Origin of the sequence: Gilliamella sp. B3172 (genome assembly GCF_026536465.1) — a bacterium.
GTDB lineage: Bacteria > Pseudomonadota > Gammaproteobacteria > Enterobacterales > Orbaceae > Gilliamella.
This window is the reverse complement of the sequence record NZ_JAFNOA010000005.1, coordinates 1-57671: the sequence shown is the minus strand read 5'-3', so window position 1 is coordinate 57671 and position 57671 is coordinate 1. Positions and strand designations below refer to the sequence as shown.

The following is a 57671-nucleotide window of genomic DNA, read 5'->3' as shown; positions in this document are numbered from 1 at the left end:
TAATGCATTAATTAAAAAGGCATTTTAAAGCCCGGCGGTAATTGCATTCCACCAGTAACTTGCGCCATTCTCTCTTTTTGCGCTTCTTCTAAGCGACGGGTCGCATCATTAAAGGCCGCCGCAATCAAATCTTCTAACATCTCTTTATCATCTTCGGTAAGAAGTGAAGGATCGATTTCAACACGTTTACAGTTATGTGCACCATTAACAGTCACTTTAACAATGCCAGCACCGGACTCACCCGTCACTTCAAGTTTGGCAATCTCTTCCTGAGCTTGTTGCATTTTAGCTTGCATTTGTTGGGCTTGTTTCATTAAATTGCCCAAGCCACCTTTTCCACCTGAAAACATAATTATTCCTCGTTAATAACAGTTAGCCTTAGATTATACAGGACGAATACTCGCTTCATCAATCTTTGCTTCAAAACATTGACAAATCATCGCAACTTTTGGATCTTCGATGATAGTTTGCTTCGCTTGCGCTAATTTTTGTTGATACAACGCTTCACGCATTTCTAAAGGCGTTTTTATCGCTTGATTATCATCAATAATCACTTTGACTTTCAAATTTTGTTGACGTTTATCACTTAAAGCTTTTTCTAATTTCGCTGTATTTACTGATGTGTTAATGAGATGTTTAACCGAAGAGCGCATATGTAACACAACATTATCATCATCAAGTTGTTCAATATAAGAGTTGATAGCAATTTGTTTAATTAATGGCGCGATATCTAACTGCTCAATTTCGGCACACCATGCATCTTTTTGTGCCATTTCATCAATTAATTTTTTTATCATTTCGGGGGTTTTATCACCATTTAGCGATTCCCGAAATGATTTGGTATCAATAGCTAACTCATCTTTGGTTTCAACAAGCCCACAAGATTGCCATTGATAGTTTTCAGCGGTGATTTCTGGCTCATCATCATTTTCGATACTATCGCTTTGCCTATCAACATTGGCATTGGTTGATTGCTCGGATTGTGTTGCGGATGATGATACCTTTTTAATCAACCTGTTTTTTGGTTGATTAGTATCAACCAATTCAGACTTTTTTGGTGTTTGTTCCTCTTTTATTAATTTACTGCGCATCTCTAAAATATTTTTGGTAAGAGACGGTGCATCATCGGGAATCGATAGATCTGCTGTCATAACATTTTGCATAGGCTCTACATTATTATTTGCTACACCAGACTGAGCCTGAGATAACGCCTCGTTTGTTGTTGCCGGTTTTGCAGAAGCGGGCGTTGGTGCTATAGGCGCAGCTAATTTGGCTTTAACCTCGCTATCGATTTTAGGTTGAACGTGCACAGGCTGATCCTGCTTTGCTGGCGCAACTTGCGGCTGATTAAAGTTAGCGTTATTGGTTGCCGCTGGTGTAGCACCAACCGCTTTTGGCATAAAAGCTAACGCGCGCAAAAAGCTCATCTCAGCACCAATTTTTTTATCGGGCGCATAAGCAAGCTCTTTTCGACCCATTAATAAAATTTGATAAAACAGCTGTACATCATTAGGTGCCATATACTGAGCTAAAAATCGTATTCGCTCCTCATTATCGGTATATTCGCCTAATGCTGTTGGCACTATTTGCAGGAGCGCAACTTGATGTAATAAGGCGATACTTTCTGCTAACAAATTATCCCAATCTGCACCTTGCATAGCCGCAGATTCAATTTGTTGCATCATCGCATTGCCGTCACCATGATAAAGCGCTTCAATTAGCGAAAATGGGATAGATTTATCCAATGTGCCTAACATTGCCGCAACCGAATCAGCATCAACCTGACCATTACCTAAAGCGATTGCTTGGTCGGTTAAACTTAACGCATCACGCATACTGCCATTAGCCGCCTTAGCCAATAGCTGTAACGCTTTCGGTTCACTATCAATTTTTTCTAATTGCAAGATATGCGCTAATTGCTGGGCAATAAGAGAAGTATCCAGCATATTTAAATGTAAATGCAAACACCGAGACAGTATGGTGATCGGCAGTTTTTGCGGATCGGTTGTTGCCAATAGGAATTTAACGTGTTCAGGCGGCTCTTCAAGTGTTTTTAACAGTGCGTTAAAACTACTTCGAGAAAGCATATGTACTTCATCGATAAGATAAACTTTGAAACGGCCTTTGGTTGGCAGATATTGAATGTTATCTAAGATTTCACGAGTATCTTCAACCTTTGTTCTTGATGCGGCATCAATTTCAAGTAAATCAACAAATCGACCCTGTTCAATATCACGACAGTTATCACAAACACCACAAGGGGTTGCAGTGATACCTTTTTCACAATTTAATCCTTTAGCTAATAATCGTGCAATTGACGTTTTACCCACGCCTCGTGTGCCGGAAAATAGATAAGCATGATGAACTCGTCCTAACGAAAGGGCATTTGATAAAATTTTAAGAACATGTTGCTGTCCTACCACTTCAGTAAATGATTTTGGTCGCCATTTGCGCGCCAGAACTTGATAACTCATGATCACCATTATATATTGCCAATAAATTTGCGCTAATAATAACATAAAGAGTTAAATTAGTCTTTAATTTGCCGATTAAGTGGGCTGTAGATCTGATAATTTTTATACTGAAACGTAGGGTATTTCTGAAACTTCTTGACAAGGATTTTACCCTTTGATACTTAAATCAAATAGGGTTTTATAGCTTAATAAATTTTTAAATTTTGTTAACACTACCGCTAAACAGATTTATTTTTTTATCCAGATAAACTCATATGGCTCAAAAGTTAAATGACGATATTTCAATCATGCTTTGACTAGTCACGACTGTCATTATTGCGCCAAATAACCGATTAAAACCTTTCTGATGTAAAAACCATAACGATAAAATTGCTACGCAATAACTGGCGTTTTCTATTTTCAGCCTAAAAGAATTAACCTTTATATAGACAATCCAACCACCAATAAATGGTTGGATTGTTTATGATTAGTTTTGATTGAGGTATGCCCATGCATATTGTGCATAAAACTCTGCACCAATTGCCAAACCGTCCTCATCAACATTAAAACAACCATGATGATGTGGCCACTGGGTATCTTTATCCGGATTACCTGAGCCAACTAAGGCAAATGCTCCCGGAATATTTTCAGTGTAGTAACTGAAATCTTCACCGCCGGTTGTAGGCGGCTCAAAATAAAGCGCCTCTTCACCAAATGACTCTACGATAACTTTTTGCGCTAGCAAAGCGCTCTCTTTATCGTTAATAACCGGCAAAGTGCCATAAATATATTCCACTTCGGCCGTTGCTCGATACATGGCAGCAACTTGATTAGCATAACGTCGAATAGCTGCTTCGATTTTGTCACGAACGGCAACATTAAAGCAACGAACTGTCCCTTCTAACACCGCATTTTCAGCAATAACGTTAAAACGAGTACCCACCTCCATTCGGCCAATTGTTACCACCGCAGGTTCAAGTGGTGAAATTTCACGTGATACAATCGATTGTACATTCATCACAAAAGCGGATGCCACCATAACAGCATCAACCGTATCATGCGGCATTGAACCATGACCACCTTTACCCTTGAATCGCACCGTTAATAAATCTGCTGAAGCAAAACTTGAACCAACCACGCAAGACACTTTACCAACTGGTGTTTGTGACCAAATGTGCATACCAAAAGCACTATCCACACTCTCAAGGACACCTTGTTTTATCATCTCTTTTGCGCCTTGTGCAACCTCTTCAGCGGGCTGGAAAACCAATCTGACATGACCTTTTAACTGATCACGTATGGCATAAAGGGCTTTTGCCGCAGTGAGCAACATGGCGGCATGGGTATCGTGTCCACATGCATGCATTTTGCCGGCAATGGTTGATTGATAATCGATATTTTGACTTAATTCTTGCACCGGTAGCGCATCAATATCCGCGCGAAGCAAGATCCTTTTCCCTGGTTTTCCACCTTGAATTTCTGCAATAATACCGGTTGGCTCTGTACGACGATAAGGGATGCCTATTTTATCCAGCTCTTCAGCAATTTTATCAGTAGTTCTAAACTCTTCCCATGGCAATTCGGGATGACGATGCAAATCACGACGAAAGGCGATCATCTCAGCAATGTTTTGCTTAACTAATGTTTTTATATTTTGATTTATCATAGTACGACCTTTAATATTCCAATTTTTATCCGATCACCACAATTTAAGAGCGGATAATTTAAATGATACAGACAGCGTTTAAATCCATTAGCATCTGCATTTATAAGCGTATCGAAGACGTCATCTTCTACTATAAATCTAAAAAGATGACATCAAATAACGATGCAACTTTAAGCTTTCACAATCATATTGACCATAATGCCTGCTAAAACCACTGATACAATTGTCACCGAGATAAACCCGCCGATTAACATTGGTGGTAACATATGGCTGGTTAAAATCTCTTTTTCTTTTTGGTTTTTACACAGATTATTAATGACTTCGTTAGTAATAATATAGTCAGCAGGAAAACCATATAATGCAGTAAGCGCTATAGAAAATGCCATTGCTCGACTTACATTTAAAATCTTACCTACTACAACTGAGAAAATGAACATGCCTACCACCGCAGCAAGAATGAAAACCACTAACGGCGTAATAAGGCGAACAAGCATTTCGGGCGTTGCGCGGCTCAATGTATCAAAAATAAATAACATCAACCCCATTACTGCCAATCCAAAACCACCAGCTTTTTTTAATGGATGACGTTCTAAAAAACCAATTGAAGAGGCAATGACGCCAAATAATAAACACAACACAAACGGGCTTACACTGACCCATGGTTTTAAAATTTCAGCAACAAAATAAGCTAAGAACCCGACAATAGCTATCCGTAAAAAGATAAAATAAGATGAGTTATAACTGGCAGGAATTTTGCCAAATAATTTTGGCATCGGGTTTTCATCTAATGAATTGGCTTCTTCTTTTTCGACAGGGGATTTGGGATCGTTATTTGAATTCCATTTTCCAGCGTGATAGAGTTCCAGTACTCTGCGTCCCTCTTTTTTAAGCATGATAGATGTCAACGGATAACCGACAAAGCCCTGCATGACGTAAATAATAATGGCAAAAACGGCAAGATCTGCCAATCCGGCATCTGTTGCACCTTGCGCCATTATAATGGCTGAAACAATCCCACCAACTAACGGCGGAATAGCCACAACGACCGTATTAAAATCAAAGAACAGATAACCAACTATAATGGCAACAATAATGATTCCGGCAATACCGGCTAACGAGATTAATATGGTTTTCCATTGTAACAATAACTCTTTGACTGATAATAGCGTTCCCATATTAACGATGAGCAGGTACATAAACATGACAGCAACAACTGGCGGTATACCCGCCCGGGCTACAATATCTTTTGGAAAGAATGTCCAGTAACCTATTAAAAATAAGACTGCACAAATGAAGACAGAAGGAATCCAAGCTTTAGTGCGTGTTGAAACCACATCGCCCAGATATAAAATGATAAGTAACAAGACCAGTGCCAGCATCTGTGGCATGTCAATCATCGGTGACATAAAAACTCCATTTTACTTTAAAGATTATTTCACTATCAAATAAAGCTAATCAATTAGACCAAAAAATGTATTATATTTTAAATTTTTTACATTGTTAGCTATTTTTTATTATAAATTCCTTAATTTCATCTAAAAAAAGATTGCCATATTTTTCCAGTTTGATATTACCCACACCGGTGACATTGATCAGTTGCTTTTTACTTTCAGGTTTGGTTTGAACCATTTCCAGCAAGGTAGCATCACTAAACACAATATAGGGTGGAATATCTTCAGCATCGGCAATGCTTTTACGCAATCGTTTGAGATTATTAAATAATATCCTCTCTTCATAAGACAAAATTGTCGATAAATTAATTGATCTTGCATAGCGATTCAAACGGCTCTTTTTAACAATTTCTAATCGAGGTTTTGCTAACGACAAGGCGACTTCACCTCGCAGGATTGGGCGTGCTTTTTCGGTAAGTTGAAGAGTGATATAGGTTGAGACATTTTGTTGCAAATACCCCAAATGAATCAGTTGCCGAATAACACTTAACCAATACTCTGCCGGATGAGTTTTACCAATACCATAAACCGACAATTTTTCATGACCATTTTCTAAGATTGCTGAGCGTTTTGAACCACGCAAAATATCTACAATATATTGAGCGCCAAATCGTTGCTCTACACGGTAAACACACGATAATACTTTTTGTGCATCAACCAGCCCATTATAAATTTCAGGCGGATAAAGGCACATATCACAGTTATTACAAGGCTCACTGCGATTTTCGCCAAAATAGTTAAGCAACACAATTCGCCGACAAGTCAAACTTTGAGCAAAAGATTCCATAGCACTAATTTTATGCAGTTCAACGTCTTTATGTTGCCCATCCATTTTCTCGTTTGTTTGACGATAATACCAATTGAGATCATTATTATTAAAAATTAAAAGCGCTTCAGCCGGTACCCCATCACGCCCTGCTCGGCCGGTTTCTTGATAGTAATTTTCAATAGTTCGAGGGCAATCAGCATGCACCACAAATCGGACATTGGGTTTATTAATTCCCATACCAAAAGCTACGGTAGCCACAATAATTTGTACATCATCTTTTATAAATTTTTCTTGAGCATTTTGCCGTTCATGATTGGTTAATCCGGCGTGATAAGCGATAGCCGAAAATCCTTTGGCGATAAGTCTTGTTGTCATATCTTCAACTCGAGATCGACTCGAGCAGTAAATAATGCCACTATTACCGTTTTGCGTTTCAATAAACGAGACAAGTTGTTTGGTCAAATTAAATTTCTCAACCACAGTATAACGAATATTAGGTCTATCAAAACTACGCACCACAACCAAAGGATCAACTAAATTAAGTTGATGAATAATATCTGTTTGGGTCATTTTGTCGGCAGTCGCGGTTAATGCAATAATCGGCACTTGCGGAAAACGATTGGATAAATGGTGTAACTGCCGATAATCTGGCCTGAAATCATGCCCCCACTGTGAAATACAATGCGCTTCATCAATTGCGATTAATGATGGCGGGTGGGTATCAATCAAAGAAGAAAAGGAGGATAACGCTAAACGTTCCGGCGAAATATAAAGCAGTTTGATACTGTTATTAAGATATTTTTCAATAACCTGTTTTTGCTCGACATTAGATTGACTGGCATTGAGAAATGCGGCCGAAATGCCATTAGCTAATAATTGATCGACTTGATCTTTCATTAAAGAGATCAGCGGTGAAATGACTAATGCAGTACCAGGCAACAAAACAGCAGGAATTTGATAACATAACGATTTACCCCCGCCGGTAGGAATAATAGTCAATATATCTCGACCGTCAATAATCGACTCGATGATCTCTTTTTGTTGATTTCTAAATGATTTATAACCGAATGTATTGTGTAAAACATCTTCAATCTGATCTTTTATTGACATACTAACCTAAATAACGCATAAATTGATGCAGCGAGTATAGCCAATTTAAGCATAACAAACTACCGCCAACTTATATTTATTCCTTTATTCATTCCAAAATTGAAAAATAATACTGAAAAATTTTCTGCAACCACCAAAAATAATCGACAATATTAAGATTTAATCTTAAAGTTAACCGTAAAATGCTTATTTTAAATACAATTTTATTCAACAGACTAAAAATTCAACTATTTTTCAATTTTTTTACTTGCTACAAATCCAATTGCCAGCTAATATTTGCGTGTTTCAAATATACGCCCGTAGCTCAGTTGGTTAGAGCATCACCTTGACATGGTGGGGGTCAGTGGTTCGAGTCCACCCGGGCGTACCATTCTAAAGCCTTATACGAAAAGGCCTCGAAAGAATTAATCTTTTCCTCAATTTTATTAAAGGGGTAAAACTGAGGTAAAACCCACACCATTTTTAGCAAATTTTTGCGACCCACTAATTCATAATTTCACATCATTGCTTCACACTTTAGAAGATTAATTTATTATGAATAAAATACAAAACGACTTTAGGCGCCTTGATTCTTAGTAAAACAATAAAAAGCCCAACTTTAGTTCAGGCTCATTTTTATTTTAATTAAATATGCTTCTCAATTTATTTCATTGTTTTTGGCAATTACTATTATCCACATGAATGATTAGAGGCTCTCCATTATCAATAGAATATACATAAGATGCCCCATTTGAGAATATAAATTTTATACGTTGCAGTACTTTATTGTCAGACTTATCAATATTACAGTATTTATCTACCGCAAATACGGTTAAAAAAGCTTTTAATGTTTCATCATTAGAGTCTTTTATTGAAGTATTTTTTATGGTTAATTTAAAGAACAATTCATTATTATTTTTATAAACATCTTGCAATACTGTGTATTCATCTAAATCTTTAGGAGTCTGTTTTTTAAAGCCTTCTATAATTTTATCCTGCAATGTATGCAAATTATCTTGAAATTTTTTTCTATCAACTTTATGACTAAAAGGGTTTACTGTGTTAAATTCACAAAAAGGCAGAGTATCCTTACCGGTAGTGTTTAAGAAATTGATTTCTAATTTATTGCAATCGATATCTCTCAATAAAGTATTTACGGGGAATAAAGTTAAATGCATAAAGCTTCATGCTGTCGATATAGAATTGATTGAGTAAGCAAGTCCCAGACTTTTATATCGCAAAGTCTAAAGTTGTCATTAATGCAGTTAAGTCCAATTAAAACAACAGGCCAAATTAACTAAAGCGAAATAATAGCATAGCAAATTTACCACATAACTCCCTTACACCATCTCTCTGTTTTTGTAGGAGTAATTAACTCAAAGTTATTTCTGCGCATACATTGTTCAAAATGATACTTATTAAAAAATTCGAAGAAAAGAGTATCGGGACCTATTCCTTGATAATGATAAAATGTGTTATTTTGGGGTATAAAACGAGCACATGCTTTATGAAGTATATCTGCATTAAGCGGTTTATTTTCGATATTTTCGCCTAAGAGCCGGAGAAAAATTTGGTCCGTTGTTCCTATCAAATTTTTAGGTCTTGATCTAAAACGGTTTTCAAGATAATTGTGCTGAATCGCAATTGCATTAGGTAAATTTTCCTGAGATATATGCCCACTTGAACACAACTCGGTAAAGATATTAACCATAATTAGTCTTGTATTTTCTGTTTCTTGATTACATTTTTCAAGATCACTTTTTGAAGCTTTTGCTCTATTCTTTACAACTGATCGCCAATATTTTTTATCATAATCTGGAAATTCACTGTCAGTATAGCCAAACAAACATAAATCGCCTCTACTTGAACAGGAGTTCACGCTAATAACCATCAGCGTTAAAATAAAAATTCTTATTAATTTAGCCATTAATTATTTCCTAAATAATTCATGTAAAATAGATTTTATATTAATATTCTCATTTAGGACAATACTTTATCAGCAAAGGTTTAAGTTTTTAGATAAATATTATCTATATATCAACAATATTTTAAAGGTTTATACTAAAAATCACATTGAATGAGTAGAAGTTCCGCACGCTCAAATCGTAATTTAGGTGGGGTAAAACTCTACCTAAGTTATTGATATCTTTAATATCTTTTTTAACTCAAATCACTGTTTTTATGCACATGTAAATAAATTATAATTAATTGATTTATTTAAATATAATCTAAATTAGGACTTAATCTTGACATGGTGGGGGTCAGTGGTTCGAGTCCACCCGGGCGTACCATTCTAAAGCCTTATCCGAAAAGGCTTAGCAAGAATTCATCATCACCTCGTTTTTTTCTAGGGTAAAACTCATACTATTTTATAGTAAACTTTTGCGTCCTTCATTTCCATAAATTGAGTACTTACTCGATTATGCTTTAAATAGTTTGTTGTAAAACTTTTAAGAAACATTAGTTTTATTTAACTAAAGCGCTCAGTTATAACAATAAATTAGCTCATAAGATTACCCACATAAATTTACCACATAATGCCCTTGCAGTATGTTGTCTTTTTAGTGGGTACAATTAGCTCAAAGTTATTTTTAAGCATACATTGTTCAAAATTATACTCATTAAAACTTTTATAAAATAGAGAATCGGGACCTACAACTTTATAATCATAGTAAATACCATCTTTTGGTATATAACGAGCGCACGCCAGTTTTAGTTTATAAGCTTCAGAAGCTTTTTTACTGTCGTTGTTTATGAAAAATCTGGTGAAAATCTGATCTATAGTTCCTTTCATCTCTTCAGAGTCTTTACCAAAATGATAACCCTCAAGATAATTGTGCTGAATCGAGATTGCATATGCTAAATTCTCTTGAGATATATGCCCAGTTGAACATATATCGAGGAAGATCTTTTCAAGATTAACCTTTATATTTTCTGCTTCTTGATTACATTTTTCTAAATCATGCTTTGAAGCTTTAGATTTATTCCATAAAGTCGATCGCCAATATTTCCTTTTATAATTAGAATCTTCACTAACCCATGTACCAAACACGCATAACTCACCGTCACTCGAACAAGACGCTACATTGAAAGCAATCATAGTGACAACAAAAATTTTGACTAATCTAACCATCAATTATTTCCTATATAATGGTGGAAAACCACTTTATATAAAATAACACATTTATTATCATTTGAAACGACATTTTAAAATTTATGTTAAGGTATAGCTTTAATTAACATGCAGGAACAAACACAAATTTTAACATTTTCAATTTAACTTGATGCTGTTAAATTTTATTTTTAATTCTGAAAAAATCTCTTAATTAACGTTCTTTCCATAAAACTGATGAGCTAGTTAATATGCCGAATTGTACTAATGCAAAATCCTTAACTAATTATAAATATCAACACAGGTTAAGCGTTGGTAATTATCGAGTTTTTTTTGATGGCTATATTCATATTGTTTGTATTGAATAGATGAAAAAACGTGATTATCAAACTTACTAATATACAGTTTATAAATAACGAACAATGACAACCACAATTTAGTCATGCTTTTTTGTCTTTTTTTAGTCCATTTTTATCTACCTGTTTTTTACTCATTAGAGTAGTTCAAAAATAGACAAATACACAAATTTATTTACAGGGTCTTATTTTGTTCTAGTGCAGATTCTTTTTATTTGGCTTTTTGATTTTTTCGCCTCTCCTTTTTCATTTGAGCAAGTTAAAAACATCTCAATGTCAAAAGTAAATTTGTTGATGGAATTTTTTATCAAACTTCGATTTATTTTATATTCACAATCATTTTGTTTACCTTCTATAGTTGGCTGTGTATAAGTTTTATTTGAGTCAGCTTCAACAACTTCATCGCTAGGCAATTTTAACATTAAAAGCCATCAACGATTTTATAGGGGTGTTTAAATTGTTCACCACTTTCTAAATAATAGTCTTCATATTCTTTAAATTTTGAATTGTACTTGCTTTCATATTTTTCTTCATTACAATCCCAGTTACCGACTAAATACTCATTAGTAACTTTATTATCACCACAACCAGTTAAAATAACCTCAATCAATCCAAGCAATACAAATTTTTTCATACCATCTCCTTTATTTTTCGTGAATGGTATGAAAATTATCATTTAAGATTGAACATTCATTTTGCGTGACATAGCTTGCCAAACTGCTCCTGTGTGTTCTTCAATACCATTAGCGAACTTTCGGCAAAAATTGGGGGAAAATTGAAAAGATAAAATAAAGCACTGGCAAATAATAAATGTTTTACTAGTGTTTTATTTTAATGCAATGCTCTTCAAGTTTATTTTTAAAATTATCTTTTTCTTGTACTGACTCTGTATCATTACCGTTTATTACTGATAAAACACCAGTTATTCTGTACTCATTTTCTGAAATAAAATCTATTTTTCTTTCGATAATGGAAACATTTTTATCCGTTATGTTAATTCCTTTAATATTATAAATTGATTGGTATACAGAATAAGATTCCCAATCGTTTTTGAAAAGTTCAATCGGTAGAGTCCTTATGATTACTCCATCGTAAATTTTGTAAGTTACAAGAGTTTTCTCGCTTTTTACTTCACCATACTCTTGAAAAGCTCCATTTTTCCACTTAGCAAGTTGCTGAGTTATATTACACTCCCAATCGCCAACTAACATTTCTTCATTTATTTTCTTCTCACCACAACCAAATAAAGCTAGGCTAACAAGGCTAATTAATGCAATTCTTTTCATACCACATCCTTATGTTTTTGTTAATCTTATGTTATTTAATGGATTTAGGCAATAAAAAACCCACCGAGGCGGGCTGTATAATATATTTTAATTTAAGCATTTTTTCTAACCTTTCGTTAGTTTTTATAGCCTACGAAAGAAAAGGTTAAATCTCTTGTCGATTTAGTTCCTACTCTTACAATGAGCTTTTTATCATTCTGAATTACTTCATTCATAAATTCTTCTTTTCTGACACTGACATCACCTCTATGCAGACCCCATTGCATTTTAATTATTTTTTCTTTATTTACTCTAAAAATGATTTTCATTGCATCATTTGGTTGTCTTGCCAGTTTTTTGACTGTGGTATAAGACCTACCCTTTCACAACTAACCATAAGCTCAGCACTTTTAACCTCTTTATATTTCGTTATATCAATAGTGAATATAAAAACTTTTTTATCTGTAATAGGAGTAATAGTGATGTTAACGCTCCAATCTTGGTCATTAGTTTCATTGCATAAAGACTCGATGAGATAAAAACAATAAAATGGTGATACATATCCTTTTCATACATTTTTCTATAAATAATTTGGCTTAGTAATACGAAATTTATGAAATTTGCACAATAAAAAACCACCCTAAGGTGGTTTTTTAGCCTATGCGATGATAATAGATGAATTAAATTTTATCTTGAATAGGTAGTCATAACATCACGTCCATTAGTATTTTTGAATGTGTATTGAATATCCACCCACTGATTACCTGATTTGCTTTTAACAAATTGTTTTATTGTTAAAGAGCATCTTGGCGCATCTTTATAGTTATTATTAAGGTTATCAAGAAAAACCAAATATTCACCGCCTTCAACTGGTGTAAATACTATATTATCATAGCTACATGAACTGGATCTGTTTTCTTCTCCTGATGTATCAGAGAGGTTTGAATACCAATAATGCCAAATACTAGCATTAAATTTAAAAGTCTTATTTGCTGGAATATAAACATTATATGCAATTTCACTATTATTTGGAGTTGGTATGCCAAAGTTACGATCCTTGGTTTTTTCATCAAATTTTATTTTAGTTTCTGTATTATTGAGATAATTACCTTCTGTTTTACTCATTGAAAAAACACCAAAAATCATTGCAGTACTACTATTAAAATTTTTGGAATAAGTAAAGGTTACTTTGGCGACTTTATCACTAGGAAGAGGCTCAGAATAACTTTCATCTTTATACGTGGTGCAAGATGATATTAAAAAAGCAATACAAATTAACATTAATGGTAAAAATTTTTTCATCTCTATTCCTCAATAGTAAATTTTCTATATTTGCTCAATTATTGTACCATTGATGATTTGCAATAACTATAAAAAAATGAAACTACGCAGATAAACATGATGTAATCAATTGTCCATTATTCACCAAATCAGCGATAGATAAACAACAATTAAGCATTGATTTCCCCCAAAAAATACAATACTATTAAAGAGCGTTTAACTTATTGATTTTTATTATGAGAAAGACTTTATTTACCTTAATTGCTTTACCTTTTTTAGCCCTCGCTAATGATCAACTTGAGAAAGAAATCGACAGCTGTAAATCGCTGACTGACTCAACTCAAAGACTTGCATGCTACGATAAGATATTCGAGAAAAAAACTGAAAGCTCGATAGATAAAAATGCCATGGGCAAATGGTTTGTCCAACAAGGCGTATCACCCGTTGATGATAGTAAATCTGTGACCATAAGACTGAATGCTGATCGTCCAATAAACGCGCGATATAATTTAATAACACCTCATTTATATATCAGATGTAAAGAGAATGTAACTGAATTATATATCGATTTTGATACATTTTTACGTTCTAATGATTTAACGCCCATAACACGTATTGACTCTGAAAAAGCGGTATCGAATAGAAGATGGGATATTTCAAATGATCATAAAGCAATATTCTATTCAAGCACCCGATCAAAAAAGACAACGGATTTTATTAAGGAATTAATCGGAAAAAATAAATTATTTATTCAAGTCACACCATACGGTGAGTCAGCAGTAAATACAACATTTACATTAACCGGGCTTGATGAAGCAATAAAACCGCTAAGGGAAACCTGTGGTTGGTAATGGTATGGAAAACTAAATTCTTTAAAATATATTAGATTACCTTAAACACAAATCTCAACATTAAATGTTAAGCAAAGATGAAATTGATCCGTTTCGCTTCAAATACAAAGATCAATTTCATCATTATGATCATAAATCTTAACTTATAAAAGATCCTTCCTAACCAACAATTGAAAGTAATATTTATTATTAAAAACAGATTCAGATCAAACGGCGATCATAACCTTTTAGACACTGATGACGTTGTTAATTCATAGTGCATATAAAACAATTATTTGAAATTTAGCTTTCGACTTTTGGTATGTTATACAATTTATCATTATGCTTTGTTAATTTAATTGCTTCTATGAATAAGTCCAATCACGGTATTTTTGATAGGTTATCTCAAAATACCCTCAAATATACCGTAAACAGTTTAGAAAAGTTATCAATCTGAAATAATTGATGGCGTTTTTTTAGATATGTTATCAATGAAAAAAAATAAGTTCCGATAAGGTTGTAAAGGCGGGTTATCGATTTTACCTGATTGAGCGAATACGACCCCAGCAGGAATCGAACCTGCAACTAGCCCTTAGGAGGGGCTTGTTATATCCATTTAACTATGAGGTCACCGGGTCGGTTATTCTAATCAATTTAAACAAATAATACCAATTAAATAACAAAAATTTTCCATTTTATACAAACATGATACAATTAGCTTATCAATAATATTAACAATAATAGAAGAATATATTATGAAAAAAAGAATAATTGGAATGATGATTACTGCATTAGCGCTAACCAGTTGCGCTACATATCAGCCTGAAACCAATACATATAGCGACCCGTTGTCTGGGGTTAATAAAGCGATGTTCAACGTCAATTATTATGCGCTTGATCCCTATATTTTGCGTCCAGCAGCAGTAGTATGGAAAGATTATGTCCCGTCTCCTGTACGTAAAGGCGTCGTTAACTTTTCATCTAACTTATCTGAACCGGCATCTATGGTAAATAACCTGCTTCAAGGCGAAGTTCATCAAGCCAGTACCCATTTAGCCCGATTCTTTATCAATACTGTTTTTGGTGTTGCAGGGGTATTTGATGTTGCCAGCATGGCTGATCCGCAATTAAAGAAAGGAAACAGACGCAGTTTTGGTGATGTGTTAGGTCATTATGATGTTCCTTACGGACCTTACGTCGTTTTACCATTTTATGGATCAGCGACACTTAGACAAGAAGGTGGTGACCTTGTCGATACCCTTTACCCACCACTGGTTTGGTTAGATTGGCAATGGGCACTAGCGCGTGGCGTAGTTGACGGTATTGAAGCTCGCGCCGTTGCGATTGAATATGAAGATATGCTTAAAAATAGTGATGATCCTTATAACTTCATGCGAAATGCGTATTTCCAACGTAATGATTTTAATGCTTCCGGTGGTAAAGTCGATCAACAAAAACAACAGCAACGAGAAGAAAGCATTAACAGCTTTATTAATGATATCGATTCACAATAATAATGATGAATCACATTAACAACCGCCGACAAGCTCGGCGGTTTCTGTTTATATCACTTTTAATGATCATTAAATCGCTTTCAACAGTACTGACTATTAATAGGGCACAATATTGGTAAAAGCTCAATTTTATACTTAGTCCGCTCAAAATTTATATTTCAATAGACCCTTATAAACCCTGCATTTCCGGCAGATAATGCAAAAGCGTCTAGGCATTTGTTGCCGTTGTAATTTTGGATTCACTCTTTCTTTTATCGTTAAGGCTTGGCTATAACGATGCCACATAGTCTAAAAAAACTTCATCTTTCAACAGTACTGACTATTAGTTGGGGCACAATTTACGATAATAGCTCAATTTCTACTTAGTCCGCTCAAAATTTATATTTCAATAGACCCTTATAAACCCTGCATTTCCGGCAGATAATGCAAAAGCGTCTAGGCATTTGTTGCCGTTGTAATTTTGGATTCACTCTTTCTTTTATCGTTAAGGCTTGGCAATAACGATGCCACATAGTCTAAAAAAACTTCATCTTTCAACAGTACTGACTATTAGTTGGGGCACAATTTACGATAAAAGCTCAATTTCTACTTAGTCCGCTCAAAATTTATATTTCAATAGACTCTTATAAACCCTGCATTTCCGGCAGATAATGCCAAAAGCGTCTAGGCATTTGTTGCCGTTGTAATTTTGGATTCACCCTTTCTTTAATCGTCAAAGCTTGACAATAACGATGCCACATAGTCTGAAACAAAATTTCATCTTCCGTTAAGTATTTTTGATTAATTTTGCTGTTAACCAACAAATCATCTTGATCAGTTAAGGATATCTGTTCGATCTTTTCTAAATCATAAAAATATCCGTATTGTCGTTTTTCATCATAAATAGCCCATTTTTGATCGGCATAGCGATCTTTAAAAAACTTCAAAACCAAAGGCAAAGCATTATAAATAGGCGCCACAACAGAAAAATAGATTTTCTCTTTAGCATGATTCTGATCTGTCGGGCTTTCAATAGTATTAAAACGGACAAATTGAATTAAGTGATGCCGCTCTTTGCTAACTTTTTTGGCAATTTCATGTACTGCAAGTACATCCGGATCGGCAAAATCGGTTTCGATTGATTGCTGAGACTTAAACACTTTGCAAATATAGCGAAAGATAATTAAATCACTTTCCGGAATTTCGGATAACCACACGTACATTAAATGATTGAGTGAGATTTTCGCTAATTTTTTATTTAGCGCGCTCATCACTCGTTCATATTTACTATTACGAAATTCGACATCATGGATGTTAGAAACCAATAAAGGCGCCACCTCACCCTGCCCTAATAAGCATTCCGGCATTTGTTTGAGTTTAAAAGCATCAAACACAGCGCAAAGTAATCCTTCAAAACTTTTGTCATAACTAAAGGCAAGCATCAACTACCACCCCATAACCAATTGTTGCGGCACATTTAGATTTTTCGCTTCCAGCAGTGGCGGTTCTTGCAAGGAAAGGCGGATGTATTCGGCTGAAGATTCAAGCAATTTAAATGTTTTCATTTCATGACAAACAATAAAAAATTGTGCTCGTTTCAATACCACGCCAATACGTTTAAGCGCCTCTAAATTCAGTTTACGATGACGCCGAGCCAATACAATCATTTTTGCGGACTTAACCCCAATGCCCGGCACCCGTAAAATTTTTTGATAGCTATCACGATTTACATCAACCGGAAAACATTGCGGATTACGTATTGCCCATGCAAGTTTAGGATCAACCGTTAAATCTAAATCAGGATATTGCTCATTAACAATTTCATTCACATCAAAACCATAAAATCGTAGCAACCAATCGGCTTGATACAATCGATTTTCACGAACTCTTGGCACTTCTTGCACAACCGGCAATCTGCTGTCATAGCTGTTTACCGGAATAAAACCCGAATAGTAAACCCGCTTCATGCTTGGTCGCTTATATAATTTGGCGGTTAATTGCAAAATCTGATTATCGGTTTCATCGGTCGCACCAATAATCACTTGCGTACTTTGCCCTGCCGGAACAAATTTTGGAGTCGATTTAATTTTTTTGCGATCTTCGATATTCTCTAATAAGTTTTGCTGGATATGGCGCATCGGTTGATAGATGCTTTGATGATCTTTATCCGGCGCTAATAATTTTAGATTCTTTTCGGTGGCAATTTCTAAATTGACACTCATCCGATCGACCAATAGTCCCGCTTCGGTGATCAATTCATTACTTGCGCCGGGTATAGCTTTCATATGAATATAACCATTAAAATGATACTCATTGCGCAAAATTTTGACCACACGAATCATCTTTTCCATAGTGTGATCCGGGCTTCTGACAATTCCGGAACTAATAAATAGTCCTTCAATATAGTTACGGCGATAAAATTCAATCGTTAAATCAGCCAACTCTTTTGGCGTAAATCCGGCACGAGGGATATCATTACTTTGTCGATTGATACAGTAAGCACAATCAAACATACAGTAGTTAGTGAGCATGATTTTTAGCAAAGAAACACAACGACCGTCGGCAGTAAAACTGTGACAAATGCCACAGCTACTAGCATTACCAATGCCTTTATGCTTATTACTTCGAGAAGTGCCGCTCGAAGCGCAAGAAATATCATATTTTGCCGATTCGGCTAATATTTCAAGCTTAGCTATCATTTTCTCATTCATTTATTCACTCACCCATAAACTGTATATTTGTACAGTATAACGTAATGAGTATTCGCATCGCAAGTAAATATTGTGTATTAAAAGCGTTGTTTAAATCATAAAAATGAAGCGACGATAGAATTTTGTTTTATTAAATTTTTTAATATTAATTCGATTAATCAACTAGTTGATATGAAATTGATTATAAAAAAAGAGTTAAGGTATTGTTCAGCTTACAACTGTACGCTATAATCAGCGGAAGTTTTCATATAAAGCCAGATAATTTAGGAGTAAAGCATTAAATGAAACGTGTTGTTATTACAGGGTTAGGGATTCTATCAAGCATAGGGAACAATACTAAAGAAGTTCTCGAATCATTAAAAGTAGGTCGAAGCGGCATTACTTTTTCACAAGAAATGAAAGATAGTGGAATGCGTAGCCATGTATGCGGAAATGTAAAACTGGATACGACAGGACTAATTGATCGAAAAATTGTCCGATTTATGAATGATGCTTCTATCTATGGTTATCTGGCATTACAACAAGCAATTGAAGATGCTAAATTGACCCCGGAACAAGTTTCTAATCCTCGCACAGGATTGATTGCCGGTTACGGTGGATCGACAAAAACACAATATAATGTTGTGGCTGGTATGAAAGAAAAAGGATTGCGTGGCGTTGGACCTTATGCCGTGACTAAATCGATGTCATCTGCTATTTCGGCTTGTTTAGCAACACCATTTAAAATCAAAGGTGTGAGTTATTCAATGACCTCAGCTTGTGCAACTTCTGTTCACTGTATTGGTCATGCTGCCGAACTAATCCAACTGGGCAAACAAGATATTGTTTTTGCCGGTGGCGGTGAAGAACTGTGCTGGGAAATGTCATGTGAGTTTGATGCAATGGGTGCTTTATCGACTAAATATAACGATACACCGGAAAAAGCTTCACGTGCTTACGATGCCAACCGTGATGGCTTTGTTATTGCCGGTGGTGCCGGTATGGTGGTCGTTGAAGAGCTTGAACATGCATTAGCCCGTGGCGCTCACATTTATGGTGAGCTGGTTGGTTATGGTGCAACTTCTGACGGTTATGATATGGTAGCGCCGTCTGGTGAAGGTGCAATGCGTTGTATGCAAATGGCGATTGCGGATTTAGATGCACCGGTTGATTATATCAATACTCATGGTACATCAACTCCAGTTGGTGATGTTAAAGAGCTTTGGGCTATCAAGGAAGTATTTGGTGATAATATCCCGGCAATTTCATCAACCAAATCGATGACTGGTCACTCTTTAAGTGCAACAGGTGCACAAGAGCTTATCTATTCATTACTCATGTTAGAGCACGGCTTTATCACGCCAAGTATCAATATCGACGAACTTGATGAAGCGGCTATCGGCATGAACATTATCACCGAGCCGACTGAACGTGAATTAACCACAGTAATGTCTAATAGCTTCGGTTTTGGTGGAACTAACGCATCAATTGTCATGAAAAAATATCAAGGCTAATGCTTTAATCAATTAGCAAAATAAAAAAACCGTTCACTTCATAAGAACGGTTTTTTTGTTGGTTTATTATCTTCAAATGCTAATCAATGATTAATTTTAATTAAGCTAAGTATTAAATCTTCAGTCTAATTGTTGCCTGCATATATTGCGCCGCTGGCTAAATTGTTAATCTTTGGCTACTTCTCTCTAAAAATCCTTCAATTACAACCTAAGTAAAATTACCTTAAAGTGTTATTTTTTCGATAAAAAAGGTCAAAACCGCTGATCCTATAAGTGATAGCACCATAAATAAAAAGGCATGATGATATCCACCACTGGCATTATCAATTAAAAAGCCGATGATAAACGGTGAAACCACGCCGGCAACTTGTCCACCAAAGTTAACAACACTCGACGCTTTGCCCATAATGGCGGTTGGGATAAGATGCATCAACATTCCCCAAAAAATCGCAAAGGCGATAAACATAAATAAAGCTGAAATACATTGGAAGACAATAGCAGCATTAAGATTTTCAACCTGATACATTAAAAACAAAAAAGCGCCAGATAACAGTGCTGTAATGCCATAAAGATATTTAAGTTGTTGTTGAAACTTATCGGCAAAATACCCGCCAACTAAGGTGCCTAAAGCCCCAAATAAGAACGGAATGGCAGCCCAAATCCCTGTTTTAGACAGTGATAAGCCCCTTGCCTCAAGTAGATAACTGGGTAACCAGGTCGTAAAACCCCAAAAGGTGATATCAAATAAAAACCAAATCAGCGATAACTTCCAAAGGATTGGCATTTTTAATACCGCAAGCAATGAAAACGATCGAGTTTGTATCTCAATATTTTTCTTATCGTTTTGTTGATCAGCTTCTAACAGATGTAACTCATCGGCACTGATTAAGCGATTATCTGCCGGATGATTACGAATATAGCGATAAATAAGCAAGCCTAAGATAAGACCCGGTACACTTAAAATGACAAAAACCTCTCGCCAGCCTAGCCACTCAATGATAGTCACGGCCACAACAACAGAAATTGCCGGACCTAAGGTATTAACAGAAGATTGAATGGCGGTTGCTCGTCCTCGTTCATGAGGGGGAAAATAAGTGGCAATGACTTTCCACGATGAAGCCGGAAAACAACCCTCACCTGCACCAAATAGGAATCGTACCAACAACATCAAAGGCAACCAATAGATCAGCCCGGTAAAGAAGGTAAAAATTGACCACCATATAATGGCAAATGCCATAACTTTACGGGGCCCAAATTTATCGGATAAATAGCCACCGGGAATTTGAAACAGCGCATAACCAATAAAAAAAGCACTGATTATCGAGCCTTGCACGGTTTTATCTAAACCAAGCTCACTGCCGATAAAAGGCAACGAAACATTCATGACCATTCGATCAAGAAACGATAATAACCAACCCGACCACAATAATAATAAAATGGTATAACGCCCTTTCCATTTTTTTTGATTATACCCAGATGTAGGCATTTTATTAGCTGAGATATTCATTGAATCTCCTTATGCATTTTAAAGTAACATCCCAAATAACCTGCTGCAAAAAGAGTTACCTTTTGTTGCAATAAGGTAATATGGTTAATAACCTGATTTTTATGCTACCAATGTTAGCCCATCCAGCCGCACTTGAAGTAACTCATCTAGCAATAACTTCACTGGGTATAAAGCTAGCTCACTTGTTGTGAGCTTTTATTATTATGTTAATGACCAACTATTTTTGATAAACATCCCAAGCCGCTTGTAAGCCGGCACCTTGCGTAGTTTTAAATCCAACACGATTAAGCACTGCTTCAAATGCGGTTAATGTTTGCAGTACGCACGGTTTTCTTGCGTTATAACCCATAGTACCAATACGCCAAACATTGCCTTTAAGAGGCCCAAAGGAAGCACCAATTTCAATGCCAAAATCGTTTAGCATCAAATTGCGCACTTGCAGATCATCAATATTATCGGGACGTTTTACCCCAACCACATTATTCATTTTATGTTTAAGATCACCAAATAACTCCAGTCCCATAGCTTGCAGGCCGGCAACCATTGCTGCGCCATTAATTCGGTGACGCTCGATAACATTATCTAACCCTTCCTGAAGCACGATACGGGCGCACTCTCTTGCCGCATAGAGCATTGAGGTTGCTTCGGTGTGATGATTAATACGCTCAGCGCCCCAATAGCGAATGATCATATCGATATCAAAGTAGTTAGAGTAAATCATCTCATCACTTCCGCTACTATCACCTTCAGCACGAATACCAAGTTCAACACATTTACGAGACTGAATAATATCAACCATTTGTGGGCTAAGTGTTAAAGGCGCAACGCCCGGCGGGCCACTTAAACATTTTTGTAAACTGACTGAAACCCCGTCAAGTTGCCATTTATCAACTTCAAGCTCATTACCGACAATCGAGGCAGTTGCATCGACATAAGAAAGTACGCCATGGCGACGGCAAATTTCACCAATTTTATCTAATGGTTGGATTAAAGTTGTCGAAGTATCGCCTTGCACACAAAGTAATAATCGAGGCTTAACTTTTTTGATTGCATCTTCAATAACATTTGGATCGAAAACTTCTCCCCATGGCACTTCAATAGTATGAACTTCCGCCCTTGCCCGATGTGCAATTTCACACAGTAATAAACCAAAACGACCAAATACAGGCACAAGTACTTTGTCACCCGGGCGAATGGTTGAAACTAATACGGCCTCAATACCGGCTCGAGCAGTACCGTCAATAACGAACGTTTGTTCATTTTTGGTTTTAAAAATATCACGATAAAGTGCCATAGTTTGATTCATATAATCTGTCATCACGGGATCAAACTGTCCAATTAATGGCGCAGCCATAGCCCTTGTTACACGCGGATCTGCATTAATTGGGCCAGGCCCCATTAGTAATCGAGACGGCGGATTAATTTGATCATATTTGTCTAGGTCTAACATGTATTTTTCCCTTATTGATTTCGATTTAATCTTGTTAACATTCACATTACATTGTGATGCGGTGACTATCTTTTCTTATCGATATTTTTCAAAAAATTATTCGTAATGGGGTGATGAAACTTAAACAGATTCACAATTTCACTCATCACTTTACCCATATGCGTTTTTTTCCATGCTAATGAAAGCGGCGAAGGCTTGCGCTCATTAATCACTTGGCACTGAACCAACTCACCCGAATCTAAATAAGGTTGACAGATCGACTTAGGTAAAAAGCCAATACCTAAGCCTTTTAAATGGCAAGCTAATTTGGTGGTGATATTTGGTACAATGATTTCAGACTGACTTGGCAACAACCATGCAACACGTTTATTCATATGAATAGAGGTATCTTCAATATTAACAGCAGAATATTTACGGAGTATTTCGTTGGATAACGGACCTTCTAATTGAGTAATAGGATGATTTTTTGCCGCAATAAATACCCAACTAATTTCGCCCAATGGAAAAATATTAACCATGTTATCCAATGATTCAGTGCCTGTTGCACCAATAGCAAGATGACATTCTCCGTGTAGCAACGAATCCCAAACCCCCATATAAACCTGGCGGGTAAAATTAAAATTAGTAAACGGGAATTTTTCTTTCAAATGGGTTAACAAATCGGTCACAGCATCAACATCGTAAAGCAAATTATTGATGGTAACATTCACCTTACGTTCAACCCCGTCCCGAATCTGTTGTAACTCATCAGGCATGGTGGTCAACCATAACAACCACTGGCTACAATGCTCATATAAATGCTGACCGGCAAGCGTTAAACTGACTGTGCGAGTTGTCCTTTCAAAGAGCTGGGTATTAAGATCTGCTTCTAATGATTTAATGCGATAACTAATAGCGGCAGGGGTTTTATATAAAAGTTTAGCGGCTTTTGAAAAGCTATTGCACTCAACCACTTTAGTAAATGTTCGCATTGTTTCAGTATCTAACATGATTTAATCCCTAATAATAAAACGATCGATACCTAGCCAAATGCCAAATAAAAGATCGGCACCGGATGTATGACCATAATTTAACAATTTATGGATCGATACATGGTGGTATTTACCTTGTGCTAATGCTCTAACCACTTGCATAACCAGTAAAGAAAATTGGCGTTTTAACGCATACTGTAAAAAAGTGGCACTAATGGTGGTGGTCAGTTTATCTAACGGCATAGACTGCATAGCGTCTTGCAATCGTTGTAACGGCGCATAAAAACGCTCATCACACGCCAGTACCGCTAAGATCCCAACGATAATATCGTCATAACTCGGGGTTAATCCCACACCTAAACCGATATAAGGGGTGAGATCGGCGCGATTACCTGCCAGTAAATTCGATAATTGGAGACATAAATTTTCTAATTCTGCTTGATACGGCGTTAGAATCAGATTGCCTAACTGACCGTGTACCCCAGTAGAATTATTGATCTGTTGCAGTAATTGAGCAACACCCTTTTTATCAAAGGATAGAGCAGGATCGGGCTTTAATTCTAAATCGCAAATATGGCTCGTCTGATCAATGCTGATATGACCAATCTTTAATTCGCCGTTAATGGTTTGATTGATAGTTAAATGACTATCCGTTGTTAGTGCGGCTTGAACAGTGTCAAAATCTGCGGTTTTCAGCACACTACCCATTGGTGCAAATCCACTTCCATAGCGATGAAGAGTAATTAATTGTTGCTGCTGATTAATCAAATTAATGGTATGTCGATGTTGACTAAAAACAGTCAATTTTCCTTCACGCAAAGGCAGTTGTGAACTGCTTACTAATGGCTTTATAGGAGAGCAACAATTTGGCATCAATAACATGCAGCGCTGCCGATATTCATCGGCAGATAATTTAACGTTGAGTTGCGATTGGGTCATCGCTTTTAATAATTTTGCGTTTACTGCATGTGTTTGATTCATAAATTACACTTTTAATTTTTCTGCTAACGCCTCGAGTGCTTTTTCAAAACACGCTAATGGAGCACGTACGGTGCCTGCACCAATTTGACCCACGCCTGCTTGTTTATGGGCAATTCCTGTATTAATAAGAGGCGTGATGCCTGTTTCCACAATACGGCGGATATCCAATCCCATACAACAACCTTGAAAGTTCCATGAAGGGATTTGAAATAGCATATTGTGCGCTAAAAATATCTCACTCATCTCTTCTGATATTTCTAATGCAACATCTGCGCCACCTGCGCCAACAAATCGAGTTACCCCCGGCGCCGCAACCATAGCTGCCCCACCAATTCCAAAAGTTTCGGTAATGGCGCTATCGCCGATATCGGGGTTGGCATCTTTTTGAGAATAACCGGTGAAAAATAACCCTTGCGGCGTGTTTACTGGTGCAGTAAACCACTGATCACCTAACCCACTGACTTTGATACCAAAATCCTTACCATTACGGGTCATAGCAGTCACAATTGTGCCGGCTTGAATTTGTGCCGCACTGTCCATAACTGACTTACAAAATGCCATTGCTATGTTCAAAAAGAACTGATCGGTGACACTCAAAAATTCAAAAATTTTCGCCATTTCCGCTTTATCACGGTTAAGTAAAGCTAATTTAGGCGATAAAGTGCGCAGTAAAAGTGCGGAAGCGGCAATATTGCGTTGGTGGAACTCATCACCCATTGAAATAGCTTGTGCCATTAGTGCCGTAAGATCAATACCGTTATCAAAAAGCTTTAATGCCTCATTTAATGCGGGTGCTAATGACACTTTCATCCAATGATGACGATTGAGCACTTCTTCACCATAAGCCCCAAAACGCATCACTTTGCCAATACCTTCATTTAAATTACAGTAAGCTCGATTACCATGTGTGATATTTTCAACCACCACCATTGGCATATTTGCCGAAGTAATTCCCCCCATTGGGCCTACTGCATTTACTGAATGACAAGGAATAAATTCAACTTTGCCATTTTCGAGCAATTGCAAGGCTTGTTGTTCGTCTTGTGCCCAGCCTTCAAATAAACAAGCGCCTATGCACGCCCCTTGCATTGGTCCGGTCATATCGTGCCAAACAATCGGTGGGCCTGCATGTAATAATTTATATCCTTGTGCTAACGTTGGCACGGCTTCTTTTGCCGCAATAACCCCTATCCAGTGTGGTCTGGCGGCTTTAATTCGCTCAATAATTGCTTGGTTTGCTTCATTGATTGATGTATTCATATTATCAAAACCTCTTAATTTAATTTTTTCAAAATAGCCGCTAACTTCTTGTTTCCACCCGCTATTGGCGCCCATTGATACTGCACCACTGGAATATTTGATGCTTGAAGATCTTCAGCAAAACTACGTAGCCCGGCATTGATCACGCTAATATGGTTTAATAAAGGATAGGATCTAACCGGTGTTGACGCTTGACCCGCGGTGATAAGTCTTTTGGCAAGTAATACAGCTTCCGGTAAATTGTCCATGACAATGATATTTGCCGATTTGAGTGCTTCAATTTGTTGATGACGCGACTGCGGATCTTGCTCCGATCCGGTAACAGTCACAATAGCAATTAACGGATTATCAGCAGATCGCGCAGCACAAGCACGGCTAAAGCCACTAATTACTGATTCGGCTGGATCGGCGTTAGCGCCATAACCAATAACCAGATCCATTAACACAACGCCAACCGCAGGCTGTTGACCAAGTTGCGCAATTTCTTCTTCACGAATTGAAGGATCAATCATTGGATGTGGTCTGCCAACTGTATAAAAATCATCGCCTAGATCGATAATTTTATGTCCGTTTTGATCTAACATTATGCCTTTATCATGGCTGTGGCTAACAGCAAGATCGAGCGCTTTAGCTAACAACATTGCCACTTCGGCCGCTAAAGTTCCACCGGTATAAAGACCACTAATAGTTTTACCTGCAACCGTTGGTAACTGACAGGCTGTCGCTTCAACTTTCGCCAATAAACAAGCCAATCTGGCCGCTTCATCTAAGGTATTGGCAAAATAGATATTATCTTCTTGTGGCTGATCAATTTTTGAGGCTAAAAACAGAGCAACAATTGGCTTATTGATCTGTTTCATTGCGGCAATAACTTTTTTACGCACATTTTCTGCAGGCGGTTTAGAAATAAAAGTAATCACTTGAGTCGATTCATCAGCCGCTAACATTTTTAGTGCCGTAAGCGCACTAATACCGCCTACTTCTTCAGACAGATCACGACCACCTAAACCGATCGCTTGAGTAATGCCCTGATTTAATAAGGCAATTTGCGAGATCACCTCTTGAATACCGGTACCGGATGCGCCAATTACGCCGATATTTCCTTTCGGGATCACATTAGCAAAGGCTAAAGGGGCGCCGGCAATAATTGCAGTACCACAATCAGGGCCCATAACGATCAGATCTTTTTTATCAGCTTTAGTTTTTAAACGAACTTCATCATCGACCGAAACATTATCGGAAAATATCATGATATTTTTATTATCATCTAACGCTTGATCGGCCAGCTCAGCTGCATACTCGCCGGCAATGGAAATTAAGATAAGATTAGCATCGGGTAGCTTTTCGGTGGCACTGGCATAGCGTCGGGCTTTAAGTAGTTTTGTTCCGCCTTGTTGTTGCTGAGCAATGTTTTTCAATGCATCTTCTAACTGATCACTAATCAGCGCTATAACGTTTGTCGAATCATCATGGGTTTTGATAGCAACACAGATATCATTTGGGGTGGCATCGTTGAAAGTATCACTCCAAAAACCGGTGGCATTTAGCAACGATTTATTGGCAGGAGTGCCCATCATGACAGAAACTTCATCAACTTCTTCAAGATTACTGAGTTTTTTCGAGATTAACATCAAACTGACCGAGTCTTGAAAGCTTCCTTTTTTTATAAAAGATTGAATCATGAGAATTTGCCTCTCAGTTATAAAAATAGTTATCTAAACACTGATTGAATATAACTCAATAGCCACTCATCACATGTTTTGAAACATCTCAATGACGGAATAAAATATCTTCACAAGGCGAATTCTGATACCCGTTTGGATCTGTGTCATTACACTGGTAATGAGTTTATCTATTAAATCTAATTATCAGACTGTATTTATATATTACGTAAAAATGATTGAATAAGTAGGTTAGATGTCACAAATTGGCAATTGAATTAGAAAAATAAAATTATTTAAAATCATATAGATAAATTATTATTAAAAAATTTTTTATAATAATAACTCATTAATTTAATTAAATTTTACAAAATCAAAAAAGCTGGTTTGATCACATTATTATTTGCTATTAATAGTATCGTAGTTAGCAAGTTGAGAGAAAAGAAAAATTGTTAATAATCGAAAGTTGAATAATAGGTAAATGCTTATGAATATCTTATATGATGATGTTGCTAACGCAGTGAAATGGATATCAAGTTTTGGTGGATTAGAACAAGGCGGAACAACACGTTTACTTTACACAAGTGAATGGCTTGACGCACAAAATGCGCTAAAAGATAAAATGACCGAAATCGGCATGGAGAGTTATTTTGATGACATCGGTAATTTATATGGTCGATTTGAAGGAAGCAAATATCCCGATCAGATCATTATGTCAGGCTCACATGTCGATACCGTTGTCAACGGCGGAAAACTTGACGGGCAATTAGGTATTATTGCCGCATTACTGGCTATGGAGTATTTAAAAAAACACTATGGACAGCCATTACGCACCTTAGAACTTATCTCAATGGCAGAAGAAGAAGGCAGCCGTTTTCCTTATGTCTTTTGGGGAAGTAAAAACGTGTTTGCCATTGCTAATCATCAGGATGTCGAATCGATAGAAGATAGCAACGGCATAAAATTTGTTGATGCCATGAAAGCGTGCGGATTTAAATTTAACACCAAACCTGCACGAGACGATATCAAAGCATTCCTTGAAATTCACATTGAACAAGGTGGCGTGCTGGAAAAAGAGCAAAAAAGTATTGGTGTTGTAACCAGTATTGTCGGACAAAGACGCTACAACATCCGACTGATTGGCGAAGCCAACCACGCAGGCACAACCCCAATGGGTTACCGCAAAGATGCCGTCTATGCCTTTAGCCGGATCTGCAATGAATCAATCGATAAAGCCCTTAAAGTGGGCGACCCGCTAGTTTTAACCTTTGGTCACGTTGAACCGGTACCTAATGTGGTTAACGTAGTGCCCGGTGAAGTACTTTTTACCATTGATTGCCGTCACACCGATAAAGCCGAATTAGTCGCCTTTACTCAACAGTTAGAAGCGGACATGTTACGCATTGCAGCAGAGCTTGGACTTGAAATCGAAATTAATCGCTGGATGGATGAAGATCCCATACCAATGGATGATAAATTGATCAAGATGCTAGAGCAGATCTGCCAAAAAGAACAATTAAGTTATCGGGTCATGCATAGTGGAGCTGGGCATGATTCTCAAATCTTTGCGCCATTCGTACCGACTGCAATGTTATTTGTGCCGAGTATAAAAGGTATCAGTCACAATACTGCCGAAGACACCAAAACAGAAGATCTGGTTGAAGGCATCAAAGCATTAACCTATGCACTTTATCAATTAGCATATCAAGAGTAATAAGGAGTTAGCATGACAACTATTAACTCAACAACAGAAAAAACCGGCGGTATACAATACTGGCATAAAATTGTGGTACTTTTATGCCTAGGCTGGACAGTAATGTGGATCTACCGTCCGGTATTAACGGCCATTTTTCCTGAAGTCCAACAAACCATAGGGCCACAATCAAACACCGAACTTGGTTTAATCGCCAGTTGCTACTTTTTTGCCTACACCGCCATGCAAATCCCTGCCGGAATGCTGGTTGATAGATTTGGTAAAAAAGCAGTAGTCATTCCCGGCTTTTTACTGTTTACCATTGCGGCACTTATCATCGGTAATGCGCACTCAATTATGATGATCTACATCGGTAGTTTACTGGCTGGTTTAGGCTGTGGATCTTACTATGGTGCTGCATGGTCACTTTCAGCTGAAAATATTCCTTCAGCGCATCGCGGTTTCGCCTCAGCTATTATTAATACCGGTTCGGCGTTAGGTATGGGGATAAGCTTACTGGCTACCAGCTTTTTAGTAAAATCGTGGGGAATGCCATGGGAATACATGCTATACATCATCGCAGCCCTGTTACTGTGCTTAGTTGCCGGTTTTGCCATCATTATTAAAGAAAATCCAAAACTCAAAGCGGCAGCAAATAACGAGACCAAAGCGCAGCAAACTATCGATGAGCCAGAAGCGGCAACGCAAAAACACAGCTTCTTTAGTCCTCAGATGATTGCCTCTTATATTATGTATTTTGCTACTTGTTACGGTTATTACATGATTGTCAGCTGGCTACCTAATTTTCTTGAAACTGAACGAGGCTTTACCGGCGGTAGTATCGGTTCGGCCTCATCATTGGTCGCTTTTGCTGCCATACCGGGCGCACTAATTATTAGTAAAATTTCTGATAAATTCCGAGATAAACGCTTAATATTTATTATTGCGCTTGAATTAATTGCAGCAGCAACTTTATTTACCACTGTTCAATCAGCAACGATCACCTTTTTACTGGCAGGGCTAATTTTTTATGGTCTATTTGGAAAATTAACCGTTGAGCCAATTTTGATATCGCACGTTGCCGAAACCGCCCCGAAAACCAATTACGGTACCTCATTTGGCGTATTTAACTTTTTCGGTATGAGCTCTTCGGTCATTGCGCCACCATTAACCGGCTATCTGGCAGATCTTACCGGCACCAAAATAACCGGATTTTATGTAGCAATTGGCATATTAATTGTTGCTACTGTGATCTTCTTCCTTATCAACATGCGTCAAAGCACAAATAACAAATAATATCACTGCCGGCTATTTGCGATAGTCGGCTTAACAACAAAATTGAAAACATGCTGTTTTTTAAAGGCGGGGCTTTCTATTACCTAAAGTAATATCAAAAGCACAACAAAACTCTAAATGTTACAAGGAGATAAACATGGGATACATCAATAACAACACCGGTTATCCTAAAGATTTGTTAGCTTCACGAGCTATCATCAAACGCCATAATTATGCGTTAATTCCACCGGACGGACTGGTCAAAAATATCATTCCCGGGTTTGAAAATTGTGATATTACAATCCTATCGACCCCAAAACTCGGTGCCAGTTTTGTCGACTATCTTGTCACCATGCATCAAGACGGAAAAAACCAGCAAGGTTTTGGTGGTAAAGATATTGAAGTATTTGTTTATGTCATTAGCGGCGAGGTGATTGCCAAAGCCGACGAACAATCTTTCCAATTACAAACCGGTGGCTACTTGTACTGCCCGGCAGGGGTAAAATTATACTTACAAAATCAAGCACAAAGCTCACGGCTATTTTTATATAAAAGACGTTATATCCCGCTTAATGGATATCAAACACGGGTGGTTTCCAATCATGTTCAGCACCTTGATACGATTAACTATGAAGATATGGATAACGTATTTGTGCAAGATCTATTACCTAAAGAGTTAGGGTTTGATATGAACTTTCACATTTTAACGTTCAAACCTGGCGCAAGCCATGGCTATATTGAAACACACGTACAAGAACATGGTGCGTATCTGCTAAGTGGTGAAGGCATGTATTTATTAGATAACCATTGGATACCGGTCAAAAAAGATGACTACATTTTTATGGGAGCCTATGCATTACAGGCTTGTTACGCCGTTGGCAAAGAGCCACTAAGTTATATTTACTCAAAAGATTGTCATCGAGATATCGATATTTAATCAATAAAACAAACGAACCAGAAACATCAAACAGATTATTTTAATACTTAACCAACAACCCAAATAGCAAGGATTGACTATGGAGCTAATTGTTATTGCTTTAGGTGGTAATGCCATTTCCAAACGCAACGAATCATTAACGATTGAAAATCAATACCGAAACATTCATGCTACAACCAAATTGATTGCTAAATTAGCGGGAAAATATCGATTGGTTATTGTTCACGGCAATGGTCCACAGGTGGGACTACTGGCATTACAAAATGCCGCCTATCAAGCCGTGCCAGCCTATCCACTTGATATACTCGTTGCGCAAACTCAAGGCATGCTTGGCTATATGATTGGGCAAAGCTTACAGCAACAAGAAACAGTTAAACAGGTTGTCACGCTACTCACTCAGGTAGAAGTAGCGAGTGATGATCCTGCATTTAGCAACCCAACCAAATTTATAGGACCTGTGTATGATCCAAAAGATCAACAACATCTGCAAAGCCAATATGGTTGGACATTCAAAGCAGACGGCAAGGCAATACGCCGCGTTGTGCCCTCACCCAAACCGCAAAAAATTCTGGAAATTGACACCATAAAAAAACTGCTGGCCGATGATAATATTGTTATTTGTAATGGAGGTGGCGGAATTCCGGTTATTAAACAAAAAACCGGATACACAGGCGTTGAAGCGGTAATCGATAAAGATCACAGTGCTGCGCAACTTGCTATACAACTCAAAGCCGATCATCTGATGATACTAACCGACGCCGATGCAGTATATGAAAACTGGGGAACGCAAGCACAAACAGCATTAAGACATGTTAATACCGAGCGTTTAAAACCACTGGCAATTGATGACGGCGCAATAGGACCTAAAGTCAAATCCGTCATTGAGTTTGTTAATAACACCGGCAATAAAGCCTATATTGGCAATTTAACCGATATCGAGTCATTACTCGCCGGCATCAAAGGCACGATTGTCACCAAATAGAGACAGAAACAGTTATAAGCAACAAATGGGAGTTTTATTATGAGAATCGACAGAAAAACATTACATGACTTAATCGCCAAAAAAATGCATAAAGCCGGATTAAGCAAAGAACATGCAGATATTGCCGCAGACGCATTAGCTTTTGCCGATGCACGAGGAATCCACTCCCACGGCGCAGTGAGAGTAGAGTATTATTCTGAGCGTATCGCTAAAGGTGGCATGACCCACAATCCACAAATTACCTATACAGAAACCGGGCCGTCAAGCGCCATTTTAGATTTCGATAACGGCTGTGGTTTGGTGGCAGCAAAAATGGGAATGGACAAAGCAATCGAAATGGCCAAAAAAAATGGCGTCGCTGTTGTTGGCATCAAGCGCATGTCACACAGTGGATCACTGTGTTATTTTACCGAAATGGCAGCCGAACAAGACTTAGTGGCAATATCGATGTGTCAATCCGACCCCATGGCAGTACCGTTTGGCGGTGCACAAGCATTTTTTGGTACCAATCCAATAGCTTTTGCCGCCCCGACAGCCGATGAGCGTATCGTATCATTTGATATGGCAACCACCGTACAAGCATGGGGTAAAGTACTTTATGCTCGTTCCAAAGGCGAACCAATTCCACCAACATGGGCAGTGGATGAAAATGGCGAACCGACTACCGATTCACATAAAGTTAATGCATTGGTACCTATTGCTGGAGCTAAAGGCTATGGTTTAATGATGATGGTTGATATTTTGTCAGGCATATTACTTGGTCTACCATTTGGTAAAAATGTCTCTTCGATGTATGCCGATTTATCAAAAGGGCGCGATTTGGGACATCTCCATATTGTTATCAACCCTGAATATTTCATTGGTTTAGATACCTTCAAAAAAACCATGTCAGCGATGCTCGATCAACTTAAGCAAGTCAAACCGGCTAAGGGCAATAGTGAAGTATACTTCCCGGGTGAGCGAGGCAAAAAACGCGAAGCGGATTATCAAAAAAATGGCATCGAAATAGTGGATGATATTTATCAATATCTCATTAGTGATGATATTCATTACAACCGCTATGATCATAAAAATAAATTCGCCGAGTAAAGTCGTTTACTATCAATACAGGGAATACCAAATAAGCACTATAGCTCCCCATAATTAATTTGGTATTACCCTGTTATTATTGATACTATCCGTTTTATACTTAAACATAGGGTATTTCTGAAACTTCTTGACAAGACTTTTATTTATTCCATTATCCATTTAATAAAACCACCAGCTAACGCTACCTTATTTATACTAACCACACACCTTTAGCGTTTTATTGTTTAATGAATAAATTAAAATAGTTTTATACTTAAACGTAGGGTATTTCTGAAACTTCTTGACAAGACTATTTTTTATCCAATCCGATATCAAGCCTTCAATGCAGAATATTCAATTTATTTGCGAATTTTATTAATGAAAAATTCACGAAAAGAGTGGTAATATATTGCTCAATTTATCGTAAATCAATGTTGAATAGGAATAAGGATTGAAATGAATAATGGTTTTAAATTAGACAAAATAAAAGACTATTTCGAGCTCGAAAAATTACCAGAATTTGACGATAAATCAATACTATATATTTTGAAAGATGCCTCACTTTGGCAATATATACTTTTTAATTTTTTTGCTACTTTATTGATTAAACACTATTTAATTTACTTCCAACCCAATCAGATTATTTTAATTAAGTTAACTCTATTAGGTGACTTAACCAAAAATATAAAAAAAATCCCAATGGAAAAGATTACCAATCTACAATTCAAACGGGGCACTATACGTAGTAAATTATCTTTCATGGTCGATAATCAAAAATTCGAATTTAAACTGCCCAATCTGTTGTTGATCGGAAAATGGCAAAAAGCTAATTTAAAACAAATTATTAACGATTATTTTTTATCAGCAAAAACAAATTAAATTTATAATACTTATAAAATTTTTGCTTAATACTAACTTGATTGTTAATGAAGTTGAAAAAGCATTCTTAAACTAATTTGCTTCATGCTTTTTCGATTCAATTTATATTCAAACCTAAACACAAAATTAGAGAGTAAACATGACAATATCATTCAAAGAGCAACAACAAAGGATTAGTTTTGTAAAACAATTTTTTGCTGATAAATTGGCCGAAAATTTATCACTTATAGAAGTACAAGCGCCGATTTTAAGCAGAGTTGGCGACGGTATTCAAGATAATTTATCGGGAACAGAAAATGCGGTACAAGTAAAGGTAAAAACAATACCGGATAGCCAATTTGAAGTGGTTCATTCACTTGCTAAATGGAAGCGTAAAATTTTAAGTTGTCACCACTTTGCCGTCGGTGAAGGCCTTTATACCAATATGAAAGCTTTACGCCCGGATGAAGATCAATTATCGCCTATTCATTCGGTTTATGTTGATCAATGGGATTGGGAAAAAGTAATCAGCCCGCAAGATAGAAATTTAACCTATTTAAAACAGACTGTTGAAAAAATCTATAGTGCTATTAAAGCAACCGAAAATGCGGTGTCACAAAAATATCACTTATCACGTTTCCTCCCTGAAACCATTACATTTATGGATAGTGAACAATTATTAAAACGCTACCCTAATTTAACCCCTAAAGAGCGTGAAAATGCTATTGCTAAAGAGCTAGGCGCAGTGTTTTTAATCGGCATCGGTGGCAAACTATCAAATAACGAAAAACATGATGTGCGTGCACCGGATTATGACGATTGGAGTAGCGATAATGATTTAGGTTCTAAAGGCTTAAATGGCGATATTTTAGTATGGAATCCGGTATTAAATAGCGCTTTTGAAATTTCATCAATGGGTATTCGTGTCGATCCAGAAACATTAAAGCGCCAATTAAAGATCACTAATGATGAAGATCGCTTAAATTATGCTTGGCATCAAGCTCTAATAAACGGCGAACTATTGCAAACTATTGGTGGTGGCATTGGGCAATCTCGTTTAGTGATGTTACTTTTACAGCAAAACCATATTGGACAAGTACAAGCCAGTGTTTGGGACAACACCACAAGCCAACAATATCCAAATTTACTTTAATTGATGTGGATATCTTCACGACATTTAGAGATATTAATAGGATCGATTGAAAGGAAAATTGTTTAATCGATAGCATCACGCTTTTTAACATGTGATTGTAAGGTAAGTTATAAAAATGCGTTACCGTTCTACGGTAACGCGCTTAACAATTACAACACTGCCGTTGCTAACCTTTTTAAACAAAAGGGAATTTTGCATAATTCCCTTTTTCTTAGTTTCTTCTATTTTTTTCTTATCCGTAATAAAACAAAAAATAACTAAGTAAAAACAAGCTGATTATTTTTTTATTATTACCTATCTTATAACTTCTAATTCGTCTGAGCCTTCGGGTATATGAAAACGGAAGTAATAACCTCCAGTAATCTCCTTTTTATCTTCTTTATCAATTGCTTTAAATTTAATTCCGTCTGTAAAACTATCATCGTCTTTTTGTCTTAATTTTACAATCCTATTATTGGGTTCAAGTATTATCTGATAGTCAGTAATCGGTAAAATTTGTATATCATCCAATATTTTTGAAAGCTGCCCGTTGGTTAAAGAGTCTTCTTGAAAAGAATTTTCAATTTCTTGTTGAGTAGCATATAGACAGATAAATTGTTCTTTCGATCTGGGCATAACTGCTTGAAAGTAAGCTTCTGAATCCTTATTTTCTAAAATAGTACGCAACGCCTCTATTTTTTTAACTACTTTCTTTTCTAAATCGGGGACTTTGGTTAAATCTTTAGATTTTGTCCAACCTGTTATTTGATAAGGCACTTGCGCTTCAAATTCAAACGATTTTTCAAAATAAGGTAAATCTTTAGTCTCTTCATAAGGCAGTTCGAAATCTAGTATAGGGATTTCAGGATCTTCCTTATCCCTAAAATTTTTATTGAAAAATAATCTCATTCTAAAAGAGGCATACTCGCCTAAAACAGCCTGTCCATTCGGGGGATAAATGCGAAAGGTTATTTTTTGTTTACCACTGCCCAGTATATTATAATTTAGTGGGACAATGGGACTGGTAATTTTACCTTGATAATGGGCAAACATTTGTACATCATTAACAAATAGTTCCCATTTAATATTAGCACTGTAAATTCCGACATAATAGAACGGTTCTTGCTGGTACTGCTTTGGCATTTCAATTGCTTGCATAGTTTCTTGAATTATTTGTTTATCTGTTTTTGGTGCTTGTCCGCAAGAAAACAAAAAACTGCTAATTAAAAATAAACTGATTAATTTTTTCATCGTTACCATACCTTCAACTCATTGCTTCCTTGTGGCATATATAAGAAAATAGGCCGACCTCCTTCTATATTTCTTTCTTCTCCTTCATCATTTTTTACACGAGCTTTCATATAAAGCATTGGACATAGATTTTTTTGCCAAAGTGCCACAATTTTACCGTTGGCATAATATTGTATAGTATAGTTTTCGATAGGCAAAAATTCGTGATTCGTTATTCTAGAATCCGAATCGATTAACATTGGCTTCATTTTATATGAATTTTTTATTTCCTCATAAGTATTTTCGTAGGTTGTGTTTGATACAATACCTGAAGAATGAAGAAATTCCCTATGATATACAATTTCATCTCTGTTAATGCATATTGTTCTTATTTGATTATATTTTTCGACAATTTTTTGTTCGATATTTGGGACATTTTTTAAATTAACTGATGCTGCAAGCTCCTGATCGTAAGTAAAGGGTACATCAACATCAATCATCAATTTAGCTTCATAATAAGGTAACTTTTGCTCTTCCAACCCTTGTGGCAAGTTAAATTCGGCAATTTGTTGATAATCTTTTAAAGAAGTATTCTTGTCGGCTGCTCGGTATATGGTAACAGATGCATTAGCGTATTTAGATAGATAATCTTCTCCATCTCTCGGGTAGACTTTGATGATGACATTTTTTTTACCGGCATTGAATAATAAAACATTTAAAGGAAGCATGGTTGATTGTCCATTATTATCAATAAATCGATAATCTTGTGCTCCCTCGACTTCAATAATGAGTTTGCATCCGTTTTTGGTAACTTGTGCGCCGAATGCCGGGCGATGTGTGTAATTTTGCGTTAAGGCTAATTCTTGTTGTATGATTTCTTCCATTTGTTTTTCTTGGTTTTCTTGTCCGCAAGAAAACAAAAAACTGCTAATTAAAAATAAACTGATTAATCTTTTCATGATTACCTATCTTATAACTTCTAATTCGTCTGAGCCTTCGGGGATATGGAAACGGAAATTGAATGATCCTTCAAAGTTTGTATTATTGCCTTTATATTTACCTTTAAAAGGAATACCCCAAAACTACATGTCATTACCATCCATATTGAATTCAAAAACCTATTATTACTCAGTAATGATATTATGGTATTACTTTTTATCTTCATAATTTAGATACTTTTTCATTCCCAATTGGAGGTTTTAGCGCTTTAACAATAACGTTATCAACACATCTGGCTATTTATCATGAATCTCAAAACAAATAAAAAATGCCATTTATTTGAGCAAAAAGATATGATAATAATGAGAAAAAAGCCAGTTAGGGCTTTCGCCCTAATATTTAGCTTTTTAGCAAGATGTTTAATTGATTAGGTATTACGATTGAACATCCTCATCGGGTACTGATTTCTCGGGAGTTGGGGATATTTCATCCGGTTTAGCTGGGGCTGTTGACTCTGTTGGCGATGAAGCAGATACATCATTTAATCGCACATAAATAATTTTTTGACGACCACCGTCACAAGATCCGACAACTTTCCCTTCAACTTGTTGTGATTCATCAACCGATACATGCTTAAGTTCAAAACGGCTGGCATCAACACCATTATTTTGAATCTTATCGGCAATCTTTGCACTAACTTCTTCACAATTTGATGCACCTGCAATCATCGGTAAGCTCATCAGTAAAACAGAGACTAATTTTTTCATTTTCTTTTCTTTCCTTTCATGTATACATATTTATCAATAAAATATCAGCCTATTGATAAATCTAATAATATACTTTTTATCTAATTAAAAAGTGGTAGTGCAATTAGCGATTTTAAAAATATTATTTTCAAGATGATGCAGCAAGTTTAGTTATGTCTGTTTTCTAACGTTTTCAATTTATTTAAGATCCAAGACCGAATATCTTCGATATCGGCTTGCGATAAACTATTGACAAAATCACGTTTTTTGTGAAGTTTATTACGGTCTTCTTCAGTTAACACAACGCCTTTTAAGTTTAATAAGACTTCTTTACGATACATTGAATAAATAAAGTCTTTAATTAATTCATCTGAAAGATTGAGATTTTTCATCGTAATTTCCTTATTTATTATTTGATCTATCAGTAAGCTGGAAATAAGCCTATCTCTATAGCACTTTCAATATATGCTAATATTTAAGCAATGACAATGGTTGTTAATTTTAAATTTAGATGATTTTATTCACTGCAAGGAGCACATTTATGCACTGCTTAATTTGATAAGTGATTAACAAACCTGTTGATAACTTGATAATGCTCTAATTATTATTGATTTTTTGATGCGGTTAAAAAATAACCTATTTTTATTAAGTATCGATTAAGACAATAAATCAGAAAATATTAGCCCAATATAAAACGAAAAGCGCAAAAGATTAGCCAATGTGTCACAGCAAATAGTGATTTGCTGTGACACTGACTATTATTGGAATTTATAAAGCGGTAAAAAAAGCCATTAAGCCAAAAATAACGCCGGGAGAATTGGCAATAGCAATTGGCCAATCTTTCTTTTCACGTAATAAGCCATAACAGACCCATAATGAACAGTTTATAGCGGCGGCTAGGGGTTGTGTTGGATTAGATTTAAACCCATGAAGATTATCAATGATTTGTGGGATATAAGAAACATACATACCTAATGATGCAATGGTTGCAATGATGCCCAAATAATGAAAAGCTTTCGGTGAGAGATTCAAGATCTACCTGCCTGCTCAAAAATGAATGGAGGCATAAAACTCTAGCATATATCTAATAAAAATTAAACTTGCGATAAGATGTGAAAAAGTAAAATATCATTAAATATTGACCATAATGCTGGCGGAGTTATTCGCTTTTATCCCCCCAACCGACACCTACCTAACCGCATTAAAACATACTTTAGAGAGTATTATTAACGGCTTAGCTTAACAAAAGCGCTAAATCCCGTGAGGCTTAATAACATAGATCAGTTGCAATGCAAGATATGAATGTTAAAGTTAGCGCAACGAGTGGATTTATCATCTTGTCAACCTATGGGATTGGCCCCATAGGTTTTATCGTTAACTTCGTTACGTTAAGTTAATTCGGTTTGCTTTGTTTCTTTGCCTAATATCACAATGGCCATAATTGCCACTAAAATTGATAGGCTAAATAAAGCAAAAATGGCGCTAACACTAAAATCTTTCGCCATTAATAATCCCACCATTAATGGACCTAAAATGCCACCGATTCGACCAACAGATGCCGCCATTCCCGATCCGGTTGCCCGAATATTGGTACTATATTGTTCCGGTGTATAAGCGTACATGGCTCCCCAAGCACCTAAGTTAAAAAATGACAATAATGCGCCGTAAATGAGCAACTGGTTGGCTGTATCGGCTTGTCCAAATAAATAAGCACTGATTAATGTGCCGGATAAATAGGAAACTAAAACCCATTTACGCCCTACTCGTTCAATTAACCATGCAACGGTAAAATAGCCAGGTAACTGCGCCAGTGTCATAATTAAGATGTATTGAAAGCTTTTGACCATATCAAAACCTTTCATCATCATGACACTCGGTAGCCATAAAAACATACCGTAATAGGAAAATACCACACAAAACCAAACTATCCATAACATAACACTTTGCAAACGAAATGGTTTTGAAAAAAGTAATCGAATCTTTTGTATAACCGTTTCTTTTTTTATTATCTCATTTGAATGGCTATAAGTTGGCGAATCAGGCAGGTTAAACCGCAAGTAGAGTGCGTAAAAAGCTGGCATGGCACATAAAATCATTGCACCTCGCCACCCTACTGACGGTAATGGTATCAAAAAGTAAGCGATCAACGCTGCCAATATCCAACCAACAGCCCAAAAACTTTCCAGTAACACCACAACACGGCCACGTACATTTGGCGCAACACTTTCACTCACCAAGGTAGAGGCAACCGGTAATTCACCCCCTAGTCCCATTCCAATGAAAAATCGAAGCACCAGCAGGCTATACAGTCCCCAAGCAAAAGCACTTAAGCCGCTGGCGATGCTAAACATTAGTAAGGTAAATAAAAAAGCGGCTTTGCGACCTTTTTTATCCGCATAGAGACCAAAAACGAAAGCCCCCACAGCCATACCTATTGAGTTGACACTTCCAATTGTACCTAACTGGGTGGCTGATAAGCCCCAATCTTGTTTTAAAGCCGCTAAAATAAAAGAAAGCAATCCAACATCCATTGCATCAAATAGCCAGCCGGTACCGGCAATAAGTAACAGTTTGTTGGTCGTTAGTGATAAAGTTTTAGAACGTTGCATAATCGATATAAAAAAATGGTAAACGTAACTGGATCAAATCAAATTTTGATTAAAATGTCCATAACTTAATCGAATTTAACCGGCATTTTAGAAAATTTTATGCTTGTGCAACAGTCATTCTTTAGCTGAATATTAGTTTCAATATGCGATTTGATAAGCCTATTTTAAACCAGATAAATGATACTATTGCTTTGGATATAGAGATTAAAATGGTAGGTTAATCGTTCACCCTAAGAGCTTTTAAAAATCAATATTGCATTATAACGCCACAAAATAAGTTAATGAGTCAGTGGATTTAACCTTTGTTTTACTGTTGATAACCAAATTAGACACGATTTGGTTAATTTTAGATGATTGAAACAGATATCACATTTTCTAGTCCCAAAAACTAACTGCAAACCCACTATTTGTGAGTATTTAAAGCAGCGATTAATATCACAATCAGCTAAAATCTTCGACTAATTTTGGGTGATATACACCTGATTATTAAGTATATTTTTTGGGTCATACTGCTGTTTAATTAACTGCATTAAATGACGATTTTTTTCAGGTATCGCCTGCTTAAAATAGTTTACTTTGGCTGTTCCAATTCCATGCTCAGCGGATGGTAATCCTCCTAATTCATGGCATTTTTGATAAAGGGCTTCATGAATCTGTGTTAGTTGAGTAAGCCACACTGAATCTGAACGCCCGTCACGAAGTATACATAAATGAATATTACCGTCACCGGCATGCCCAAAAGCGAGCATACGTACGCCGGTTTCTTCTGATAACTGTTTGGTAAATGTGATAAAGTCGGCAATTCGATTGATTGGTACAACTGTATCAATCGGATCTTGTTCTGTCACAGCTTCAACTGCCCGAACCAGCGATCCTCTCACTGCCCAAATTTGATTGGCTTGTTGGGCTGTTTCGGCAACATAATAACGACAATCACTTAGATTGGCTAATAACAGTTGACGTTGCTGCAAAATAGATTGAGTATCTAAGGCATCTAACATAATAATCAAATAGGCCTTAGCATCAGCAAGCGGAAATTGAAAACCTGAATAACGCTCCCCCCACTGAGCAACTTGCCGTTCTACCAATTCCAATGCGGTTGGCGTTAATGTTTGCAAAATAGTGGTAATATTGGCAACGGCCTGTGCAAGGCTGGCAAATCCTAAAATTACCGTTTCAAAAACTTTGGGTTTTGCAATTAGCTTTAAGGTACATTGAGTAATAATCCCAAGTGTCCCTTCACTACCAATAAATAGATGCTTTAACGATAACCCGGTATTATCTTTTACATTTTTACTACCAAAATTTAAAACAGTGCCGTCGGCAATGACAACTTCAATTGCTTGAACATAATCCCGAGTCACACCGTATTTAACCGCCCGCATCCCACCGGCATTAGTACTAATATTGCCACCAATTGTGGCATTTTTTGCCCCCGGATCGGGTGGATAGAAAAGATCATGCTGCTCAACAAATTGTTGCAGATCTTCTAATAACATGCCGGGTTGCACTGTGACGGTAAAGGTTTGTTTATCCAATTCTATCAACTTATTCATCAATGAGAGATCAATAATAATCCCGCCATTGGGAATAGTTGAACCGACTAAATTGGTACCTGCGCCTCGTGTTGTAATATTAATGGCGTTATCATTGGCATATTTTACAATGGCTGCGACTTCTGCTGTGGTTAGTGGATAGACCAACACATCGGCGTGACCAAATTTCAATTTTAAGCCATCACTAAGCTGTGATTGCGCAATCGCTTTTTGGTAAACAATACGCTGAGGATCTGCAATAAGATCTGCTAAGTTTTTCATATTCTTATACTCATTACTTGTAACTTCTGTCAAAATGATTAGCGAGCTTGTCCCCTAAAAATTGTATTAGCATGACAATCATAATCAGAATAATAATACATAAAACAAGAATTTCAGTCACATATCGCTGATAGCCATAACGAATAGCTAAATCACCTATACCACCGCCACCAACTACCCCCGCCATTGAACTAAAACTGATTAACGAAATGGTTGTTACTGTTGCATGGCGAATTAATTGCGCCATGGCTTCAGGAAATAGTATTCCGGCTATAATTCGAATATGTGAAGCACCACTTGCAACCGCGGCTTCAATTACCCCTTTATCAATCTGACTAAAGGCATTTTCAGCTAATCGTGCATAAAATGCGATCGCAGCTAAAGATAAAGGAAAGATCACCGCTTTAGGCCCTACCGTTGTGCCCACAATAAGCGCACCTAACGGTAGAACCGTGACCATGAGAATTAAAAATGGTATTGAACGTGTCGCATTGATGATAAAATTAGCAATATTATTCACCACGCTATTTTTAAAAAAGAACGGACTGGAGAGTAAAAAAAGCAGTAAACCAATTAGGGTACCAAACACAATACCGGCAACCAAAGACCAGCTTACCATGATAAAAGTCTCATAGGCGGCTTGCCATAACATTTGAGCCATTTGGGCGATAGTCAGTTTGATCATCAATTTATCTCCTCAATAATGACACCTTGATTAGCAAGTTTGGTAATAAGATGATTAATATTATCCGGCTCGCCTATCAACGCTATGACTAAATTGCCCAATGCTTGATCATCAAAGTATTCAATAAATCCATGCAAAATATTAAATGCGACCTGCGTTTCTAAGGCTGTTTGATACAAGATAGGTTGCGTAGTGTTTTCATTAATATAACGTAGACGCACTAACTTACCTTGTGCATTTTGCTTGATTAGATCCGGCAAATGGGTGTTTTCATCAATGTTAAGAAAATCTTGAGTAAAAGGCTGTTTTGGGCAAGCGAAAAGATTAAATGTTGTATTCATCTCAACAATCCGACCTTGTGACATGACCGCAACACGGTTGCAGATTTTTTTTACCACATCAATTTCATGGGTGATAAGCACAATAGTTAAACCAAACTTTTGATTAAGCGCTTTGAGTAAATCTAAGATTGCGCTTGTCGTTGTTGGATCTAAAGCGCTGGTTGCTTCATCACAAAGCAGTATTTTAGCCTCATTAGCTAAGGCACGAGCTATCCCAACCCGTTGCTTTTGCCCGCCACTAAGTTCGGCCGGATAAGCATCAGCTTTATCACTTAATCCGACAAGGGCAAGTAGCTCTTTAACTCTGTTTTTAACCGCATCGCCTTTTTTACCCGCCGCTTTAAGTACAAAAGCGATATTTTCAAATACCGTTTTTGATGAAGCCAAATTAAAATTTTGGAAAATCATACCGACTTGAAAACGAAAGGCTTGTAAATGACGGCCTTTTAACGTATTGATATCAATACCATTAATTATGATTTGCCCGCTGGACGGTTCAGCAAGTCGATTAAGTGTTCTCACCAGTGTACTTTTACCGGCTCCACTGGAGCCGATAATGCCAAAGATATCGCCTTGATAAACATCAAATGAAACATTATTGACCGCTTCTATCAACTGATTTTTTGCCTTAAAATGCACCGACACATTTTTTACTTCAATAAGAGGTGTAGTTTGCATAGTTAGAATAATTGATAATCAGGTTTTTGAAAGGTGTAAAAAATACCATTTTTATCTTCAATCACTTGGCTAAATTCCGGCGATTTAAGCACTTCAATCAGATCTTTGCCTAATGTCTCTTTCGATTCGGTGCGAATGGCAATGACATTTTTAAGGTCTTTATCTAATACTTCCGTATAAAGCGCTTTAGACAAATCTAAGCCGGCACCAATAGCATAATTACCATTTACAACTGACAATACCGCACTATCTAAAGAACGTGGCGTTTGTGGCGCTTCGATAGGAACAATATTTAATCCATAACGATTCTCAATAATATTGCTTGGTGTAAGGTTATTTTTATCAATAGTTGGATCAAGCTTAATTAATCCGGCTGCTTGTAAAATTCGTAGCGCTCGCGCTTCGTTAGTGACATCATTGGCAATCGTCACTTGATCGCCGTTTTTTAACTGCGAAAAATCGGTTATTTTATTAGAATAAATACCCGCCCCAGCAGTCGGGACAAAACCGATTGCTACAATATCTAATTGGCGTGCTTGTTTGAAATTATTCAAATAAGTGAGATGTTGAAACAAATTAACGTCGATCTCTTTATTTGCTAAAGCAAGATTAGGTTGAACGTAATCACTAAATTCACGGATCTCAACACTATACCCTTTTTTAACCAATCCGGGCGCTATCGCTTGCTCAAACATATCACCATAAGGACCCGCCGCAACACCAACGATAATATGATTTTCTTTTTTACTGTTGTCACAACCTGTTAACAGTACCACTGTTGATAAAACGGCAAAAGCGAATGCGATTAATTTTTTAAACATAATAATTTTTCCTTAAATTTGGATAATCTTTCTAAAGCATCAATCAAGGTTTGTTGTTGTTTAGCAAAATGAAAACGAATATAACGATATTCAGGATGTTTGAAAAAAGCCGAACCGGGAACCGCAGCGACTCCCACCTCTTTGATTAACCATTCACAAAATTCAAAATCAGTTTTAAATGGGTTAAATGCTGAAATATCTACCAGCACATAATAAGCACCTTGCGGCGGATAATAGCTAAGCCCAATCTTATCTAAACCTTGCAAAAACAGCTGACGTTTAGCCATATAAGTTTGTGTTAGCTGCGCATAATAATCATCAGTTAAAGCCAACCCTGCACAAGCAGCTTTTTGCAATGGTGCAGCTGCGCCCACAGTTAAAAAATCATGGATCATTTTACATCCATCAATAATCGATTTATCAGCAATGATATAACCCAAACGCCAACCGGTGATCGAATAGGTTTTCGATAATGAACTGCAACTAATCGTGCGTTGCTGCATTCCGGGAAAGTTGGCTAAATAAAGATGTTGATAAGGCGGATAAACAATATGCTCGTACACCTCATCGGTGATCACATAAGCATCAAACTCAATCGCTAATTGACTGATATATTCAAGTTCGTCTTGAGTAAATACTTTACCGCAAGGGTTGCTAGGATTACATAAAATTAATGCTTTAGCGCCTTGCTCAAAAGCTTGCCTTAACTCTTGTTTATCAAATTCAAATGTCGGCGGTTTTAGTGGAACATAAATGGGAGTAGCATCAGATAAAATGGCATCTGCGCCGTAATTTTCATAAAAAGGAGAAAAGATGATAACTTTATCTTTCGGATCACAGATCGTCATCACCGCGCACATCATGGCTTCAGTACTGCCACATGTGACTAGAATGTTTTCCTCAGGATCGATCTCAATATTCATCAATCTTTGTTGTTTTTTAGCCAACAACTGCCTAAACTCACGCGAGCCCCACGTTATTTCATACTGATGCGGACCTTGCTGTGCGGCTTGTTTCAATGCTTCAATCAAGGCTTGCGGTGGGTCAAAGTCAGGAAATCCTTGTGAAAGGTTGATAGCTTGATACTGATTGGCAATTCGGGTCATTCGGCGAATAACCGAATCAGAAAAATGGTCGAGTCGTTTAGCGAGTTTATGCATTATTTTCTTTATTTATATTTATAAATTATAAGGCTAGCAAGTATAATACAAAACTCTATTTTTACTGTTAAATAATATATTTATATATCTTTATAATTTTTATTTATAACCACGATTATTAATCGTATATGGTTAATTGCAATTCAACTAGCTGTGCAAGCTTGAATAAAATATATGGCAGAGAAACAACATAGACGCAAATCAAAAAACAATTAACCTAAACATTATTCATAACCCCGGTTAGTTACAGCAATTTAACTCTATACAGTCAGAAAAATAACATTAACTTTGTTTAAAAAATAATACCAATATGATAACGGCACGACTCGACAAACTTGATGTTGATTGTCAAAAAGTTTCAGATTTTATATGTGTTTCAGTATAAAACCCCGTTAAAGATCCAATTGAGCAATTTAATATCGCTTACTGACGATAGTCTTAGCGACTCAAAAAGTATTCATCAATTTTTTCTAGAGCTCTTTTCGCAAACAACTTCAGGGTCGTAATAGAACAAGCACCAACCAGCGCCTGATTTTGGAGGTCTTGTATAAAAATCATTTGTTTTATTATCATAATCATCAGTATATTTACCTTCGGCTATACGTCGTTTGACTTGCTGTTTACTCATAAAAAATCAAATCAATATTTTTAACATTTTGCCAACCTAAGGTCGAAAATATTCTCTCAGCTAATGTCACAAAGGTTACAATACTATTTTTATAGATAATAAACATTGCCGGGATAAATATCATTCCAGCTCCGACAAAAGCTGTAACCAAATTATCTACTGTAAATGTCGCAACTAAATAAACCATACAAACCGTAAAAAGTATATAAATTATAATAAGCGGTAATAAATTACGTTTCAAAGATTGCTTGCGGCCACCTGTACAAGGCGGAATAATGCAGATAATTTGTTCGCTGGGTTTTAGCATTGCTTATACTTCATAATGGTCAGCATGCTTTTCGGCCACAACTTCGACCTCATCCCCCTCTTTAAATTGATAAAAACCAAGCCAACCTCTTAATGTAAGATAATTATTTAATTGAGCTGTAATATATTGCATCAAAATAGTTACTCCGATGAATATCATCACCATGACCAAGCGATGCCAGTGCTGCGGTGCCATTGCCTGCTACCGTTGCCAATGCAGCTCCGCTACGCATTTTTGCTTGTTGTTTTTTTCTTTCTTCCTTAATCATATAAGCACCATCAAATAATGGTGCTTCACAAAATATACCTTTGAATTCGGTCAAAGTACCGGTTAGTTTAACCAGTTTTTAAGGAGGGAGTATGGGATCAGGAATACTAATACCGGTTTTTTAATAACTCTTCTTAATCTTTATAGGTTTTATTTGTTCCGTCATATTTGGCGTAAGGCATAGTTAAATTCCGTTTTTTTTTAGTTAACTAGCAATTTTTTAGTAAAAAGCCAGCTTATATCAGATAGCAGGAAACATTCTCTTTTTAAGGATAATTTTAGGCATACTCGTGATTTTTGGGATCCCTTTCACTGCTTAATAATTCTATCCAATCTTACTATCTATTTCAGGGAATATGAATTCAAATCCAGTGTTTTTTGATAAATTTTCCGCTGAAATATTCAGTAAAAATTGTTTGAAAATCTCATCGAATATTAATTAGATCACAATAAATTTTAACTATAATACCTTTTGCTAACTTATAAGACATTATAGTTATTTGCGTAGCAACGATATAACCTATCAATAAAAAAATGCAATGAAATGATGAGTTATCTATTAAATATTGATTTTTTTATTGTCCATTATGGTATTTTATAGAGACTAGGCTTCATAATATAAAAAGTGAGTTTGAGTGCGAGGGTATTTACGCTTAGGCTTAATAGACCGATTAAAAGAAGCGTCTTTTTCATTTCATTTTCTCCCTTTTTATTTACCTTACATTCCATGTTATTGCTTACGTTAATTACTAGCTATTGTTCTGTCTCTCTAAGTTTTATTGACGCTTCAATGGTTTTCGCTATTTGGTAGATTTCATCTTTAGTTAAAGGTGTTTTCCCTTTTGATTCTTTTTGTTTCCCAACTACTAGAAGTTGTAACCATGGATTATGACCCTCTTTTTTAGTTTGATAAGGTTCAACTACAGCATAATAACCATAGTCGGACGGCGATTTATCTTTATAACGTATTTCAACAAAACCCGCTAAGCCATTACGTCCATCCATTTTGATATCCCGATACTTTATGGGGAAGCCTAGTAATTTAATATTTTTAATATTTCGATTACTTATATCGTAATTACTATTCCAAAATAGATTGATTTCCTCTTTGGCATCATAACGCAAGAGATTGGTAAATGATCGTGTATTTTCAGTAAACGAAATAACAATATCAGGGTGCTCTTTTAACCGAAAAGAGACGGTTAAAATAAGGGGTATGGAGGCATCATTACCGGCGACAAAGCCAAATGGAATACATTTACCTGCGGTTTGTGGCAGCTCAAACAGCTCACGAGTGGAAAAACCATTAATAATTGCTTCAACGTTATCTTTATAAAAATCAAAATTTTTTTCTTCATAATATGAACGATTTGATGTATGAAAAGAGTAAACTCTATTTTTTATAATAAAATTTACGCGAGATGCATTTTTTGAATAATAACCAAAACTATTCTCTTTTTCCCATAATTCTACAAGATTATTAGGGTTATTGATTTTAACTTCCTGATTAAATTTATATAATCGTTTTCTAACATCAATTATTTCCTCATCACTCCAGCTATTAGTAATAGCTAAATCATTTATATTATAATTAAAAACAGATAACATAGCCCATTTACCATCTCGAAAATAAACAGGAAAACGAGATTTTGGTTTAAAGTATTGATTGGTAGGATAAAGAGCCACTTCAAGATTATCAGGTAAATCTAAGGTATAGGAGCCAATACATTCGGTTTTATAGGTGAGTTCTACCGCCTGGGCTGTTGTGCTTAGGCTTAATAAACCTATTAAAAGGAGCGCCTTTTTCATCTCATTTTCTCCCTTTTTATTTACCTTACATTCCATGTTATTGCTTACGTTAATTACTAGCTATTGTTCTGTCGCTCTAAGTTTTATTGACGCTTCAATGGTTTTCGCTATTTGGTAGATTTCATCTTTAGTTAAAGGTGTTTTCCCTTTTGATTCTTTTTGTTTCCCAACTACTAGAAGTTGTAACCATGGATTATGACACTCTTTTTTAGTTTGATAAGGTTCAACTACAGCATAATAACCATAGTCGGACGGTGATTTATCTTTATAACGTATTTCAACAAAACCCGCTAAGCCATTACGCCCATCCATTTTGATATCCCGATACTTTATGGGAAAGCCTAGTAATTTAATATTTTTAATATTTCGATTACTTATATCGTAATTACTGTTCCAAAATAGATTGATTTCTTCTTTGGCATCATAGCGCAAGAGATTGGTAAATGATCGTGTATTTTCAGTAAACGAAATAACGATATCAGGGTGCTCTTTTAACCGAAAAGAGACGGTTAAAATAAGGGGTATGGAGGCATCATTACCGGCGACAAAGCCAAATGGAATACATTTACCTGCGGTTTGTGGCAGCTCAAACAGTTCACGAGTGGAAAAACCATTAATAATTGCTTCGGCGTTTTGTTTATAAAACTCAAAATCTTTTTTTTCACCTTGGTAATATTCATTTGAATAAAAATTATAAATATGATTATTTGGGTAAAATGCTAAGTTACTAGCAAAATCACTATAGTAACCAATTATATTATTTATATTTATTTTTTTTAATTTACGTTTTGAGTTAGTTTCTGAGCGATTATCGGATTCTTCAATTAATTTGTTTATAACCTGCTGTTTAGCTGTTTTATTTAAATTACCATCATAAATATCTAATATATTACGATTATAATTAAAAACAGATAAAATTGCCCATTTTTTATCTGCAAAATAGTTTGGAGATTTTGAACTGGGTTCAAAATAATGTTCTATTGGATTGAGTGCGATTTCAAGATTATCGGGTAAATCTAAAGTATATGAGCCAATACACTCGGTTTTATAGGCGAGTTCTACCGCTTGGGTAGTTACGCTTAGGCTTAATAAGCCGAGTAAAAGGAGCGTCTTTTTCATCGTGTTTTCTCCCTTTTTATTTACCTTATATTCCATGTTATTACTTAAGTAATTGTTAACTATTGTTCTGTTGCTCTGCGTTTTATTGATGCTTCAATGGTTTTCGCCATTTGATAAATTTCATCTTCCGTTAGGGGGATTTTCCCTTTTGCTTCACTACGTTTTCCAATAACTGATAGCTGTAGCCACGGATGATTGGTTTTGCTGTTTGAGGTGTTTCGGGAATAGTAAGACACTACGCCATAATAACCATAATCTGAGGGTGATTTATCTTTATAACGTATTTCAACAAAACCCGCTAAGCCATTACGCCCATCCATTTTGATATCCCGATACTTTATGGGGAAGCCTAGTAATTTAATGTTTTTTATATTTCGATTACTTATATCGTAATTACTATTCCAAAATAGATTGATTTCCTCTTTGGCATCATAACGCAAGAGATTGGTAAAAGAACTTGTATTTTCAGTAAACGAAATAACGATATCAGGGTGCTCTTTTAATCGAAAAGAGACGGTTAAAATAAGGGGTATGTTGGAATTATCACCGGCGACAAAGCCAAATGGAATACATTTACCTGCGGTAGGCGGCACTTCAAACAGTTCACGAGGCGAAAAACCGTTAATAATTGCTTCGACGTTATCTTTATAAAAATCAGAATTTTTTTCTTCCGCTTGGCGAAAATCATTTGTAAAAAAAGAATAAATTCTATTTTTGTCTATAAAAGTTACACGAGCTCCATTTTTTGTATAAAACCCCAAATTATTATCTTTTTCCCATATTTCTACCATATCATTGAAATTGCTGTCTTTAACATTACTATTCTCTATAGCTATTTGATGCTTTGCTATTTTTAACTCTTCATCGTTCCATTTTGCAGTAATTGATAAATTATTTTGGTTATAATTAAAAGCTGATAAAATGGCCCATTTACCATCTTGAAAATAGATAGGGAAACGGGATTTTGGTTTAAGGTATTTATTTGTCGGATAAAGTGCTACCTCAAGATTGTCAGGTAAATCTAAGGTATATGAGCCAATACACTCGGTTTTATAGGTGAGTTCTACCGCCAGAGTTGTATTAAGGCTTAAAACACCAAATAAAAAAATCATCTTTTTCATTTTGTTTTTTCCTTTATTTGCCTTAGGCCTCATATTATTAATTGCTTGTAATGCCATTATTGTTCTGTTGCTCGACGCTTTATTGATGCTTCAATGGTTTTTGCCATTTGGTAGATTTCATCTTCTGTTAGGGGGATTTTTCCTTTTGCTTCGCTCTGTTTGCCAATAACAGATAGCTGTAACCATGGGTGGTTGGTTTTGCTGTTTGGCGTGTTTCGGGAATAGTAAGACACTACGCCGTAATAACCATAGTCGGACGGCGATTTATCTTTATAACGTATTTCAACAAAACCCGCTAAGCCATTACGTCCATCCATTTTAATATCCCGATACTTTATAGGAAAGCCTAGTAATTTAATGTTTTTTATATTTCGATTACTTATATCGTAATTACTATTCCAAAATAGATTTATTTCCTCTTTGGCATCATAGCGCAAGAGATTAGTAAATGAGCGTGTATTTTCAGTAAACGAAATAACGATATCAGGGTGCTCTTTTAAACGAAAAGAGACGGTTAAAATAAGGGGTAGAGAGGCATCATTCCCGGCGACAAAGCCAAAAGGGATACATTTACCAGCAATTTGTGGCACCTCAAACAGTTCACGGGTAGAAAAACCATTAATAATTGCTTGGGCGTTCTGCTTATAAAATTCAAAATCTTTTTTTTCGCCTTGGTAGCGATTAGTTGTAAAAAATGAATATATTGTATTATTTTTAATAAAAGTTACAGATGCTCCCTCTTTTGCATAAAAACCCAAATTATTATTTTCATTCCACAATTCCACCATATCATTAGAATTATTAGTTTTAACAATCTGATTTTCTATAGCTATTTGTTGTTTTGCATTTTTTAATTTTTCATCGTTCCATTTTGCAGTAATTGATAAATTATTTCGATTATAATTAAAAGCAGATAATATTGCCCATTTACCATCTTGAAAATAGACAGGAAAACGAGATTTAGGTTTAAGGTACTTATTTGTCGGGTAAAGTGCCACTTCAAGATTATCGGGTAAATCTAAGGTATAGGAACCAATACACTCGGTTTTATAGGTGAGTTCTACCGCCTGGGCTGTTGTGCTTAGGCTTAATAAACCTATTAAAAGGAGCGCCTTTTTCATCTCATTTTCTCCCTTTTTATTTACCTTACATTCCATGTTATTGCTTACGTTAATTACTAGCTATTGTTCTGTCGCTCTAAGTTTTATTGACGCTTCAATGGTTTTCGCTATTTGGTAGATTTCATCTTTAGTTAAAGGTGTTTTCCCTTTTGATTCTTTTTGTTTCCCAACTACTAGAAGTTGCAACCATGGATTATGACCCTCTTTTTGATTTAGAATAAAGTTGGACAGGTCCTTTGCCATGTGTATTCCTTTCAGTTATTTTAACAATATAGGAACCAACAATAAGGGAAGTATGGGGAGGAAGCACACTTGATATTAAGTATTTAAAAACAATTAGCATACTATCCATGATGCTATGCCTGTCCTAAGTGTTTAAAACAAAGAATAATATTATCGAAATATAACTAATAAGTTACGTGGTTTCGATATATTTTGCAACTGTTTTGTTCATGTTTTCGATCTTTACATCATGATAGATAAGTCTTAATATCTAATCCCCTAAAAATAATCCACCATTGCTACCGGATGAAAAAACAAGGCTTTACCGTTAGTGGATACATTCTATATGTATCGGTAGATATCCCTTAAAGAGATGATCATACTCAGATTGGCTTATAATTCACTTTAAAACTATGAGATTTATATCCCTAAATTGATATAGCACTTTACTCAATTAAAGCAAGCTGACTATTTATTTTTACAAACCAATTTAAGGCCGCCATTTTCGAACTGACATTTGATTTCATCCAGTAAATTAAACTTTCCTTTGTTATTAATTTTGTAATGTTGCCACAAAGTCGCAGACGCACCTTCTTCATCTAAAATATGTTTAAATAGCCAAATATTTAATTGTTTATCGATGTAAAAATCTAATGTCACTTGAGCCATATCACTTCCATAATCTTCATTATAATAAACAATAAGTTGATTTATTATTTTGCTCGATGATTCGATAAACATCGTAATAATAAACTTGGTGGGTGAAATTGCACATTCACCTTCAAGCTGTTTTTCTTCAACAAGACAAATGCCTGTATCGGTCGTTTTTTTTAAATAAATATTAAATTGCTTGGATTGATATAAATAGACAATTTTATTTTTTTGTAGTTCTTCAAAGATTTTTTTAAAACTTTGATTTGAAGAAAAGGTCGATAATTTGCATCTTTTACGATATTTTTTCCAGTCTTCTTCTTCATAAGAAAAATAACCGTCAATCCAACAATTATCGTTAATATCCTTAACCAGCTTCTTATTTATAATTTGAGGTTTTCCTACAGGCAATAGATTAGTATGAACTAAAGCGTTCAATGAATGTGAACATGTTAAAATAGTTAAAAATAATAAACCATAAAATAAAGACTTTATCTGCATTATAGAAACACCCTTATTATTTCATATTGAAAGTTCTCAAATTACTGGATTGATATGCTGACTATTTATTTTTAAAATTTTTATTTTTACAAACCAATTTAAGACCGCCATTTTCGAACTGACATTTGATTTCATCGAGCAAATTAAACTTTCCTTTGTTATTAATTTTGTAATGTTGCCACAAAGAAGCCATTGCACTTTCTTCGAAGAAGAAATGTTCAAATAGCCAAATATTTAATTGCTTATCGATGTAAAAATCTAATGTCTTTTGAGACATGCTATTCTGATAATATTCACTTGAATAAACAATAAGTTGATTTATTATTTTGCTCGATGATTCAATAAACATCGTAATAATAAACTGTTCGGGGGAAACTGCACATTTAACTTCAAGCTGTTTTCCGTCAACAAGGCATTTTTTTGTATCGGTCGTTTTTTTTAAATAAATATTAAATTGATTGGATTGATATAAATAGACAATTTTATTTTTTTGTAGTTCTTCAAATATATTTCTAACATTCTGAGTTGAAGAAAAAGTCGATAATTTACACTTTTTATGATACTCTTTCTGCTTTTCCTCTGTATAAGAAAAATAATCGTCAATTCTACAATTATCGTTAATATCCTTAACCAGCTTCTTATTTATAATTTGAGGCGTTCCCACAGGTAATAAATTAGTATGAGTTAAAGCGTTCAACGAATGTGAACATGCTAAAATAGGTAAAAATAATAAACCATAAAATAAAGACTTTATCTGCATTATAGAAACACCCTTATTATTTCATATTGAAAGTTCTCAAATTACTGAATTGATATGCTGACTATTTATTTTTACAAACCAATTTAAGACCGCCATTTTCGAACTGACATTTTATTTCATCCAGCAAATTAAACTTTCCTTTGTTACTAATTTGGTAATGTTGCCACAGAGTCGCAGATGAACCTTCTTCATCTAAAATATGTTCAAGTAGCCAAACATTTAATTGTTTATCGATGTAAAAATCTAATTTCACTTTAATCAAATCACCTCCATGATCTTCATTAGAATAAACAATAAGTTGATTTATTATTTTGCCCGATGATTCGATAAACATGGTAATAATATACTGATAGGGTGAAACTGCACATTCACCTTCAAGCTGTTTTTCTTCAACAAGGCATTTTTTTGTATCGGTCGTTTTTTTTAAATAAATATTAAATTGATTGGATTGATATAAATAGACAATTTTATTTTTTTGTAGTTCTTCAAATATATTTTTAACATTCTGAGTTGAAGAAAAGGTCGATAATTTGCATCTTTTATCATATTCTTTCCAGCCATTTTTTACATAAGAAAAATAATCGTCAATCCAACAATTATCGTTGATTTCCTTAACTAGCTTCTTATTTATAATTTGAGGCGTTCCCACAGGTAATAGATTAGTATGAACTAAAGCGTTTAACGAATGCGAACATGCTAAAATAGGTAAAAATAATAAACCATAAATTAAAGACTTTATCTGCATTATAGATAGACCTCGGCTATTTCGTATTGAAATTTATCAAAGTGCATATGATTATTGTGTAAATCCTTACCATTTTCTCCGCCAAGAGTGATTAATTTTTTATAGTGAGAAATATATGCAACATAATCTGTATCTATTGTATTAGGGTTACCAACTAGGATTTCTTTAAAGTGAAATTTTGCCATTGCCAATAAAAATTTTTCATCATCGGTATTGTAAAAATAGTTAATATCAATACAGGCGCCATTTGCGTGATTAGCACTTGGAAAACACGATCCCTCTTCAAAACTACTGCCACCTGTTTTAAATGCTATACCATTCTCAGCTAACGCTCCAATCAATGCGGCAAACACCGCTGGATTTGTATATCGTCTTTGAGTGTCGTGAAAACTATAACCTATTTTTATATTTTCATCGCTGCTAATATAATTAAGGGCATCTACCATCCTAATCATTACTATCTCCTCATCTAACGCTACATACTTTCGCCAAATATTACCTAGTTTTTTAGAATGCCACCCATACTCCGCAATATCGCCATTCTTATATTTAACTCTTTTCTGGGTATTCCCTTCATTAACGTTTTCTTTATACTCAAGAATATCTTCATCTTTTCGATTTGGTGCAGTTAACATTCTCTCACCATTTTTTTTCTTTTTCGTTGTATGCCAATCCACTATACATACTTCATGCTCATTGCCATCTTTATCATGATACACATATTGATATTTTCGCTCATAGCCTGGGAGTATTTTTTCGGGTATATGCTTCTCGATTTTTCCATCCTGATAGATATGATAAGCCACAATTCCCGCTCCAGAAAAATAATCCACCATTGCGACGGGATGAATAAACCATGCTTTGCCGTCTTTTGATAGATTAGTTAGTGCCGGTGCATCATTGTTAGTATTGGTTGATTGAGAGGATTGTTTGTCGGCAACGTCTTTCCACCATAACGAGGGTTTTATTCGCTTTTCTTTTTCGATTTGCCAGACTCTTTTAATATGTTCAAGCTCTTCGTCTACTTTATCGAATGCAAATTTTCTCTGATGTTCTTTATCTATACCCCGCTCGTCTAAAAGTTTAGATATAAAATCTTTCTTTTCGTCTTTTTCTTCTTCAAACAGCTCATCTATCTCATTCCACTTTGTTAGCGCTTCATCCGCATACCATTCACTTTCATATTTTACTAACAGGTGCCCAATACGCTCTGCTGTCCAGCTTCTGCGTAAACCTTCTTTTAAATAATCCCCTGTAAAAGATGGCGGTGTTTTTTTACGCTGGGTTGAATAACGCAATGTGCCCACTAAGATTTGATGTAATTCTTTCATTGCCGGGCTATAATCTTCTAAATCGAGTGTAGCCATTTTATTCTTTACAACTTTAGCCGATAGTTCGCTAACCTTGGATTTTTCTTCTACGGTATTGAATCCTGGCCAATGCCATGGTGTAACGAGTTTTATGTGCTGTTGTGCACCTTTTTTTGTGTTTATCCAACCTTGTATAGGTATACCTTGATTGTTTCCCGCTTGGATATATCGCCAAATAACATCAGGCTCAGCATTATCGATCGCCATAAAACTTTCATCGTATTCTAATGAAGAATTGAGAGAAATTGTTTTAGGATAATAAACAGTATTATAGTCGGTC

Annotated in this window: 56 protein-coding genes, 2 tRNA genes and 1 pseudogene; 11 read left to right on the top strand and 48 right to left on the bottom strand. The window is 35.9% G+C overall.

Features of this window, described 5'->3' with window-relative positions:
- Positions 1-11 precede the first annotated feature (11 nt).
- The 5 genes from J3U37_RS07195 to recQ all read right to left on the bottom strand — a co-directional run bounded on the left by J3U37_RS07195 (position 12) and on the right by recQ (position 7449).
- Positions 12-350, bottom strand: coding sequence for a YbaB/EbfC family nucleoid-associated protein (locus J3U37_RS07195; RefSeq protein ID WP_220217463.1), 339 nt, complete (start codon positions 348-350; stop codon positions 12-14).
- 33 nt (positions 351-383) lie between these two features.
- The gene (gene dnaX, locus J3U37_RS07190; RefSeq protein ID WP_267374030.1) at positions 384-2474 is read right to left on the bottom strand and encodes a DNA polymerase III subunit gamma/tau; all 2091 of its coding nucleotides are present in this window, start codon (positions 2472-2474) and stop codon (positions 384-386) included.
- 466 nt (positions 2475-2940) lie between these two features.
- Positions 2941-4116, bottom strand: coding sequence for a M20 family metallopeptidase (locus J3U37_RS07185; protein ID WP_366518677.1), 1176 nt, complete (start codon positions 4114-4116; stop codon positions 2941-2943).
- 173 nt (positions 4117-4289) lie between these two features.
- On the bottom strand, positions 4290-5507 hold the full coding sequence (locus J3U37_RS07180; RefSeq protein ID WP_366518675.1) for a hypothetical protein: 1218 nt from the start codon (positions 5505-5507) through the stop codon (positions 4290-4292).
- A gap of 112 nt (positions 5508-5619) precedes the next feature.
- On the bottom strand, positions 5620-7449 hold the full coding sequence (gene recQ, locus J3U37_RS07175; protein WP_267374028.1) for a DNA helicase RecQ: 1830 nt from the start codon (positions 7447-7449) through the stop codon (positions 5620-5622).
- Positions 7450-7742: 293 nt separating this feature from the next.
- Here recQ and J3U37_RS07170 point away from each other — a divergent pair.
- Positions 7743-7819 (top strand) — tRNA-Val (locus J3U37_RS07170).
- 277 nt (positions 7820-8096) lie between these two features.
- Here the strand turns inward: J3U37_RS07170 and J3U37_RS07165 are convergent.
- The 8 genes from J3U37_RS07165 to J3U37_RS07130 form a co-directional block, all read right to left on the bottom strand.
- Positions 8097-8606, bottom strand: coding sequence for a hypothetical protein (locus J3U37_RS07165; protein WP_220217468.1), 510 nt, complete (start codon positions 8604-8606; stop codon positions 8097-8099).
- Between the two features lie 146 nt (positions 8607-8752).
- Positions 8753-9355, bottom strand: coding sequence for a hypothetical protein (locus J3U37_RS07160; protein WP_267374026.1), 603 nt, complete (start codon positions 9353-9355; stop codon positions 8753-8755).
- Between the two features lie 600 nt (positions 9356-9955).
- Positions 9956-10561, bottom strand: a complete 606-nt coding sequence (locus J3U37_RS07155) for a hypothetical protein (RefSeq protein WP_220217470.1) — start codon at positions 10559-10561, stop codon at positions 9956-9958.
- 520 nt (positions 10562-11081) lie between these two features.
- Positions 11082-11318, bottom strand: coding sequence for a hypothetical protein (locus J3U37_RS07150; RefSeq protein WP_267336117.1), 237 nt, complete (start codon positions 11316-11318; stop codon positions 11082-11084).
- On the bottom strand, positions 11318-11530 hold the full coding sequence (locus J3U37_RS07145; protein WP_267374024.1) for a hypothetical protein: 213 nt from the start codon (positions 11528-11530) through the stop codon (positions 11318-11320). The genes J3U37_RS07150 and J3U37_RS07145 overlap by 1 nt, the downstream gene beginning before the upstream one ends.
- A gap of 184 nt (positions 11531-11714) precedes the next feature.
- Positions 11715-12182 (bottom strand): hypothetical protein, encoded by a 468-nt coding sequence (locus J3U37_RS07140; protein ID WP_267374022.1) that lies wholly within the window; start codon positions 12180-12182, stop codon positions 11715-11717.
- Positions 12183-12298: 116 nt separating this feature from the next.
- Positions 12299-12490: a hypothetical protein gene (locus tag J3U37_RS07135; RefSeq protein WP_267374020.1), complete on the bottom strand. Its 192-nt coding sequence runs from the start codon at positions 12488-12490 to the stop codon at positions 12299-12301.
- A 358-nt stretch (positions 12491-12848) separates the two neighbouring features.
- Complete coding sequence (locus J3U37_RS07130; RefSeq protein WP_267329086.1) at positions 12849-13463, bottom strand: hypothetical protein; 615 nt, start codon at positions 13461-13463, stop codon at positions 12849-12851.
- Between the two features lie 215 nt (positions 13464-13678).
- On the opposite strand from J3U37_RS07130, the gene J3U37_RS07125 reads away from it, so the two are divergent.
- Complete coding sequence (locus tag J3U37_RS07125) at positions 13679-14293, top strand: type VI secretion system-associated protein TagO (protein ID WP_267374018.1); 615 nt, start codon at positions 13679-13681, stop codon at positions 14291-14293.
- A 537-nt stretch (positions 14294-14830) separates the two neighbouring features.
- Here J3U37_RS07125 and J3U37_RS07120 read toward each other — a convergent pair.
- Positions 14831-14902 (bottom strand) — tRNA-Arg (locus J3U37_RS07120).
- Positions 14903-15027: 125 nt separating this feature from the next.
- Here J3U37_RS07120 and J3U37_RS07115 point away from each other — a divergent pair.
- Positions 15028-15786 carry an MlaA family lipoprotein gene (locus J3U37_RS07115; RefSeq protein ID WP_267329087.1) on the top strand — a complete coding sequence of 253 codons (759 nt, stop codon included), beginning with the start codon at positions 15028-15030 and terminating at the stop codon, positions 15784-15786.
- 144 nt (positions 15787-15930) lie between these two features.
- Here the strand turns inward: J3U37_RS07115 and J3U37_RS12150 are convergent, their stop codons facing one another.
- The 4 genes from J3U37_RS12150 to J3U37_RS07105 form a co-directional block, all read right to left on the bottom strand.
- Positions 15931-16071, bottom strand: a complete 141-nt coding sequence (locus tag J3U37_RS12150; RefSeq protein WP_220217475.1) for a DUF4130 domain-containing protein — start codon at positions 16069-16071, stop codon at positions 15931-15933.
- Positions 16072-16157: 86 nt separating this feature from the next.
- Positions 16158-16298: a DUF4130 domain-containing protein gene (locus J3U37_RS12145; protein WP_416379994.1), complete on the bottom strand. Its 141-nt coding sequence runs from the start codon at positions 16296-16298 to the stop codon at positions 16158-16160.
- 111 nt (positions 16299-16409) lie between these two features.
- Positions 16410-17207, bottom strand: coding sequence for a TIGR03915 family putative DNA repair protein (locus J3U37_RS07110; RefSeq protein ID WP_267374016.1), 798 nt, complete (start codon positions 17205-17207; stop codon positions 16410-16412).
- A 3-nt stretch (positions 17208-17210) separates the two neighbouring features.
- Positions 17211-18476: a putative DNA modification/repair radical SAM protein gene (locus tag J3U37_RS07105; RefSeq protein WP_220217478.1), complete on the bottom strand. Its 1266-nt coding sequence runs from the start codon at positions 18474-18476 to the stop codon at positions 17211-17213.
- 281 nt (positions 18477-18757) lie between these two features.
- Here J3U37_RS07105 and fabB point away from each other — a divergent pair, with 281 nt between their 5' ends.
- Positions 18758-19969 (top strand): beta-ketoacyl-ACP synthase I, encoded by a 1212-nt coding sequence (gene fabB / locus J3U37_RS07100; protein WP_220217479.1) that lies wholly within the window; start codon positions 18758-18760, stop codon positions 19967-19969.
- A gap of 223 nt (positions 19970-20192) precedes the next feature.
- Here fabB and J3U37_RS07095 read toward each other — a convergent pair whose 3' ends face one another.
- The 6 genes from J3U37_RS07095 to fdrA all read right to left on the bottom strand — a co-directional run bounded on the left by J3U37_RS07095 (position 20193) and on the right by fdrA (position 27820).
- A complete protein-coding gene (locus J3U37_RS07095; RefSeq protein WP_267374014.1) occupies positions 20193-21476 on the bottom strand; it encodes an MFS transporter in 1284 nt (427 codons plus the stop codon).
- A gap of 217 nt (positions 21477-21693) precedes the next feature.
- The gene (locus J3U37_RS07090; protein WP_220217481.1) at positions 21694-22926 is read right to left on the bottom strand and encodes a pyridoxal-phosphate-dependent aminotransferase family protein; all 1233 of its coding nucleotides are present in this window, start codon (positions 22924-22926) and stop codon (positions 21694-21696) included.
- Positions 22927-22991: 65 nt separating this feature from the next.
- Positions 22992-23915, bottom strand: coding sequence for an HTH-type transcriptional activator AllS (allS, locus tag J3U37_RS07085; protein ID WP_220217482.1), 924 nt, complete (start codon positions 23913-23915; stop codon positions 22992-22994).
- Positions 23916-23918: 3 nt separating this feature from the next.
- A complete protein-coding gene (locus J3U37_RS07080; protein WP_267374012.1) occupies positions 23919-24878 on the bottom strand; it encodes a DUF2877 domain-containing protein in 960 nt (319 codons plus the stop codon).
- A gap of 3 nt (positions 24879-24881) precedes the next feature.
- Positions 24882-26138, bottom strand: coding sequence for a DUF1116 domain-containing protein (locus J3U37_RS07075; protein WP_220217484.1), 1257 nt, complete (start codon positions 26136-26138; stop codon positions 24882-24884).
- Positions 26139-26152: 14 nt separating this feature from the next.
- A complete protein-coding gene (fdrA, locus tag J3U37_RS07070; RefSeq protein WP_267374010.1) occupies positions 26153-27820 on the bottom strand; it encodes an acyl-CoA synthetase FdrA in 1668 nt (555 codons plus the stop codon).
- A gap of 466 nt (positions 27821-28286) precedes the next feature.
- Between fdrA and allC the strand changes: the two genes are divergently transcribed.
- The 7 genes from allC to asnA all read left to right on the top strand — a co-directional run bounded on the left by allC (position 28287) and on the right by asnA (position 35765).
- The gene (gene allC, locus J3U37_RS07065) at positions 28287-29513 is read left to right on the top strand and encodes an allantoate deiminase (protein ID WP_220217486.1); all 1227 of its coding nucleotides are present in this window, start codon (positions 28287-28289) and stop codon (positions 29511-29513) included.
- Positions 29514-29525: 12 nt separating this feature from the next.
- Positions 29526-30788, top strand: coding sequence for an MFS transporter (locus tag J3U37_RS07060; RefSeq protein WP_267374008.1), 1263 nt, complete (start codon positions 29526-29528; stop codon positions 30786-30788).
- 136 nt (positions 30789-30924) lie between these two features.
- Positions 30925-31704 (top strand): (S)-ureidoglycine aminohydrolase, encoded by a 780-nt coding sequence (gene allE / locus J3U37_RS07055; protein WP_267336128.1) that lies wholly within the window; start codon positions 30925-30927, stop codon positions 31702-31704.
- Positions 31705-31783: 79 nt separating this feature from the next.
- Positions 31784-32686, top strand: coding sequence for a carbamate kinase (locus J3U37_RS07050; RefSeq protein ID WP_267374006.1), 903 nt, complete (start codon positions 31784-31786; stop codon positions 32684-32686).
- A 39-nt stretch (positions 32687-32725) separates the two neighbouring features.
- Complete coding sequence (allD, locus tag J3U37_RS07045) at positions 32726-33775, top strand: ureidoglycolate dehydrogenase (protein WP_220217490.1); 1050 nt, start codon at positions 32726-32728, stop codon at positions 33773-33775.
- Between the two features lie 435 nt (positions 33776-34210).
- The gene (locus J3U37_RS07040) at positions 34211-34633 is read left to right on the top strand and encodes a hypothetical protein (RefSeq protein ID WP_267336130.1); all 423 of its coding nucleotides are present in this window, start codon (positions 34211-34213) and stop codon (positions 34631-34633) included.
- Positions 34634-34772: 139 nt separating this feature from the next.
- Positions 34773-35765: an aspartate--ammonia ligase gene (gene asnA, locus J3U37_RS07035; protein ID WP_220217492.1), complete on the top strand. Its 993-nt coding sequence runs from the start codon at positions 34773-34775 to the stop codon at positions 35763-35765.
- 294 nt (positions 35766-36059) lie between these two features.
- On the opposite strand, the gene J3U37_RS07030 is transcribed toward asnA, so the two are convergent.
- The 24 genes and pseudogenes from J3U37_RS07030 to J3U37_RS06915 form a co-directional block, all read right to left on the bottom strand.
- A complete protein-coding gene (locus J3U37_RS07030; protein WP_267336131.1) occupies positions 36060-36995 on the bottom strand; it encodes a hypothetical protein in 936 nt (311 codons plus the stop codon).
- Between the two features lie 2 nt (positions 36996-36997).
- Complete coding sequence (locus J3U37_RS07025; RefSeq protein ID WP_267374004.1) at positions 36998-37933, bottom strand: hypothetical protein; 936 nt, start codon at positions 37931-37933, stop codon at positions 36998-37000.
- A 414-nt stretch (positions 37934-38347) separates the two neighbouring features.
- Positions 38348-38680, bottom strand: coding sequence for a DUF1161 domain-containing protein (locus tag J3U37_RS07020; protein WP_267374002.1), 333 nt, complete (start codon positions 38678-38680; stop codon positions 38348-38350).
- A 146-nt stretch (positions 38681-38826) separates the two neighbouring features.
- Positions 38827-39051, bottom strand: a complete 225-nt coding sequence (locus tag J3U37_RS07015; RefSeq protein ID WP_220217496.1) for a hypothetical protein — start codon at positions 39049-39051, stop codon at positions 38827-38829.
- 376 nt (positions 39052-39427) lie between these two features.
- Positions 39428-39691, bottom strand: a complete 264-nt coding sequence (locus tag J3U37_RS07010; RefSeq protein ID WP_255556100.1) for an SWEET family sugar transporter — start codon at positions 39689-39691, stop codon at positions 39428-39430.
- Between the two features lie 356 nt (positions 39692-40047).
- Positions 40048-41268, bottom strand: coding sequence for an MFS transporter (locus tag J3U37_RS07005; RefSeq protein WP_267374001.1), 1221 nt, complete (start codon positions 41266-41268; stop codon positions 40048-40050).
- 458 nt (positions 41269-41726) lie between these two features.
- Entirely contained in the window at positions 41727-43085 is a 1359-nt protein-coding gene (locus tag J3U37_RS07000; protein WP_267373999.1) for an FAD-binding oxidoreductase, read from the bottom strand.
- A gap of 13 nt (positions 43086-43098) precedes the next feature.
- The gene (locus tag J3U37_RS06995; protein ID WP_366518719.1) at positions 43099-43770 is read right to left on the bottom strand and encodes a methionine ABC transporter permease; all 672 of its coding nucleotides are present in this window, start codon (positions 43768-43770) and stop codon (positions 43099-43101) included.
- Positions 43770-44789: a methionine ABC transporter ATP-binding protein gene (locus J3U37_RS06990; RefSeq protein WP_267329102.1), complete on the bottom strand. Its 1020-nt coding sequence runs from the start codon at positions 44787-44789 to the stop codon at positions 43770-43772. The genes J3U37_RS06995 and J3U37_RS06990 overlap by 1 nt, the downstream gene beginning before the upstream one ends.
- A gap of 2 nt (positions 44790-44791) precedes the next feature.
- Entirely contained in the window at positions 44792-45610 is an 819-nt protein-coding gene (locus J3U37_RS06985) for a MetQ/NlpA family ABC transporter substrate-binding protein (protein ID WP_267336135.1), read from the bottom strand.
- Entirely contained in the window at positions 45595-46770 is a 1176-nt protein-coding gene (locus J3U37_RS06980; RefSeq protein WP_267373997.1) for a pyridoxal phosphate-dependent aminotransferase, read from the bottom strand. Before J3U37_RS06980 ends, J3U37_RS06985 begins: the two co-directional genes overlap by 16 nt.
- A gap of 460 nt (positions 46771-47230) precedes the next feature.
- A complete protein-coding gene (locus J3U37_RS06975) occupies positions 47231-47398 on the bottom strand; it encodes a hypothetical protein (protein WP_220217502.1) in 168 nt (55 codons plus the stop codon).
- Positions 47391-47639 carry a hypothetical protein gene (locus J3U37_RS06970; protein ID WP_267373995.1) on the bottom strand — a complete coding sequence of 83 codons (249 nt, stop codon included), beginning with the start codon at positions 47637-47639 and terminating at the stop codon, positions 47391-47393. Before J3U37_RS06970 ends, J3U37_RS06975 begins: the two co-directional genes overlap by 8 nt.
- Before the next feature lie 69 nt (positions 47640-47708).
- The gene (locus tag J3U37_RS06965; RefSeq protein WP_267373994.1) at positions 47709-47837 is read right to left on the bottom strand and encodes a hypothetical protein; all 129 of its coding nucleotides are present in this window, start codon (positions 47835-47837) and stop codon (positions 47709-47711) included.
- Positions 47809-47973, bottom strand: a complete 165-nt coding sequence (locus J3U37_RS06960; protein ID WP_267373992.1) for a hypothetical protein — start codon at positions 47971-47973, stop codon at positions 47809-47811. Before J3U37_RS06960 ends, J3U37_RS06965 begins: the two co-directional genes overlap by 29 nt.
- Positions 47974-48725: 752 nt before the next feature.
- On the bottom strand, positions 48726-49781 hold the full coding sequence (locus tag J3U37_RS06955; protein ID WP_267373990.1) for a T6SS immunity protein Tli4 family protein: 1056 nt from the start codon (positions 49779-49781) through the stop codon (positions 48726-48728).
- Positions 49782-49841: 60 nt separating this feature from the next.
- Positions 49842-50900: a T6SS immunity protein Tli4 family protein gene (locus J3U37_RS06950; RefSeq protein ID WP_267373988.1), complete on the bottom strand. Its 1059-nt coding sequence runs from the start codon at positions 50898-50900 to the stop codon at positions 49842-49844.
- A gap of 59 nt (positions 50901-50959) precedes the next feature.
- Complete coding sequence (locus tag J3U37_RS06945) at positions 50960-52021, bottom strand: T6SS immunity protein Tli4 family protein (protein WP_267373986.1); 1062 nt, start codon at positions 52019-52021, stop codon at positions 50960-50962.
- A gap of 56 nt (positions 52022-52077) precedes the next feature.
- Positions 52078-53142, bottom strand: coding sequence for a T6SS immunity protein Tli4 family protein (locus tag J3U37_RS06940; protein WP_267373984.1), 1065 nt, complete (start codon positions 53140-53142; stop codon positions 52078-52080).
- Between the two features lie 60 nt (positions 53143-53202).
- Complete coding sequence (locus J3U37_RS06935) at positions 53203-53385, bottom strand: hypothetical protein (protein WP_267373982.1); 183 nt, start codon at positions 53383-53385, stop codon at positions 53203-53205.
- A gap of 447 nt (positions 53386-53832) precedes the next feature.
- Positions 53833-54516, bottom strand: coding sequence for a hypothetical protein (locus J3U37_RS06930; protein ID WP_267373979.1), 684 nt, complete (start codon positions 54514-54516; stop codon positions 53833-53835).
- A gap of 61 nt (positions 54517-54577) precedes the next feature.
- Positions 54578-55276 (bottom strand): hypothetical protein, encoded by a 699-nt coding sequence (locus J3U37_RS06925; RefSeq protein WP_267373977.1) that lies wholly within the window; start codon positions 55274-55276, stop codon positions 54578-54580.
- A gap of 61 nt (positions 55277-55337) precedes the next feature.
- Positions 55338-56021, bottom strand: coding sequence for a hypothetical protein (locus tag J3U37_RS06920; RefSeq protein ID WP_267373975.1), 684 nt, complete (start codon positions 56019-56021; stop codon positions 55338-55340).
- Positions 56021-57671 (bottom strand): annotated as a pseudogene (locus J3U37_RS06915) (hypothetical protein); the annotation flags it as partial. The pseudogene J3U37_RS06915 and the gene J3U37_RS06920, both read right to left, overlap by 1 nt.

Excerpts from the sequence above, each read along its gene's own strand:
- J3U37_RS07195 (WP_220217463.1), bottom strand. The coding sequence starts at position 350 with ATGTTTTCAGGTGGAAAAGGTGGCTTGGGCAATTTAATGAAACAAGCC.
- dnaX (WP_267374030.1), bottom strand. The coding sequence starts at position 2,474 with ATGAGTTATCAAGTTCTGGCGCGCAAATGGCGACCAAAATCATTTACT.
- J3U37_RS07180 (WP_366518675.1), bottom strand. The coding sequence starts at position 5,507 with ATGCCACAGATGCTGGCACTGGTCTTGTTACTTATCATTTTATATCTG.
- recQ (WP_267374028.1), bottom strand. The coding sequence starts at position 7,449 with ATGTCAATAAAAGATCAGATTGAAGATGTTTTACACAATACATTCGGT.
- J3U37_RS07165 (WP_220217468.1), bottom strand. The coding sequence starts at position 8,606 with ATGCATTTAACTTTATTCCCCGTAAATACTTTATTGAGAGATATCGAT.
- J3U37_RS07160 (WP_267374026.1), bottom strand. The coding sequence starts at position 9,355 with ATGGCTAAATTAATAAGAATTTTTATTTTAACGCTGATGGTTATTAGC.
- J3U37_RS07155 (WP_220217470.1), bottom strand. The coding sequence starts at position 10,561 with ATGGTTAGATTAGTCAAAATTTTTGTTGTCACTATGATTGCTTTCAAT.
- J3U37_RS07150 (WP_267336117.1), bottom strand. The coding sequence starts at position 11,318 with ATGTTAAAATTGCCTAGCGATGAAGTTGTTGAAGCTGACTCAAATAAA.
- J3U37_RS07145 (WP_267374024.1), bottom strand. The coding sequence starts at position 11,530 with ATGAAAAAATTTGTATTGCTTGGATTGATTGAGGTTATTTTAACTGGT.
- J3U37_RS07140 (WP_267374022.1), bottom strand. The coding sequence starts at position 12,182 with ATGAAAAGAATTGCATTAATTAGCCTTGTTAGCCTAGCTTTATTTGGT.
- J3U37_RS07135 (WP_267374020.1), bottom strand. The coding sequence starts at position 12,490 with ATGAAAATCATTTTTAGAGTAAATAAAGAAAAAATAATTAAAATGCAA.
- J3U37_RS07130 (WP_267329086.1), bottom strand. The coding sequence starts at position 13,463 with ATGAAAAAATTTTTACCATTAATGTTAATTTGTATTGCTTTTTTAATA.
- J3U37_RS07125 (WP_267374018.1), top strand. The coding sequence starts at position 13,679 with ATGAGAAAGACTTTATTTACCTTAATTGCTTTACCTTTTTTAGCCCTC.
- J3U37_RS07115 (WP_267329087.1), top strand. The coding sequence starts at position 15,028 with ATGAAAAAAAGAATAATTGGAATGATGATTACTGCATTAGCGCTAACC.
- J3U37_RS12150 (WP_220217475.1), bottom strand. The coding sequence starts at position 16,071 with ATGTGGCATCGTTATAGCCAAGCCTTAACGATAAAAGAAAGAGTGAAT.
- J3U37_RS12145 (WP_416379994.1), bottom strand. The coding sequence starts at position 16,298 with ATGTGGCATCGTTATTGCCAAGCCTTAACGATAAAAGAAAGAGTGAAT.
- J3U37_RS07110 (WP_267374016.1), bottom strand. The coding sequence starts at position 17,207 with ATGCTTGCCTTTAGTTATGACAAAAGTTTTGAAGGATTACTTTGCGCT.
- J3U37_RS07105 (WP_220217478.1), bottom strand. The coding sequence starts at position 18,476 with ATGAATGAGAAAATGATAGCTAAGCTTGAAATATTAGCCGAATCGGCA.
- fabB (WP_220217479.1), top strand. The coding sequence starts at position 18,758 with ATGAAACGTGTTGTTATTACAGGGTTAGGGATTCTATCAAGCATAGGG.
- J3U37_RS07095 (WP_267374014.1), bottom strand. The coding sequence starts at position 21,476 with ATGAATATCTCAGCTAATAAAATGCCTACATCTGGGTATAATCAAAAA.
- J3U37_RS07090 (WP_220217481.1), bottom strand. The coding sequence starts at position 22,926 with ATGTTAGACCTAGACAAATATGATCAAATTAATCCGCCGTCTCGATTA.
- allS (WP_220217482.1), bottom strand. The coding sequence starts at position 23,915 with ATGTTAGATACTGAAACAATGCGAACATTTACTAAAGTGGTTGAGTGC.
- J3U37_RS07080 (WP_267374012.1), bottom strand. The coding sequence starts at position 24,878 with ATGAATCAAACACATGCAGTAAACGCAAAATTATTAAAAGCGATGACC.
- J3U37_RS07075 (WP_220217484.1), bottom strand. The coding sequence starts at position 26,138 with ATGAATACATCAATCAATGAAGCAAACCAAGCAATTATTGAGCGAATT.
- fdrA (WP_267374010.1), bottom strand. The coding sequence starts at position 27,820 with ATGATTCAATCTTTTATAAAAAAAGGAAGCTTTCAAGACTCGGTCAGT.
- allC (WP_220217486.1), top strand. The coding sequence starts at position 28,287 with ATGAATATCTTATATGATGATGTTGCTAACGCAGTGAAATGGATATCA.
- J3U37_RS07060 (WP_267374008.1), top strand. The coding sequence starts at position 29,526 with ATGACAACTATTAACTCAACAACAGAAAAAACCGGCGGTATACAATAC.
- allE (WP_267336128.1), top strand. The coding sequence starts at position 30,925 with ATGGGATACATCAATAACAACACCGGTTATCCTAAAGATTTGTTAGCT.
- J3U37_RS07050 (WP_267374006.1), top strand. The coding sequence starts at position 31,784 with ATGGAGCTAATTGTTATTGCTTTAGGTGGTAATGCCATTTCCAAACGC.
- allD (WP_220217490.1), top strand. The coding sequence starts at position 32,726 with ATGAGAATCGACAGAAAAACATTACATGACTTAATCGCCAAAAAAATG.
- J3U37_RS07040 (WP_267336130.1), top strand. The coding sequence starts at position 34,211 with ATGAATAATGGTTTTAAATTAGACAAAATAAAAGACTATTTCGAGCTC.
- asnA (WP_220217492.1), top strand. The coding sequence starts at position 34,773 with ATGACAATATCATTCAAAGAGCAACAACAAAGGATTAGTTTTGTAAAA.
- J3U37_RS07030 (WP_267336131.1), bottom strand. The coding sequence starts at position 36,995 with ATGAAAAAATTAATCAGTTTATTTTTAATTAGCAGTTTTTTGTTTTCT.
- J3U37_RS07025 (WP_267374004.1), bottom strand. The coding sequence starts at position 37,933 with ATGAAAAGATTAATCAGTTTATTTTTAATTAGCAGTTTTTTGTTTTCT.
- J3U37_RS07020 (WP_267374002.1), bottom strand. The coding sequence starts at position 38,680 with ATGAAAAAATTAGTCTCTGTTTTACTGATGAGCTTACCGATGATTGCA.
- J3U37_RS07015 (WP_220217496.1), bottom strand. The coding sequence starts at position 39,051 with ATGAAAAATCTCAATCTTTCAGATGAATTAATTAAAGACTTTATTTAT.
- J3U37_RS07005 (WP_267374001.1), bottom strand. The coding sequence starts at position 41,268 with ATGCAACGTTCTAAAACTTTATCACTAACGACCAACAAACTGTTACTT.
- J3U37_RS07000 (WP_267373999.1), bottom strand. The coding sequence starts at position 43,085 with ATGAAAAACTTAGCAGATCTTATTGCAGATCCTCAGCGTATTGTTTAC.
- J3U37_RS06995 (WP_366518719.1), bottom strand. The coding sequence starts at position 43,770 with ATGATCAAACTGACTATCGCCCAAATGGCTCAAATGTTATGGCAAGCC.
- J3U37_RS06990 (WP_267329102.1), bottom strand. The coding sequence starts at position 44,789 with ATGCAAACTACACCTCTTATTGAAGTAAAAAATGTGTCGGTGCATTTT.
- J3U37_RS06985 (WP_267336135.1), bottom strand. The coding sequence starts at position 45,610 with ATGTTTAAAAAATTAATCGCATTCGCTTTTGCCGTTTTATCAACAGTG.
- J3U37_RS06980 (WP_267373997.1), bottom strand. The coding sequence starts at position 46,770 with ATGCATAAACTCGCTAAACGACTCGACCATTTTTCTGATTCGGTTATT.
- J3U37_RS06975 (WP_220217502.1), bottom strand. The coding sequence starts at position 47,398 with ATGAGTAAACAGCAAGTCAAACGACGTATAGCCGAAGGTAAATATACT.
- J3U37_RS06965 (WP_267373994.1), bottom strand. The coding sequence starts at position 47,837 with ATGCAATATATTACAGCTCAATTAAATAATTATCTTACATTAAGAGGT.
- J3U37_RS06960 (WP_267373992.1), bottom strand. The coding sequence starts at position 47,973 with ATGATTAAGGAAGAAAGAAAAAAACAACAAGCAAAAATGCGTAGCGGA.
- J3U37_RS06955 (WP_267373990.1), bottom strand. The coding sequence starts at position 49,781 with ATGAAAAAGGCGCTCCTTTTAATAGGTTTATTAAGCCTAAGCACAACA.
- J3U37_RS06950 (WP_267373988.1), bottom strand. The coding sequence starts at position 50,900 with ATGAAAAAGACGCTCCTTTTACTCGGCTTATTAAGCCTAAGCGTAACT.
- J3U37_RS06945 (WP_267373986.1), bottom strand. The coding sequence starts at position 52,021 with ATGAAAAAGATGATTTTTTTATTTGGTGTTTTAAGCCTTAATACAACT.
- J3U37_RS06940 (WP_267373984.1), bottom strand. The coding sequence starts at position 53,142 with ATGAAAAAGGCGCTCCTTTTAATAGGTTTATTAAGCCTAAGCACAACA.
- J3U37_RS06935 (WP_267373982.1), bottom strand. The coding sequence starts at position 53,385 with ATGGCAAAGGACCTGTCCAACTTTATTCTAAATCAAAAAGAGGGTCAT.
- J3U37_RS06930 (WP_267373979.1), bottom strand. The coding sequence starts at position 54,516 with ATGCAGATAAAGTCTTTATTTTATGGTTTATTATTTTTAACTATTTTA.
- J3U37_RS06925 (WP_267373977.1), bottom strand. The coding sequence starts at position 55,276 with ATGCAGATAAAGTCTTTATTTTATGGTTTATTATTTTTACCTATTTTA.
- J3U37_RS06920 (WP_267373975.1), bottom strand. The coding sequence starts at position 56,021 with ATGCAGATAAAGTCTTTAATTTATGGTTTATTATTTTTACCTATTTTA.